At 59.4% G+C, this 57,671-nt stretch carries 46 protein-coding genes, 1 tRNA gene and 1 pseudogene (1 of these 48 running past the window's edge); 17 read left to right on the top strand and 31 right to left on the bottom strand.

Going from position 1 to position 57,671, the window contains the following annotated elements; translation table 11 throughout:
* A protein-coding gene (locus ACVWZJ_RS07545) for an RNA-guided endonuclease InsQ/TnpB family protein (RefSeq protein WP_457388172.1) crosses the window boundary here: on the top strand, positions 1–744 show its 3' portion. It extends 486 nt beyond the left edge of the window; the window shows 744 of its 1,230 coding nt (coding positions 487–1,230); its start codon lies beyond the left edge, outside the window; it ends in the stop codon at positions 742–744.
* Between the two features lie 140 nt (positions 745–884).
* On the opposite strand, the gene ACVWZJ_RS07540 is transcribed toward ACVWZJ_RS07545, so the two are convergent.
* From ACVWZJ_RS07540 to ACVWZJ_RS07530, 3 genes are all read right to left on the bottom strand, one after another.
* On the bottom strand, positions 885–2,384 hold the full coding sequence (locus ACVWZJ_RS07540) for a cobyric acid synthase (RefSeq protein ID WP_457395603.1): 1,500 nt from the start codon (positions 2,382–2,384) through the stop codon (positions 885–887).
* 204 nt (positions 2,385–2,588) lie between these two features.
* Positions 2,589–2,660: transfer RNA gene (locus ACVWZJ_RS07535), tRNA-Gln, on the bottom strand.
* 72 nt (positions 2,661–2,732) lie between these two features.
* Entirely contained in the window at positions 2,733–3,293 is a 561-nt protein-coding gene (locus ACVWZJ_RS07530; protein ID WP_457384568.1) for an FHA domain-containing protein, read from the bottom strand.
* Between the two features lie 270 nt (positions 3,294–3,563).
* Between ACVWZJ_RS07530 and ACVWZJ_RS07525 the strand changes: the two genes are divergently transcribed.
* The 3 genes from ACVWZJ_RS07525 to ACVWZJ_RS07515 all read left to right on the top strand — a co-directional run bounded on the left by ACVWZJ_RS07525 (position 3,564) and on the right by ACVWZJ_RS07515 (position 6,441).
* Positions 3,564–4,436, top strand: coding sequence for an inositol monophosphatase family protein (locus ACVWZJ_RS07525; protein ID WP_414332096.1), 873 nt, complete (start codon positions 3,564–3,566; stop codon positions 4,434–4,436).
* Between the two features lie 158 nt (positions 4,437–4,594).
* The gene (locus ACVWZJ_RS07520; protein WP_457395590.1) at positions 4,595–5,452 is read left to right on the top strand and encodes an ABC transporter substrate-binding protein; all 858 of its coding nucleotides are present in this window, start codon (positions 4,595–4,597) and stop codon (positions 5,450–5,452) included.
* Positions 5,410–6,441 (top strand): J domain-containing protein, encoded by a 1,032-nt coding sequence (locus tag ACVWZJ_RS07515; protein ID WP_457395587.1) that lies wholly within the window; start codon positions 5,410–5,412, stop codon positions 6,439–6,441. Before ACVWZJ_RS07520 ends, ACVWZJ_RS07515 begins: the two co-directional genes overlap by 43 nt.
* A 12-nt stretch (positions 6,442–6,453) precedes the next feature.
* Here the strand turns inward: ACVWZJ_RS07515 and ACVWZJ_RS07510 are convergent, their stop codons facing one another.
* The 4 genes from ACVWZJ_RS07510 to ACVWZJ_RS07495 all read right to left on the bottom strand — a co-directional run bounded on the left by ACVWZJ_RS07510 (position 6,454) and on the right by ACVWZJ_RS07495 (position 10,474).
* The gene (locus ACVWZJ_RS07510; RefSeq protein ID WP_457395584.1) at positions 6,454–8,037 is read right to left on the bottom strand and encodes a CPBP family intramembrane glutamic endopeptidase; all 1,584 of its coding nucleotides are present in this window, start codon (positions 8,035–8,037) and stop codon (positions 6,454–6,456) included.
* Positions 8,038–8,135: 98 nt separating this feature from the next.
* The gene (gene trmB, locus ACVWZJ_RS07505; RefSeq protein ID WP_414374841.1) at positions 8,136–8,855 is read right to left on the bottom strand and encodes a tRNA (guanosine(46)-N7)-methyltransferase TrmB; all 720 of its coding nucleotides are present in this window, start codon (positions 8,853–8,855) and stop codon (positions 8,136–8,138) included.
* A gap of 92 nt (positions 8,856–8,947) precedes the next feature.
* The gene (locus tag ACVWZJ_RS07500) at positions 8,948–9,868 is read right to left on the bottom strand and encodes an L-lactate dehydrogenase (protein ID WP_011433746.1); all 921 of its coding nucleotides are present in this window, start codon (positions 9,866–9,868) and stop codon (positions 8,948–8,950) included.
* Between the two features lie 246 nt (positions 9,869–10,114).
* Positions 10,115–10,474, bottom strand: a complete 360-nt coding sequence (locus ACVWZJ_RS07495) for a hypothetical protein (protein WP_011433745.1) — start codon at positions 10,472–10,474, stop codon at positions 10,115–10,117.
* Between the two features lie 675 nt (positions 10,475–11,149).
* On the opposite strand from ACVWZJ_RS07495, the gene ACVWZJ_RS07490 reads away from it, so the two are divergent.
* Both ACVWZJ_RS07490 and ACVWZJ_RS07485 read left to right on the top strand, forming a co-directional pair.
* The gene (locus tag ACVWZJ_RS07490) at positions 11,150–13,165 is read left to right on the top strand and encodes a diguanylate cyclase domain-containing protein (protein ID WP_457395581.1); all 2,016 of its coding nucleotides are present in this window, start codon (positions 11,150–11,152) and stop codon (positions 13,163–13,165) included.
* A gap of 36 nt (positions 13,166–13,201) precedes the next feature.
* Entirely contained in the window at positions 13,202–14,926 is a 1,725-nt protein-coding gene (locus ACVWZJ_RS07485; RefSeq protein ID WP_011433743.1) for an ABC transporter ATP-binding protein, read from the top strand.
* Here ACVWZJ_RS07485 and ACVWZJ_RS07480 read toward each other — a convergent pair.
* The 3 genes from ACVWZJ_RS07480 to ACVWZJ_RS07470 form a co-directional block, all read right to left on the bottom strand.
* The gene (locus ACVWZJ_RS07480; RefSeq protein ID WP_041436664.1) at positions 14,920–15,858 is read right to left on the bottom strand and encodes a carbohydrate kinase family protein; all 939 of its coding nucleotides are present in this window, start codon (positions 15,856–15,858) and stop codon (positions 14,920–14,922) included. The genes ACVWZJ_RS07485 and ACVWZJ_RS07480 overlap by 7 nt on opposite strands.
* A 240-nt stretch (positions 15,859–16,098) precedes the next feature.
* Positions 16,099–16,968 (bottom strand): M48 family metallopeptidase, encoded by an 870-nt coding sequence (locus ACVWZJ_RS07475; protein ID WP_011433741.1) that lies wholly within the window; start codon positions 16,966–16,968, stop codon positions 16,099–16,101.
* Between the two features lie 34 nt (positions 16,969–17,002).
* The gene (locus ACVWZJ_RS07470; RefSeq protein ID WP_011433740.1) at positions 17,003–17,671 is read right to left on the bottom strand and encodes a hypothetical protein; all 669 of its coding nucleotides are present in this window, start codon (positions 17,669–17,671) and stop codon (positions 17,003–17,005) included.
* A gap of 175 nt (positions 17,672–17,846) precedes the next feature.
* On the opposite strand from ACVWZJ_RS07470, the gene treY reads away from it, so the two are divergent.
* A complete protein-coding gene (gene treY, locus ACVWZJ_RS07465) occupies positions 17,847–20,648 on the top strand; it encodes a malto-oligosyltrehalose synthase (protein WP_457395576.1) in 2,802 nt (933 codons plus the stop codon).
* A gap of 4 nt (positions 20,649–20,652) precedes the next feature.
* Here the strand turns inward: treY and tpiA are convergent, their stop codons facing one another.
* On the bottom strand, positions 20,653–21,405 hold the full coding sequence (gene tpiA, locus ACVWZJ_RS07460) for a triose-phosphate isomerase (RefSeq protein ID WP_011433738.1): 753 nt from the start codon (positions 21,403–21,405) through the stop codon (positions 20,653–20,655).
* A 239-nt stretch (positions 21,406–21,644) separates the two neighbouring features.
* Positions 21,645–22,055 (bottom strand): FHA domain-containing protein, encoded by a 411-nt coding sequence (locus ACVWZJ_RS07455; RefSeq protein ID WP_011433736.1) that lies wholly within the window; start codon positions 22,053–22,055, stop codon positions 21,645–21,647.
* Positions 22,056–22,378: 323 nt separating this feature from the next.
* On the opposite strand from ACVWZJ_RS07455, the gene ACVWZJ_RS07450 reads away from it, so the two are divergent.
* From ACVWZJ_RS07450 to ACVWZJ_RS07435, 4 genes are read left to right on the top strand one after another with little or no spacing between them, the layout of a single operon-like run.
* Entirely contained in the window at positions 22,379–22,684 is a 306-nt protein-coding gene (locus tag ACVWZJ_RS07450; protein WP_049749648.1) for a rubredoxin, read from the top strand.
* Between the two features lie 8 nt (positions 22,685–22,692).
* Complete coding sequence (locus tag ACVWZJ_RS07445; protein WP_049749647.1) at positions 22,693–23,682, top strand: photosynthesis system II assembly factor Ycf48; 990 nt, start codon at positions 22,693–22,695, stop codon at positions 23,680–23,682.
* A 30-nt stretch (positions 23,683–23,712) separates the two neighbouring features.
* The gene (gene murG, locus ACVWZJ_RS07440; protein ID WP_011433733.1) at positions 23,713–24,816 is read left to right on the top strand and encodes an undecaprenyldiphospho-muramoylpentapeptide beta-N-acetylglucosaminyltransferase; all 1,104 of its coding nucleotides are present in this window, start codon (positions 23,713–23,715) and stop codon (positions 24,814–24,816) included.
* A gap of 18 nt (positions 24,817–24,834) precedes the next feature.
* Entirely contained in the window at positions 24,835–25,575 is a 741-nt protein-coding gene (locus ACVWZJ_RS07435) for an endonuclease III domain-containing protein (protein ID WP_457395573.1), read from the top strand.
* A gap of 16 nt (positions 25,576–25,591) precedes the next feature.
* Here the strand turns inward: ACVWZJ_RS07435 and ACVWZJ_RS07430 are convergent, their stop codons facing one another.
* From ACVWZJ_RS07430 to ACVWZJ_RS07400, 7 genes are all read right to left on the bottom strand, one after another.
* Positions 25,592–27,463 (bottom strand): chloride channel protein, encoded by a 1,872-nt coding sequence (locus ACVWZJ_RS07430; protein WP_011433731.1) that lies wholly within the window; start codon positions 27,461–27,463, stop codon positions 25,592–25,594.
* A 6-nt stretch (positions 27,464–27,469) separates the two neighbouring features.
* Positions 27,470–28,258: a type I methionyl aminopeptidase gene (gene map / locus ACVWZJ_RS07425; RefSeq protein WP_011433730.1), complete on the bottom strand. Its 789-nt coding sequence runs from the start codon at positions 28,256–28,258 to the stop codon at positions 27,470–27,472.
* A 195-nt stretch (positions 28,259–28,453) separates the two neighbouring features.
* Positions 28,454–29,041, bottom strand: coding sequence for a DUF2062 domain-containing protein (locus tag ACVWZJ_RS07420; RefSeq protein ID WP_011433729.1), 588 nt, complete (start codon positions 29,039–29,041; stop codon positions 28,454–28,456).
* Between the two features lie 139 nt (positions 29,042–29,180).
* Positions 29,181–29,342 carry a hypothetical protein gene (locus ACVWZJ_RS07415; RefSeq protein ID WP_187147230.1) on the bottom strand — a complete coding sequence of 54 codons (162 nt, stop codon included), beginning with the start codon at positions 29,340–29,342 and terminating at the stop codon, positions 29,181–29,183.
* A 212-nt stretch (positions 29,343–29,554) separates the two neighbouring features.
* Complete coding sequence (locus ACVWZJ_RS07410; RefSeq protein ID WP_011433728.1) at positions 29,555–30,748, bottom strand: RNA-guided endonuclease InsQ/TnpB family protein; 1,194 nt, start codon at positions 30,746–30,748, stop codon at positions 29,555–29,557.
* Positions 30,749–30,827: 79 nt separating this feature from the next.
* Positions 30,828–31,889, bottom strand: a complete 1,062-nt coding sequence (locus ACVWZJ_RS07405; protein ID WP_011433727.1) for a DUF1611 domain-containing protein — start codon at positions 31,887–31,889, stop codon at positions 30,828–30,830.
* On the bottom strand, positions 31,889–32,941 hold the full coding sequence (locus ACVWZJ_RS07400) for a dipeptide epimerase (RefSeq protein WP_011433726.1): 1,053 nt from the start codon (positions 32,939–32,941) through the stop codon (positions 31,889–31,891). The genes ACVWZJ_RS07405 and ACVWZJ_RS07400 overlap by 1 nt, the downstream gene beginning before the upstream one ends.
* A 178-nt stretch (positions 32,942–33,119) precedes the next feature.
* Here ACVWZJ_RS07400 and ACVWZJ_RS07395 point away from each other — a divergent pair, with 178 nt between their 5' ends.
* From ACVWZJ_RS07395 to ACVWZJ_RS07375, 5 genes are all read left to right on the top strand, one after another.
* Positions 33,120–34,757, top strand: coding sequence for an acetolactate synthase large subunit (locus tag ACVWZJ_RS07395; protein ID WP_011433725.1), 1,638 nt, complete (start codon positions 33,120–33,122; stop codon positions 34,755–34,757).
* Between the two features lie 156 nt (positions 34,758–34,913).
* Positions 34,914–36,995, top strand: a complete 2,082-nt coding sequence (locus ACVWZJ_RS07390; protein ID WP_011433724.1) for a GspE/PulE family protein — start codon at positions 34,914–34,916, stop codon at positions 36,993–36,995.
* A 131-nt stretch (positions 36,996–37,126) separates the two neighbouring features.
* Complete coding sequence (locus tag ACVWZJ_RS07385; RefSeq protein ID WP_238376760.1) at positions 37,127–38,269, top strand: type IV pilus twitching motility protein PilT; 1,143 nt, start codon at positions 37,127–37,129, stop codon at positions 38,267–38,269.
* A 197-nt stretch (positions 38,270–38,466) separates the two neighbouring features.
* Entirely contained in the window at positions 38,467–39,693 is a 1,227-nt protein-coding gene (locus ACVWZJ_RS07380) for a type II secretion system F family protein (RefSeq protein WP_011433722.1), read from the top strand.
* Between the two features lie 112 nt (positions 39,694–39,805).
* The gene (locus ACVWZJ_RS07375) at positions 39,806–44,593 is read left to right on the top strand and encodes an alpha-2-macroglobulin family protein (protein ID WP_011433721.1); all 4,788 of its coding nucleotides are present in this window, start codon (positions 39,806–39,808) and stop codon (positions 44,591–44,593) included.
* Positions 44,594–44,640: 47 nt separating this feature from the next.
* Here the strand turns inward: ACVWZJ_RS07375 and ACVWZJ_RS07370 are convergent, their stop codons facing one another.
* The 9 genes and pseudogenes from ACVWZJ_RS07370 to purF form a co-directional block, all read right to left on the bottom strand.
* Entirely contained in the window at positions 44,641–46,470 is a 1,830-nt protein-coding gene (locus ACVWZJ_RS07370) for an Rqc2 family fibronectin-binding protein (RefSeq protein ID WP_011433720.1), read from the bottom strand.
* A 243-nt stretch (positions 46,471–46,713) separates the two neighbouring features.
* Positions 46,714–47,319, bottom strand: coding sequence for a DUF3727 domain-containing protein (locus ACVWZJ_RS07365; RefSeq protein ID WP_011433718.1), 606 nt, complete (start codon positions 47,317–47,319; stop codon positions 46,714–46,716).
* A gap of 107 nt (positions 47,320–47,426) precedes the next feature.
* The gene (locus tag ACVWZJ_RS07360) at positions 47,427–47,663 is read right to left on the bottom strand and encodes a gas vesicle protein GvpG (RefSeq protein ID WP_011433717.1); all 237 of its coding nucleotides are present in this window, start codon (positions 47,661–47,663) and stop codon (positions 47,427–47,429) included.
* Between the two features lie 188 nt (positions 47,664–47,851).
* The gene (locus ACVWZJ_RS07355; RefSeq protein ID WP_148202750.1) at positions 47,852–48,241 is read right to left on the bottom strand and encodes a hypothetical protein; all 390 of its coding nucleotides are present in this window, start codon (positions 48,239–48,241) and stop codon (positions 47,852–47,854) included.
* A gap of 578 nt (positions 48,242–48,819) precedes the next feature.
* Positions 48,820–48,921, bottom strand: a pseudogene (locus ACVWZJ_RS07350) (IS630 family transposase); the annotation flags it as partial.
* 90 nt (positions 48,922–49,011) lie between these two features.
* Entirely contained in the window at positions 49,012–50,250 is a 1,239-nt protein-coding gene (locus tag ACVWZJ_RS07345) for a pentapeptide repeat-containing protein (RefSeq protein ID WP_011433715.1), read from the bottom strand.
* On the bottom strand, positions 50,184–50,681 hold the full coding sequence (locus ACVWZJ_RS07340) for a thiol-disulfide oxidoreductase DCC family protein (RefSeq protein WP_011433714.1): 498 nt from the start codon (positions 50,679–50,681) through the stop codon (positions 50,184–50,186). Before ACVWZJ_RS07340 ends, ACVWZJ_RS07345 begins: the two co-directional genes overlap by 67 nt.
* Before the next feature lie 11 nt (positions 50,682–50,692).
* Complete coding sequence (gene def / locus ACVWZJ_RS07335; protein WP_011433713.1) at positions 50,693–51,217, bottom strand: peptide deformylase; 525 nt, start codon at positions 51,215–51,217, stop codon at positions 50,693–50,695.
* A 52-nt stretch (positions 51,218–51,269) separates the two neighbouring features.
* On the bottom strand, positions 51,270–52,898 hold the full coding sequence (gene purF / locus ACVWZJ_RS07330) for an amidophosphoribosyltransferase (RefSeq protein WP_011433712.1): 1,629 nt from the start codon (positions 52,896–52,898) through the stop codon (positions 51,270–51,272).
* Between the two features lie 353 nt (positions 52,899–53,251).
* Here purF and ACVWZJ_RS07325 point away from each other — a divergent pair, with 353 nt between their 5' ends.
* Positions 53,252–53,908, top strand: coding sequence for a hypothetical protein (locus tag ACVWZJ_RS07325; protein ID WP_148202749.1), 657 nt, complete (start codon positions 53,252–53,254; stop codon positions 53,906–53,908).
* 33 nt (positions 53,909–53,941) lie between these two features.
* Here ACVWZJ_RS07325 and ACVWZJ_RS07320 read toward each other — a convergent pair whose 3' ends face one another.
* The 3 genes from ACVWZJ_RS07320 to ACVWZJ_RS07310 all read right to left on the bottom strand — a co-directional run.
* Positions 53,942–55,339: an aspartate aminotransferase family protein gene (locus ACVWZJ_RS07320; RefSeq protein WP_011433709.1), complete on the bottom strand. Its 1,398-nt coding sequence runs from the start codon at positions 55,337–55,339 to the stop codon at positions 53,942–53,944.
* A gap of 139 nt (positions 55,340–55,478) precedes the next feature.
* On the bottom strand, positions 55,479–57,194 hold the full coding sequence (locus ACVWZJ_RS07315) for a succinate dehydrogenase/fumarate reductase flavoprotein subunit (protein WP_414407233.1): 1,716 nt from the start codon (positions 57,192–57,194) through the stop codon (positions 55,479–55,481).
* A 152-nt stretch (positions 57,195–57,346) separates the two neighbouring features.
* The coding region (locus ACVWZJ_RS07310) for a zinc ribbon domain-containing protein (protein ID WP_457395562.1) at positions 57,347–57,671 on the bottom strand (325 nt) is incomplete at its 5' end.

Genomic DNA, 57,671 nt, shown 5'->3' with positions numbered 1-57,671 from the left:
GCGCCTCAGGTGGAGAAGACCGGGGAAGTTGTGGGAGTGGACTTAGGTATCCATCACCTGGCCACCTGTTCCGACGGGGAAGTATTCGAGAATCCAAAGCCCTACCGCAAGGCGAGGAAGCGTCTGGCCAGACTGCAACGGCGGCTGAGTCGCAAGCAGAAGGGATCCGCTAACCGTAAGAAGGCGGTGGTGCAGTTAGGCAAGGCCCATAAGCGGGTGGCAGACATTCGGCAAGACAATCTGCACAAGCTAACGACTTACCTGGCCAAGAAGTATCGGGTGGTGGTGATTGAGGGCTTGCAGGTGAAGAACCTGCTCAAGAACCGCAAGCTGGCAGGAGCGCTGTCAGACTGTGGGTTCTACGAGTTGAGGACTCCGTCCCGCTATCGCGAACGGCGACAGCTAGAGTATAAGGCCCGGCTCTACGGCTGTCAGGTGGTGGTGGCGGATAGGTTTTATCCGTCCAGCCAACTGTGTTCAGGGTGTGGGCACCGACAGAAGATGCCACTGCAGGAAAGGGTGTTTTGCTGCCCGTGTTGTGGTCTGGAGCTAGACCGCGACTTGAATGCAGCCCTAAACCTGTTGCGGTGGTACAGAACTACCCCAAGCTCTGGGGGAAGTGACGCCTGTGGAGACTCCTCTGGCGGGGTGGTGGGGGTGAACTCTGCCGCTAGTCATGGGTCGCTGAAGCAGGAAGAAAGCAGCGATGCTGGGCAAAGTTCTGTTTTGTTCAGCGTTGCATAAGTCTTTCGGAGCGGACTTCTTCGGGTCAGGCAGAGGTAGCCGAGGCAACCGGTTGAGTGGATCCTGGATTTCCGGTCGCGCTGGCGTAACCTGGCGCAACATAGCCTCCCACCCCACTTCTCTCGCTCCTTGCCGGTAGGCTATTCCATCAACAGGCCCAAGTCCAAGTGAGGCTGCCACAGATCGGCCAGGCGCTCCAGCAATTGCTCCCGCTGCTGAGCATAGTGGCCCTCCAGATCCGGCAAGGGATCCCAGCCTTTTTGTCGGCGCAGCCAGTTCAGCCATTGTCGCCGCCACAGGTGGTTGTCAAACAGGCCATGCAGATAGCTGCCCCAAATCCGACCCGTGGGATCCCGCCAGCCCAGGTTCTCTTGCTCGAACAGCGGCAGGCAGCCAGAGGGATCCGCCTGGGTGGATCCCTGATGAATTTCGTACCCCTGGATGGGGGCCAGGGCAGGCCATCGGCTTTGGGTCTGTACCTGCTGGGTGACCTTGGTGGGCTGTAAAACGGTGGTCAAAGGGAGAAAGCCCAGCCCTGGGTAGGTGCCGGCGATCCCCTCCCAGCCTTCGGGATCGGCGATGGTTTCTCCCAACATTTGCAGTCCGCCGCAAATGCCGACGATATGGCCGGAGTATTGGCGCAGTTGCTCGGCCAAGCCGGTCTTTTGCAACGCGAACAGATCGTTGAGGGTGGTTTTGCTGCCGGGCAGGATGACCACATCCGGGGATCCCAAACTTTGGCCAAGGTGAACCCAGCGCAGATGGACGGTGGGCTCCGCCAACAAGGGGTCAAAATCCGAGAAATTGGCCACCTGGGGCAAACGCACCACAGCAATCTCCAGGCGCCCTTCCCTCAGGGCTTGGCCACCGGCCCGGTCGCGGCGATCTTCCCAAAGCAGGGGGTTGGCTGCAATTCCCATCGAATCCTCTTGGGGCAGAACCCAGTCCACCCAAGGCAAGACCCCGACAACTGGGATCCCGGTGTAGTTTTCCAGCCAATCCAGGCCGGGCTGCAACAATTCCCGCGAGCCGCGAAACTTGTTGATGACAATGCCCCGGATCAGGGCCCGTTCTTCGGGTTCCAGCAGTTGGAGTGTGCCCACCACATGGGCCAGCGCCCCACCTCGGTCGATGTCTGCCACCAGCCAAGTGGGGGATCCCAAATGCAAGGCAACCCGCATATTTGCCAAGTCCCGATGTTTGAGGTTCACCTCTGCTGGGCTACCTGCCCCCTCGCAAAGGATCCAGTCGTACTGCTTTTGCAGGCGAGCAAGGGCTTCTTTGACCGCTTGCCAGGCCGGCGCAAACCAGCGCTCGTAATACTCTCCGGCGCGGTAGGTGCCCACCGCCACTCCGTTCAAGACGATCTGGGAAGTCAGGTTGCCCTGGGGCTTCAGAAGAATCGGGTTCATTTCCACCGCAGGGGGGATCCCGGCAGCCCAAGCTTGCAGAGCCTGCGCGTAGGCAATCTCCTTGCCGTCTGGGGTGACATAGGCGTTGAGGGACATGTTCTGAGCTTTGAAAGGGGCAACCCTTTTTCCCGCTTTCTTGAGAATGCGACAGAGGGCTGTCACCAAAAGGGTTTTGCCCACGTGGGAAGAAGTTCCCACCACCATCAAGGATCGACCTGAACAGCTCACCCCGGATCCCTCACCCTTGGTTTCTGGTTGTTGCCATTCTCTCCGCGGCCAGTCCTGCCAAGCCAGGGCCTCCGTTGGCAAAGGCGACCCCATGATTCCTCAGTTCCCCAGAGCAACGCGCCCTGCTGATGCCCAGAGCCGCACCCTCCGGTCTGCACGGGATCCCAGGGGCTTGCGCCTTTGTGCTCTCGGTTGGATTTTGAGCTGGGGCAGATGGATTCGAACCACCGAATGGCGGGACCAAAACCCGCTGCCTTACCGCTTGGCGATGCCCCAATTCACATTGCTTAACCGGCTTAATTAATCTAGCGATGCAGCTTCGGGTCTGTCAACAGTTGCAGTGAGCTCCTATGCGTGGGGAAGCTGAAGCTCTTCGCCAAGGTCAGGGCCGATGTCAAAGGGGTTCACAGGGAGAGTGCGGGCTACCTCAAAGAAATAGGCGCGGATCTCCGGCCCGAAATAGATGACATCTCCGCTCCTCAGGTAGTGAGTGGCCACCCGCGTGCCGTTGACAAACACCCCATTGGTACTGGACTGGCCCTTGCGATTGCCGTCGATCAGGCAATAGGTAAACCCTGTCCGGTTGGACTTGGTGGGCACCCGCACCAGGTAAGCGTGGTGACGCGAGACAAACCGATTGACGATCTGGATGGCGTTGGAGGGATCCCGTCCAACCGTGTAGATACTCTCCCGCAGGATGTAGCTGCAGGGCCGGACAGGATGGCAGATGGACAGGGCGAACTCCGGATGGGATACCGGCTGCTCAGGGACTCGATCGAACAGATCTGCTGGCAGATCAAAGCTGTAGCTAGAAGCAAGAGGATCCCCCCCACCAACCGCCGTGGTGGAGGCAAAGAAATCGTCGTAGCTATGTGACAACGGCCTTCCCCCCTCAACGCTCAACGCCATTTACAGCAGCTTGGCTTTCCAAATTCAAAGTCTTATCTAGAGTTCCCCAAAACCCTACTGCTTTCAAAGGAACTCTGGTCTTGGCGGGCTGCCGGAAAACCCACAAGCCCCAGTGTACTGTACTATACACCATAGGCAGCCTTGGAGATACCCCCTTTCCCAAAAAATTGGGTTTGGGTCGGGCCTATTTTGGCTTTCAGGGATCCCTTGGGAGCCACAGCCTCAGGCGGGCTATTCTGAGTAGCAGGTTTTTAACCTTGAGGTGAGGGTGTGACGGAGGCCCTGCTGCGTCGGTTGGATGTGGCCACAGAAGCTGCCCTGGAGGCAGGGGCTTTGCTGCGCAGTTATGTGGGAGGCACCCTCGCCATCGAGGAGAAACGTCCGGGCGACTTGGTGACGGCGGCGGATCGCGCTTCTGAGGATCTCATCTTAAAAATCTTGAGGCGGCACTTCCCCGAAGATGTCATCTTGACCGAGGAATCAGGCCAGCAGGGATCCCCGGAGGGTGCCTACGCTTGGATGATCGATCCCCTGGATGGCACCACCAACTTTGCCCACGGTTACCCTTTCGCTGCCGTCTCCATTGGTTTGCTGCAGGGGCGGGAGCCAGTTTTGGGGGTTGTTTGTGACGTTTTTCGCGGGGATCTGTTTCGCGCCGTCCAAGGAATGGGGGCCACCCGCAACCGTCAACCCATTCGAGTCTCCACAACGGCTGAATTGTCTCGGAGCCTGCTGGTTACCGGCTTTGCCTACGATCGTCGCGAAACCCCCGACAACAACTACGCCGAGTTTTGCCACTTTACCCATCTCACCCAAGGAGTACGGCGCGGCGGATCTGCAGCTCTGGATTTGGCCTATGTGGCCACCGGCCAGTTGGATGGCTATTGGGAGCGGGGCCTCTCCCCTTGGGACATTGCCGCAGGGATCGTCCTGGTGCGAGAGGCGGGTGGCAAGGTGACTGCTTACGATGGCGGCCCGGTGGATGTTTACAGTGGCCGACTGTTGGCCAGCAATGGCTGGTTACACGCTGCTCTGCAAGAAGAATTGGCCCAAGTACAGCCTTTGCCGGTCTCCTTTCCCATGCGGCGGGATCCACGCCCAGCCTATCAGAACCGGGAAAGCTCCCCAGTTGAGTTGAATTGAAGACAGAAGTAGCTGACGAATAATCGAGGAATAATCAAGAAGATTCCAAGAACCCTATGTTGGGCAGGGTAGATAGGAGATGGGTTAGCGGACTCCCCGGAAAACAGCGACATGGCTGCCGGGCGGCACAGTTCGGCCTGGCTCTCCTCTTGGGAGCAATGGCCCTTGGGGTTGCCACTGCTGGCCCCGGTTACCCTCAGCCGGCACAAGGGAAAGTCGCCCCCACCGAGCAGGCACAGCCCCTCGATTCCCGTTGGGCCGAGATCCAGGCCCGGGGGCGCATTCGGGTTGGCTTGGATCCCAGTCTGGGGCCGGCCTATCTCTATACCGACTTGGAGCGACAAACCTACGCCGGCTTCGAGTGGGATATCCTGGAGGCGCTTGCCCAAACCCTTCAGGTGCAGGTGGATCCCATCTACGTGGCCTGGAGCGAGCAGTTGGCGGCCTTGCAAGCGGATGAGGTGGACTTGATCTGGGGAGCGCGGGAAGCTTTGGGCTTGGATCCGGAGCAGTTTCTGGCCACCCGGCCCTACTATCTCAGCCCGCAGCGCTTGGTGGTACGGGATCCCTCCCCCGCCTCCGGGCCAGAGGAACCGGCCATCGAGACACTGTCGCAATTATTTGGCCGCAAAGTGGGCATTGTAGTTAACAGTACGGGGGCAGCCCTGCTGGAGGCGTACAACGAGAGGAGAGGCAACGCCATTCGTCTCTTTGCCACCAGTAACCCTGAGCGCTTGTTTGCTCAGCTACAGGCTGGCCAGTTGGATGCTGTGCTGGTCGATCAGCCCGTTGCCGCCCTGAACCTGCGCCAAGCTGGATCCCGACTGCGCCTGGTGGGGCCGCCCCTGTTCCCCATGCCTCTGGTGGGAGTAGTATCCTCTCAGCATCCTTCCCTGAAGGAAGCTGTGGATGGGGCGATTTCCAGCCTGATCGAAAACGGAACCTTGCAGCAGATTTTAGAGAAGTGGCAACTATGGGATCCAACTCTAATGTCCCCCGCCTCAACCGAGGACTAGCCCGCTACGAGACTGACCATTTCGCCATCTTAGGCGTGCCCCTTACCGCCGACTCCAAGGGGATCCGGCGCGGCTACCTGCAGGCGGCCAAGGCCCTCCACCCGGATCGGTTTGTGGGGGATCCCGAAGGTGCAGAGCGCGCCAACATCCTCTTTGCCAAGCTGGTCAACCCGGCCAACGAAGTGCTGACCAAAGAGCGGGAGCGAGGGGAATACGAAACTGTGCTCAAAATGCGGATTAAACGCCTTTTGGAGACACCGCCCCCCGACCTTTGGCCCTCTGGGGAAGCTGTCAAAGGCTTGGCCGAGCGCCCCGATTGGCAAGAAGAGTATGTCAGGCGGGTGGAGAAGCTGGCCAAAGAACAATACAGCTCCATGGAAACCCTGCTCGAGAAAACCGAGCAATTGAGCGAGCTGAACCTGGCCTATTTGTTGCTCAAAGCCGGCTACCAAGGGAGCCTAGCCCCTGCCTCTAGAACCACTACCGCGACCGGGATCCCAACCCCTTCCCCCAGCCGTACCACTGTGGGTGGGATCCCAGCCTCCCCCGTCGTTGCTCCGCCCACCCGTCCCCCTGTTCAGCCCGTTCCCACCCCACCGCCTGCCCCCAAGTTCAGCCCTGCGGAAACCCGCTTTATCCAAGCCTTGGACATGATCGAGCGCAAGCAATACCGGGATGCGGTGCAGTATCTGAACTTTGCCATCAGCGCTGAGCCCAACGTGGCCCGCTACTACCTGCACCGGGGCATTGCCCACCTGAAGCAGGGGAATACCGGCATGGCCAAAGCAGACTTTTTGCAGGTCAGCCGCCTAGAACCCGCCAACGCCGAGTTGATGGCAGAAGTGCGCCGTTGGATGCAGCAGGTCACCACCCAACAGCCCGTTCCCTCGCCCAGCCGCCAAACGAGCCAAGCTCAGAAAGTGGTGCCACCTCCCCGTAAGGAGGACAACGGCGGGTTCTTTAGCCGCCTCTTCGGCAGGAAAAAGTAGGCAGAGCCCCCCTTAACGCGCACCCCCTAGCACCAGCAGCGTCACCAGGGATCCCGTATTCCAGAGGCTGTGCAGCAGGATGGGAGCCAGCAGGTTGCGGCTGTGGCTGTACACCACCCCCAGCACCACCCCCAGCATGGTCAGAGGCAGCAGATCAGAGAGGTTGAGGTGGGCAAGGGCAAAGGTAAAGGCGCTGAGCACAATGGCGGCCCCCATAGGCAGGTGGCGGCTTAGGGTGGGCAGCCAAAAGCCCCGGAACAGCACCTCCTCAAAAACAGGGGCACAGACAGACACCACGGCCAAAAACACCAACCGCGCCCCCCAACCATGGCTATCCAGCAGCAGGGGCAAAATGGGATTCCCACCCCCCGCCTGCGGTAGCAGCAATTGCGAGAGTGCCGCTGCCAGCACCACCAAAGGCAAGGCCACCCAGTAGCCACACAAGCCCCACAGCAGCCAAGGACCCCACAACCGCACCTGCAGCACCCTCTGCCAGCCGGGGTAGGCGTGCAAGAGACGGTACAATAACCCTGCCCCCAGCAAAGCGCCGGAGTTGTAGGTGAGAAACAGGGCTACCGCCTGCTGCCAAGGGCTGAGCTGCCGTGCCCCCAGGCCGAGGATGATGATGTAAAGTCGAGGCACCAAAGCGTTGAGGGCGATAAACCCCAAAAACCAGCCGGTCAACACCGCTTGCGCCCCGATCCCCGGCCAAGGCACTTCCCAAGCAGGGCCCAGGAGCGGACGTTTGCGCCAAAGGCTCCAGCCCAGCCAGCCCAACAAGAGCATCAACCCCAGCAGCGCCCCCAGCACGGGAATCCCACCCACCACCGCCAGTCGAAACAGAGCCGCCAAGGCCAATTTTTCCTGCTGTTGGTTGAGGGCATTTAGGCTATCGCTGCGCTGCTGCAGTCGGTAAAGCTGTTGCAGAGCCACCGCCTCAAACCAACCATCCAGATGATTGCGAATCTGCACCTCCGCCTCTGGCAAGATGCGCCGCGGTGTTCCCCACAGCCCTTGCAAAACCCGCGCTGCCCCCTTTTGGCTCGATTCCAGCTCCACGGGACGTTCCAGGTCGATGATCTGCTGCCATTGCTGCTGAGCGGCCTCCAGATCTTCTTTGTAGGCATAGAGCAAGCCAAGGCGCAGCCACAGTGCATCCAGCTCCGTCTGCAAATCTTGCATGGAGGCCAAAAGGGCGGGATCCACCTCTGGAGATTGGGCAGGTTCTGGGCTGGCCGCCTCAGATTCGCCAGCAGGAGTTAAACGGGCCAGCCGTTTCAAACGTTTCAGGCGTTCGGTGTAGTTATCGGCGGTCTGCTGATAGCGATTTTGGGCCACCTTGAACACATCCTGACCCAAAAGTGCCCGTGCCAGATCCTGATAGCGGGGATCATCGAGGGTGCGGGAAGCCTGCAGGGCGAGATCGGTTTGCAACAAATCCAACTGCGTTTGGGGCGGCGGCTGAAACCAACTGCTGGAAAGAGAAAGCCCGACAATCACAATGGCCAATAGGCTCAGCAGGTTGAGGATCCCACGGCGAACAGAAAACCAAGCAGAGGAGGGGTCGGCAGAGGCCGTGGTTTCAGAGTGAGACATTGCGGCGACGGATCCAACTCAAGCGGGTTATATCCTATCTTCTGTATTGTCTTGGCGGAATGGAGTTGTTATTACTGCATTACGGATTTGTCCTGTTGTCACCGTCGCTCCAGCCAATAGCGATAGATGGGCAGGCCCAGTTGTAGGCAGTGCCACTCCCGCTCCGTGGGGATGCCGAGGGGATTGGAGTCCAAAGGCCCCTGGTGGGGATCCCAAAACTGCGGATGATCCAAAAATCGAGCTGCCATTTCTTCGGCCACCTCCTGGATATCCGATTGCAGGAAGACAGGGCTGCCCGGTCGCAGCAGCAGAGCCAGATCCGCCACCAGTTGGGGCTGGACGATCCGCCGTTTGTGATGGCGCTTTTTGAACCAGGGATCCGGAAATAGGATGGTTACGCGGCTGAGATCCCCCGGCGCAAACAGATGCCGCAAAGAGACATTGATGTTGGCAAACAGAAAATGGACGTTATCCAGCCCCAGCTCATCCCGCCAGGCATTGGCCCGTTCCACCAGCGCCTGCCGAATCTCTACCCCTAGGAAGTTCCAGTCGGGCTGCTCCTGAGCGAGGCGCAGCAGAAATCGTCCGCTCCCTGTGCCGATATCCAGATGAAAGGGCTGCCCCAGCCGCCGGTATACCCGTTCCCAATGGGGTGGGGGGGTGGGCTGCTGATACTGTGCCTGCAGGGGATTGACGTGCTGCCGTACCCGGTGACCGAGGCCCCTCTGTAAGGGGATCCCGGCCCAAGGCGGAGAAGGGGGGCGCTTCTCCAGTTGGCCCTCAGGCGATTGCTGCCCCTGTTGCACCTCTGCTTCCATAGACCACCTCCTGCCGCCAGCTGCGGCCCTCGCCCACTGACCAAGGGATCCCCCAGCTTGGAGGGGAGCGACAAAAGTCCAGGAGATCTAGGCTACCACCGGATGCTGTCGATGACTTGCCGCAAGATCTGGGCCGAGCGGTGCAGCTGCTTGCGCTCGCTCTCGGTGAGGGACATGGCCAGCGTGCGTTCCACCCCCTGTCGCCCAACCACTCTGGGCAAGCTGAGACAGACCTCTGGCAGATCGTACTCCCCTTGGGTGAGGCTGCTCACGGTTAAAACGCGGTGTTGATCCCGCAGCAGGGCTTGGACAATTTGCGTCACCCCTAACCCGATGGCGTAGCTGGTGGCCCCTTTGCGACGGATGATCTCGTAGGCAGCGTTGCGCACCTGCTCGAAGATATCCCCCAAATAGGCGGGATCCCAGTCCGGTGAGAGTTCCCCAATCGGGGTGCCGGCGATGTTCACCTTGCTCCAAACGGCCACCTCGCTATCTCCATGTTCGCCGATGATGTAGGCGTGCAGGCTACGCGGATCCACCCCCAGGCGCTCCGCCAAAAGATAGCGAAAGCGGGCTGTGTCCAAAACCGTCCCCGACCCAATTACCTGCCCTGCCGGCAACCCCGACAACTTCAGGGAAACGTAAGTCATGATGTCAACGGGATTGCTCACCACCAAAAGGAGTGTGTCAGGGCAATGCGCCATCAAGGCCGGGATCAAGCCTTTGAAGATCTCGACGTTGCGCTGCACCAAATCCAAACGGGTTTCTCCAGGCCGCTGCTTGGCTCCTGCCGTTAAAATCACTACATCTGACCCGGCGCAATCCGCCAGTTCCCCTGCCCGTATCCGCGTCGGCTCCACAAAGGGGATCCCGTGCACCAGATCCATCACTTCCCCTTCCAGCTTGTTGCGGTCGATGTCGTGAAGGACCAGCTCATCCAGAGTGTTCTGGATTACCATCGAGTAGGCACAGGCCATGCCTACCTGGCCGGCGCCGATGATGGATCCCTTCAAAAGGCGGCGAGAAGTCAGCCCCTCGACCTGCTGCTGGGAGCGCTGCTTGGGTTGGTGCTTAGAAACAGTCATGGCTGCAGCCGCTACTCTTCGTTCTCCAGCTTAAGCCTGCCTAGAGGAAGAAAAAAACAGGCTACCGCTCTCCAGAAGAACTGGAAAGGCGAGAAGAGGCAGGATCGGTTGCCGCAGCGGACTGGATCCATCTGAAACAATAACAATAAATAGCCCTCTAACCTTCAACAGTCCTCAACCCGGCTGCTGGGTTAGCCGCTGCCAAAGCTGCGGAGGAATGCGCTCGTGAGGACACTTTAGGGACTGAATCTGAGCTAAATCTTCCGGCATGTAGTGCAAGGCTACCCGCGCTGCCGGATCCAAAAGGCTGCGCCGTCGTCGGTTACATTGCTCCGCTTCTCCCAGAAACACGTCCAGCCAGCCATCTCGCTCTTGGTAGCGAATCCTCAAAGCAGAGAGAGAAGGCAGAGCAGAGGAAACTTCTTTGCGGTAGAGCCGAAAGCCCTGCTCCAGACTCCAGCCCAACCACCACTGAGGCGCCAATTGCCCCAACTGCCTACACCACACCCCCGCCTGAACCTGTTGCCATGCCATGCTTGCCACTCCGCAGCTTGTTCTCCTGAGAAGACTTAACTGCAAATCTTTAGCAATTGCTACTTGGGTAAGCACTCTACCAGACTCCTCAAGCTTAATGCAAGTCTTTATCAAAGAGGATCCCTACTTTACCGGCACGCTATTGAAAGCTAATCTCAATAGAGCTATGCTGTTACTCGGTTGAGTGGTGGAGTTGTATCCATCAGTCTTCCTCTCTTGCCTTGGATGCATCGGGGATCCCACGCCCGCGGAATTAGCCATCCTGGGTCTGGCAGGGATCCCTTTTCCAGGGCTAGCTGAGGTTCTTTCTAATGAGAGCAGTTCTAACTAATAGGAGCCTGGTTCCTTCCCAAGCGTGTCGATGTACGGGTAGAACAAGTTCGGGAGCCAGAAGCGGTTTAACCTTGAAAACGGCGACGCATAGCCCTTCACGTCGGCAGGACAGGCTTTTTAATAATTCTTTTAATTAACCTCAAGAGTTGCTTCAAAGAATATCCCCTCCGGAGCACCCGAAAGCCCGTGCCAGCCCGGGGATCTTTTGTATCGAGAGACACACAAACTCCCCCAACAATTCCATAGGATGACCGTAGAATGGCAGAGACAGCGTGAATTCATAGCTGTTTTTTTCGGCTTGCCCTCCCCGTTGCCCGAGCGTCTACTGGGTGTTCCTAGCCTATGGTTGAAAGGGGGACTGCTGGGCCAGACCAGGCTGGCAGCGTTTACGATGCGCTGACGCGGGCCGATCTGTGGAATCCCCAGGTCATGTACCGTGGGCGCCCGGTACAGGCTCGGGGACGGGCTGTGCTGCGCACCATGTTCGAGAGCGTCAGCGATGGGTTGTTTGTCCTTGAGTGTCTGCCCCCGGAGCCAGAAAGAGGCTCACCTCAACCGCGCTGTCGGTTTTTGGTGGGTAACCCGGCCTTTCGCAGGATGTTTTTTCTCTCCTCTCGACCTATCGAGGGAGAAGAGCTCCAGAGTTGTCTACCGCCTTCTCTGGCTGCGCAGATTCAACTGCACACCGAACACTGCCTCAGCCATGGCCGGCAAGTGAGCTTTGAGCTGAGCCTAACGGCCTCTGCCGCTCCCGACCCAGAGTCGACCCGTGTTCTAATCGTTACCCTTTCTCCAGTAGTTGAGGAGAACAAGCCAATCAGCCGAATTGTCGGCTCCTGTCAGGACATCACAGCACGCAAGCAAGTGGAGTGGCAGCTACAGCGCAGCCAAAAGCAACTGTTGGAGCACAACCGGGCTCTGATGGAGCTCACCCGGCACAAAGCCCTCAGCCAAGGAGACTTACAAGCTGCTCTGCAACAGATTTGTACTACAGCCGCCCATACCCTGGGGGTGGCACGGGTGGGGGTCTGGCTCTACACGTCGGAGCGCTCCAGCATTCGCTGCATCAATCAATTCGAGATCACCCCAGACAACCCCGAGGGATCCCATACTCAAGGGGCGGAGATCTGGGCCAAAGACTATCCCCGTTATTTTCAAGCCCTGGAGCAAGAGCGCACCATTGCTGCCGACCAAGTGGTGGCGGATCCCCGCACCGCCGAGTTCGGCAATTCCTACCTGACAGCAATGGGAGTGATCTCGATGCTGGATGCCCCCATTCGACTGGAAGGACGGATGGTGGGTGTTCTCTGCCACGAGCACATTGGATCCCCTCGCCACTGGACCTTGGAAGAGCAAAACTTCGCCGGATCCCTGGCGGATTTGGTGTCTCTGGCCCTCGAGATCTCGGAGCGCCGGCAAGTGGAAGAGGAGCTGCGCCAGGCTGAGGAGCGCTATCGCAATTTTTTCGAGAATGCGGTAGAGGGCATTTTTTTCACCGATGCGGCAGGTCGGTATCTCTCCGCCAACCCGATGCTGGCCCAGATCTGCGGCTACAGCTCCCCCGAAGAATTGATGCGCGAAGCGAAAGAGGCGGGCAAGCGGCAGCTCTATGTGGATCCCAGCCAGTGGGAGGAATTTGTGCGGCTATTGCAGGAGCAGGGATCCGTACGCGGCTTTGAGTACCGGCTGCGGCGGCGGGATGGCTCGATCATCTGGGTCCGAGAAAAGGCCCGTTTGGTTAAAGATAAAGCCGGAAATCTCCTCGGCTATGAAGGCATCTGCGAAGACATCACCGCCCAAAAGCAGAGCTTAGCCTACATGGAGTTTCGCGCTCATCATGATGCCCTGACAGGTTTGGTGAACCGCGAATCCTTTCGGGAGCGGCTGCAGCAGACCCTGCAGCAATACTACAGTGAATGCCTGGCCCTCTTCTTTGTGGATTTGGATCACTTCAAAGACATTAACGATACCTTCGGCCACAGTGTCGGCGATGCCCTGTTGCAGGGGGTAGCCGAACGGCTAACCAAGTGCGTTCGACCTGGAGATATCGTCGCCCGCTGGGGAGGGGATGAGTTTACCCTGCTGCTGCCCCGAATTGGCAGCTCCACAGTGGCAGCGCGTCTGGCTCAGCGGATTGTCGATGTCTTCCAAACTCCCTTCTCCTGCGAGGGCCATTCCCTTTCCGTGACCTGCAGCATCGGCGTCGCCCTCTACCCCCAAGACGGCGTAGAAGTGTCCACCCTTTTGCACCATGCCGACTTGGCCCTCTACCAGGTCAAGGAAAATGGCCGCAGCGGCTTTCGACTCTATCGGCCAGTTTCAGGGATCCCGGCAGCAGTCCGCAACACTATCCTGTAAGCTGGTTGGGTCAGAGGCCCTTCTGGTTTGTGATTTGTGCATCCGGGTCGTAGCTATCGCCGTCTCATTCCCTTCATTCGGCCCCATCTGTGGATGTTGTTGCTGGGGCTAACCTGTACCCTTGGCTTTGTGCTAACCATGCCCGCCCTCGCCTACTTGATCGAGTGGGTGGCCCGCTCCATTGGTGCCGGGGATCTGGGGCAATTGCGGATGCTGGCCTTGATTGGGGTGGTGTTTTTCTTGGTGCGCGGCGCTTTTCAGTATGGCCAAGACACCCTGATGGCGAGGGCCTCCTTGCAAATGGTTTTGGAATTGCGCCAACAGATTTATGCCCACCTGCAGGCACTGGATGTGGACTATTTTTCCGGCAGCCGCACCGGCGATCTGGTCTATCGCCTCACGGGGGATCTGGATCGGGTGGGAGAGGTGGTGCAACGATTTTTCCATCGCTTCATCCCCAGCGTGCTCACCATCTTGGCGGTGGTGGCCTACCTGTTCTATCTCAACGGCATTCTCACCTTGACCACCTTGCTGATAGCCCCCCTGATGGGAGCCTTGATCAGTTGGTTTGGGGATCGCCTTTTGTTTCGCTCCCGCCTCAACCAAGAGAAGATGTCGGATTTGGCCGCCCTCTTGACAGAGGTGTTTGCCGGGATCAGCCTCACTCGCGCCTTTGCGGCTGAGGACTACGAAATTCGCCGCTTCAGTGCCATTGCCGAAAGCAACCGCCTGGCCCGGTTTCAGACCGAACAGGTGAAAGCCATTCAAGACCCGGTGGTGGGTTTTCTGTACGCCATGAGCGTGTTGGGGGTGTTTTGGGTGGGCGGCTGGCAAATTAGCCAGGGCAACCTGACCGGCAGCCAGTTTCTCGGCTTTATCGCCGGTGTTGCGATGTTGATCGACCCTATTGTTCACATCACCAACAACTACAGCGAGCTGAAACAGGGTGAGGCTTCGGTGGAGCGGATTTTCGAGCTGCTAAACACCCGCTCCCAAATCCGGGAGCTGCCCGGGGCCCGCCCCATGCCTCCCATTCAGGGTTGGGTGGAGTTCGACCAAGTTTCCTTTGCCTACAAACCGGATCAGCCGGTGCTCAAACAGATCAGCTTTCAGGTGTCTCCCGGCGAGATTGTGGCCCTGGTGGGATCCTCCGGCGCCGGCAAATCCACCCTGGTGAGCCTGATTCCCCGCTTTTACGATCCCCAGCAGGGCTGCATCCGCATCGACGGCATCGACATCCGCACCGTCACCCTCAAGAGCCTGCGCCGGCAGATCGGCATTGTGCCGCAGGAGATCACCCTGTTTTCGGGAACCATTGCCAGCAACATCGCCTACGGACAAGAGCATTTTGACCTGGAAGCGGTGCGCCAGGCGGCCCAGGTGGCCAACATCGACACCTTTATCGAGAGCTTGCCCGATGGCTACGCCACCCGCGTGGGAGAACGGGGGGTCACCCTCTCCGGTGGACAACGGCAACGGCTGGCCATTGCCCGCGCCGTGTTGCTCAACCCCAAGATCTTGATCCTGGACGAGGCTACCTCTGCTTTGGACAACGAGTCGGAAGCGTTGGTGCAGGAAGCGCTGCAACGGCTGATGCAACGCTGCACCGTTTTTGTGATTGCCCACCGCCTCTCGACGGTACGCACCGCCCACCGCATTTTCGTCTTGGAGCAGGGGCAATTGCTGGAGCAGGGAAATCACCGAGAATTGCTGGGCAAAGGGGGTCGCTACGCCCAGTTTCACCTGCGCCAGTTTCATTGAACCCTTGGCCTCTGGATCTCCTGGATCTCCCATGCCTGCCAGAAGGGCCGGTAAAACTCCGGATCCGCAGGCGCTCCCCCCGGGATCCCGCAGATGGCCGCCGCAAATTGCACGGCCCGTTGCACCAGAATCGCCTCCGGCCATCCCCGCAACAGCCCCAGGATGGCCACGGCGCTAAATGCATCTCCCGCCCCCACTGTATCCACCAGCTGAGGCGCGGGCACTGGGTCGGCCCGATGGATCTGAGTAGGGGTGATCAGCAGCGCGCCTGCCGCTCCCAAGGTCAGAAATAGACCTTTCAGGTTCAGATGAGCCTGGAGGATCTGTCCTTGCTCCAGCAGGTCTCCAGGAGGGATCCCTTCCAGTTGGGCCACTTGCTCCAGCTCTGCCTGGTTCAGCTTCAGCCAAGTGCAGGTGCGCAGCATCTCCCGGATGGCGTCTGGATGCCACCAGGGATCCCGCAGGTTGAGATCCAGAAACACGGGACAGCCCAAAGCGGGGATCCCCTCTTGAAAATGGCGATGGGCTGCCTCCCGGCGGGCTGCCAAGCTGCCCCGGTAGAGCAGGCTGGGCTGGAGAGCTTGCAGAGCCCCGATATCCAACTGGATGTAGTCGTAGGCTTGGTCGGGCAAGATGGCGAAGGTGGGGATCCCTTGCTCATCCAGGGTTACTTGAACCTTGCCGGTGGGGTGAACAGAATCCTGCTGCAGACCCTCCAGGCGCAGCCCCTGCCGTCGCAAGGCCCCCAGCAGCTCTCTGGCGGCCTCGTCTTGGCCAACACGACTGAGCAAGAGGGGATCGGATCCCAGCCCCTTGAGGTTCCAAGCCACATTCAAAGCCGCCCCACCCAGCACAACCTCGGTGGGGAAGCAGTCGAAAAGCACCTCCCCCAAGATGAGCGGCAAACCCAGGGGCACATGAGAGGGATCCATCTTGAGCACTCAGCTAGAAATCGCAGGAGCCCCGTGCTGTACCGGTAGGATCAGTGTCGAGAGGAAAGTCCGCCTCCATGGTTATAATTGTACTGCGGACACCAGAAACGGTTGTTTAAGGCACTGGTAACGGTCGATTGGGGGTGCTGTAAACCACCCCAGAGGCTCGTGGTTGGCTTGCCAACTGCAGGGCTACTAAAAGCCCGCTCTGTACTGCTTTAGCGGTCGGAGTCGGGTAGTTTACGAAGCAGCCGTTGACGTCCGCGGTGCGGAGCCCAATCCCTGGAGCTCCAGGATCTGCTGATAGGTGTTGCTGCGGAACCAACGCTCGATTTCTCTGGCCCGTAGCACCGGCAGCGGATGGGTGCGCCCCACCGTTTGCATCTGCTTCAGCTCCATCTGCCACAGATCCCCGTCCAGCTCGTCGTAAGTACGGGCCTGCTCCAAAAAGGCGTCCACGTTCAGCTTGGAGGCCAATTGCGGGGATCCCCCACACAATTTCATCAACACCGAGATCACCGTCTTGGCATCTTGGGCTACCAACAGCGCCGCCCGGTCACAGGTAAACTCGGCACACCGCAGCCAGTGCATCAGTTGATCCTGCAACGCCTGATAAAACAACCCCCCGAAGGGGAGCAAGCTGGTGGAGAGCATGAGAATGTTGGCCATCGTCAAGTAGACCCCGTGATTGCACTTCAAGTGGCCCAACTCATGAGCGATCACGGCCTGAATTTCCGGCGGCTCCAACAGATCCAGCAGAGAGCTGTGCAAGACAATGAAGGGCTTTTTCCCCTGCATGGCAAAGGTGTAAGCATTGGGCGTGGGGTTCTGCCGCACGTAGAGCTGGGGCACCTCCAGATCCAAGATGCGACAGGCCTGCACCAAAAGCTGATGAATTTCCGGCAACTGATGCTCGTTAATTTGGATACTGGAAGCAATGTTGTCCAGATAAAATATCTGTCCTGCCGTTGAGCCAAGCCAATTTTGAATCAGCAGGCCCAGCCCCGGCACTTGCTGCAGAGAGCGGGTGGCTTGCAGATCCACGGGATGACGAAATTGGTCGGCCCGCAGGCCCAACAGAATGCGAGGTTCTCGTTGAATGGACGACATAGACAATAGACAACAGAGGGAGAAAGGACTTCGGTTACAACTCGTAGGGCACAAACTGGCGGTGGCGATTCAACAAAAATAGCCGCTCCGGCGGCGGATCCGACAGGGTCGGCTTGTCAGTAAAATCAAACGGGTTTTCTCCAGAGGGGATCTCCCAATAGACCACATGATCTTGAATGCGAGTGCCATCGGTAACAAAGCGCCCAGTATCGGCGGCAGCACGCTCAGCGCGGCGATAGAGTCGCCCTTGCCAGGTCAAGTGCGGGGGCAGCCCCAATCCCAAAAACAGTTGCTGCCGACTGGATTCCTGGTTGAACACCGTTTGCAGGCGATCCGCCCAGATCCTTGCCAGATCTGCCGGTTGGGGAGCAGCATGAGCCTCTGCATCGGCTGGAGTTACCTCCAACAGCAGTTGCTGGTTCAAAAGAATCCGAGCGGCTTGAGCTGGGGGATCCCCGCTGCCGGTCGTCGAGGGATTGGGACTGGGGATATCCAGACTGACCTGCACCTGAGGGCTGCTGGCCTGTAGCAAAATCTCTTCCAACCGTTGCTTCAGCAGACGGAGGCGAGCGGGGGCATCGGGGGTGCGCAGGGTCAAAACCAGCTCACTCCCCACCCGAAACTCGCTTTCTGCCCAGGTTGCCTCACTCCGCCAACTCCCCATCAGCCCACCCACGAGCAGGATCCCTGCCCACCTCGCCATCCTTGCCGGCCCCCTTACCGGGGGTGAAGCGCTCCTCTGTGGCCTTGACAAGTTCACTAACCTCGCCTCTCCCCTGCAGGACTCCTTGATCTTAGCCGCTACCCTAGATACATCTGTTCTCTTGACCCTATGCCGTTGACAAGCTCGGCTTCTTTGTCATTGTTCTAAGGTCATCATGCGGATCCCGACTTCCACCTATCGCATTCAGTTTCATGCTGGGTTTGACTTCGACGCAGCACGACAGATTGTTCCCTACCTGAAGTTGCTGGGCATCAGTGACTTGTATGCCTCTCCCATCTTCCAAGCCCGCAAAGGCAGCACCCACGGCTACGACGTGGTGGATCCCAGGCAGATTAACCAGGAACTGGGGGGAAGCGAAAAGTTTGAGCTCTTGTGGGAAGCCCTCAATCAGCAGGGAATAGGCTGGATCCAGGACATTGTGCCCAATCACATGGCCTACGATGGCCAGAACCAGATGCTCATGGATGTTCTGGAGAGTGGCCCCAACTCAGATTTTGTTGACTACTTTGATGTGAATTGGAATCACTCTTACCTGGGGATCAAAGGCAGAATCTTAGCCCCTTTCTTGGGAGATTTCTACGACAAATGTTTGGAGTCGGGTCAAATCCAGCTTCGTTATGATGCCGATGGCCTAAGTATTAACTACTACAACTTGAGGTTCCCCCTCAATATTGACACCTATGCGGATGTTTTTACCTACAACCTGAGCAAGCTGCGGCGAAAATTGGGACGCAGCCATCCCGACTACGTCAAGTTACTCGGGATCCTCTTCAGCCTGAAATTCATTCCCAGCAAGGAAGATCTCCTAGAGCGCACCGATCAAATTAGCTTTGCCAAGCATTCGTTGTGGGAACTCTACACTTCTAGCCAACCTATCCAGAGCTTTTTTGACGAGAACATTGACATCTTTAACGGCAAGCCAGGGGATCCGTCGAGCTTTGACCTGCTGGATAGTCTTCTGGCGCGGCAAAATTTTCGCCTTTCCTTCTGGAAGGTGGGTGCTGAGGAGATCAATTATCGTCGTTTCTTTACCATTAACGAGCTGATCTCACTGCGGGTGGAAGATCGCGAGGTGTTTCGCAAAACCCATCAGCTTATCTTTAAGCTTGCAGAACAGGGGCGTTTTAGTGGTTTGCGCATCGATCATATCGATGGGTTGTTCAATCCCGAAGAGTATCTCCATCGCCTGCGGGAACGCTGCCCAAATCTTTACATCGTGGTGGAGAAAATACTAGAGGCCAATGAAAGTCTGCCCCAAAGCTGGCCGGTTCAGGGCACAACGGGTTACGATTTTTTGGCTAAGCTCAACGGCATCTTTTGTCAAGAAGAAAATGCGGAGGCTTTTGACTCTCTCTATCAAAATTTCACAAATCTACGGCATTCCCCAGAGCAGGTTATCGAAGATAAAAAACGCCTGATCATCGAGCGCAACCTGTCAGGAGATATGGATAACCTTGCTTTTTTGCTCAAACAGATCACCAGCCACCATCGCTATGCCAATGACTTTACCCTCTACAGTTTACGTCGAGCTTTGGTAGAAGTTTTGGTGTGCTTTCCGGTCTACCGCGTCTATATCCACGAAGGGATCCTCAGTCCAGAAGGTCAACAGGTGGTTCGTCAAGCTGTGGAGAAGGCCAAGGAGAACCTGCCCGTTTTGGTGAATGAGCTGAATTTTATTCAGCGCTTTCTCTGCCTGGAGTCTCTGGAAAATTTATCAGACCAGGAGAAAAATGAGCAGATCCATTTTGCCATGCGCTTGCAGCAGTTGGCCGGCCCTCTCATGGCCAAAGGGGTAGAAGATACTGCTTTTTATGTGTACAACCGCCTTTTATCTCTCAATGAAGTCGGCGGGGATCCCTGTCGCTTTGGCCTTTCGGTGCAAGAGTTTCACCGCTTTAATCAAGAGCGGTCAGCTCGGTGGCCTCTGTCCATGAATGCTTCTGCCACCCACGACACCAAGCGTGGCGAAGATGTGCGGGCCCGGCTGAATGTGCTTTCTGAAATCCCCGCCGAGTGGGAAAAGCACATCAATCTTTGGCATGAGCTGAACCTCGGCTACAAAGTCCGCAGCAAACAAGCTAAGCGCTCGGAACTGCCGGATCGCAATGACGAGTATTTGCTCTACCAGACATTGCTCGGCTCTTATCCCTTCCAACCGGAAGAGGTGCCCCAGTTTGTACAGCGGGTCAAAGATTATGCCATCAAAGCAGTGCGGGAAGCTAAGGTCCACACCGCTTGGCTTCGCCCCGATACCGAGTACGAAGAAGCCACTACCGCTTTTATCGAACGGATCCTTCAAGGTCCTAACCCCTTTTTGGAGTCCTTTTTGCCTTTCCAACGGAAAGTTGCTCACTTTGGCATTTTTAATTCTCTCTCACAGACGCTGATCAAACTGACCAGCCCTGGGATCCCGGATATTTACCAAGGCACGGAACTGTGGGATTTGAGCATGGTGGATCCCGACAATCGTCGGCCTGTGGATTTTTCCCGTCGCCTCGCCTATTTGGAAGAAATTCAGCGGCGGGTTAAACAGGATCCTCTCCAACTCATTGCGGATTTGCTCCTGCACCGCAGCGACGGACGCATTAAGCTGTTTCTGATTTACCACGTGCTCAAGGCCCGCCAGGAACAGCCCCAATTGTTTCTCGAGGGCAGCTACATTCCTCTGCAAATCAGCGGATCCCATGCTGACCATGTTGTGGCTTTTGCCCGTCAGCACAGTAAGCAGGTATTGCTCACGGTAGTGCCGCGTTTTTTAACAAAGTTGATCGACGAAACCCAAGATCCTCTGGGAGAATCCGTTTGGGCAGATACCGAAATTCATCTGCCGCGTTGGAAGCGGCTGGACTGGGTGAATGGGCTAACCCAGGAAAGGATCCCTGCCGGCGAAACCTTGCCGGTGGGCGTTGTCTTGAAATCCTTCCCGGTGGCCCTGCTGTGGGGACAATCCCGCTAGCGGCCTAGGCGGGAGCTAGGGCCTGAAAGTTGACGATGCGGGCAAACTCTTGGGGGTCTAGGCTGGCCCCTCCCACCAACACGCCGTCGATCTCAGGCTGGGCCATCAGCTCATCGATGTTGCCGGCCTTCACCGAGCCGCCATACAAAATGGGCAGTTGGGCATTGCCCAGGTGTTGCCGGATCAAGCCGATGACCCGGTTGGCCTCTTGAGCTGCACAAGTCTGGCCGGTGCCGATGGCCCAAATTGGCTCATAGGCAATCACCAAGTTCTCCAGATCGATCCCTTGCAAGGCGCGATCCAACTGCCCCACAATCCAAGACTCGGTCAAGCCTTGCTCCCGCTGCTGCTGGCTTTCTCCCACACAGAGGATGGGGGTAAGGCCGTGCCGCTGGGCGGCTGCCAGACGCCGATTGACGGTTTCGTCCGTCTCGCCGAAGTACTGCCGCCGTTCGCTGTGGCCGACGATGACATAGCGCACCCCCAATTCCGCCAGCATGGGGCCGGAAATTTCCCCGGTAAAAGCTCCCTGATCCTCCCAATGTAGGTTTTGTGCTCCCACGGCTATGTCGGATCCGCGGCTTTGCTCTGCCACCACCGCCAGGTCTGTAAAGGGCACACACAAGATAATCTGCCGCTGGGATGCTGACCCTGACGGCGATGACCGTAAAGCCAGGCCCAACTCTCGCAGAAACTCGCGAGCCTCAGCCTGAGTCTTGTGCATTTTCCAGTTGCCGGCAATGAGGATGGGGCGCAAGATGAGATCCTCCCTTAAAGACAGCAGAAGGAAGGGATCCCGCAAGCAGAAAGCCCAAGGAATATGTGGAAGAACAGCAGGGATCCCAGCTTTCGTTTTTTTGTATGACACAGTTTACCAGCAAGCGATCCCAGAAATACGGCGACGGGATCCCTTCTCCGAGCGCCGGTTAACCCCTCAACCCACGTGGGGACAGGGGGATCCCCCACAGGCCAAAACTCAACAGGGAAAGCAGCCTCTCAGAGCTCAACGATCTGGGTGTTTTCAAAGGTAGCCAGAATTTCATCCAGATCTTTGTTCTGCAGCGAGTAGGTAGCGGTGGCATCGTTGCCAAACTGAATTTCGTCCCCGTCCTCCAGATCCCGAAATTCCACCCGTTGCCCGCCCACGTAAAGGCCGTTGGTGCTGGGAGTGCCCTGAATGTCTCCGTCAATGATTTGGTAGGTAAACCCATCGGGAGAAGAGGGAGACTCTGTCTTAACCAAAATGGCGTGGTAGCGAGAGGCGTACTGGGAGTCGATGCGAATGCTGTTGCGCGGATCCCGGCCCAACGAATAAAGCTCAGCCGTCAACCAGTAGGCTTTTGGCCCGTGACGATCCTTGACGATGAGCACGTGATTGAGGGCCGGTCGGCGAGGGGGCGTGGTCATGAAAGGCACCCGCTTGCACAACACTGAGGGCAAGATAGCCAAAACATAACATAGGATCCCCCTGGTGGATCCCTGTGTCCACCGGATAAGTCTCTTCAGGTCGGCATCCCAGGCTGGTGCGGGATCCCCCTGAGCAACAAGAAAGGGTCTGAGTAGATTTTTGTAACAATTCCTCTCATAATAGGATCGACGATGCAGATGGATCCCTGACCATGAATGGCTCGCAACCGGATCCCGGTGTTCAACCCCGTTCTCCCAAGACACCGAGGCTCATTGAGTTGCCGGAAGATGAAACCGATGCGCAGCTCAGCGATCCCCTGCGGATGCAGCGCTACGAATGTCGTTCTTGTGGCTATGTTTACGAACCGGCCAAGGGGGATCAGCTCAATCGGATCCCGGCGGGCGTACCGTTTGAGGAATTGCCAGCCGATTGGAAATGTCCGGTGTGCCGAGCCGGTAAGCGCTCGTTCCAAGCAGTGGGCGCCAAGGGCAAGCCTTCCGGTTTTCAAGAGAACTTGCGCTACGGCCTGGGGGTGAACGTGATGACCCCTGCTCAAAAGAACCTGCTGATCTTCTTGGGACTGGCGCTGGGATTTTTATTTTTGATGAGTTTCTATTTCGTCGAGTGAGGGTCAAGATGTTCAAACCCCTGAGGCTGGTGCTGCTGATTGCTGTCTCGGTGCTGCTAATGGCGGCGCGGATGCCCAACATGCGGGTGGTCCCCTGGCAGCAGGTGGAAGTGCCCACCCAGAACATTCTGCTGGACATTGCCTTCACCGGCACCACCCCTTCCCATGGCTGGTTGGTGGGAGACAAGGCGACGCTGCTGGAATCCCGCGATGGGGGTCTGCACTGGCAGGTGCGGGAGCTGCCGGGTCTGGAGCCGGAAGCCTACCTGGCCTCCATTAGCTTTGCTGGGGCAGAAGGCTGGGTGGCCGGGCAGCCGAAGATCCTCCTCCACACCCTAAACGAGGGATCCGACTGGACTTCCATCCGCCTCAACAACCAACTGCCAGGGGAGCCGCTCTTGATCCAGGCTCTGGGCCCTGGCGCCGCCGAAATGGTGACCAATGTGGGGGCCATCTACCGCACCGAAGATGGCGGTCAGACCTGGCATGCCCAAGTGGATGAGCCGATTGGGGCCATCAAAAACATTGCCCGCGGCCCTGAAGGCGAATATCTGGCGGTGTCGTCGCGGGGCAGCTTCTACTTTCTGTACACTCCTGAAAGTCGCACCTGGAAGCCCTACCCGCGGGAAAGCTCCCGCCGCATTCAAAACATGGGCTTTGGCCCCCACGGCAGCGCTTGGAAATTGAACCAAGGGGCGGAGATCGCCTTTACCGATGACTTCACCTCCGGCCAGTGGTCGTCGCCGCTGCGTCCGGGGCGGGCCCTCAGCTTTGGCTACCTCAATGCCGCCTACCAGAACGACCACGACCTGTGGGTGGTGGGGGGTGGCGCTACCCTGATCCACAGCCCTGATGGTGGCAAAACCTGGGAACAGGCCAAGAAACTCAGCAACATCCCCGCCAACTTCTACAGCATTGAGTTTTTCGGCCCCGAGCAAGGGTTTATTCTGGGGCAACGGGGCACCCTCTTGCGCTATGTCAGCTCCAACAACTCCTGAAGGTCTCAGGGATCCCTAACCGGCACACGGGTGGACACACGCGCCAAGGATCCAGCTTCACGCCCTCGGCTGCTGGTTGCTGCCAGCGGCACTGGTGGCCACATTTTTCCGGCCTTGGCCGTTGCCGAGCAGTTGCCTGACTGGCAGATTGAATGGCTGGGGGTGCCGGATCGCATGGAAGGGAAGCTGGTGCGGGAGCGGTATCCCTTGCACCGGGTCGTCATGTCGGGCTGGCAGGGATCCCCTCTCCACAGGCTGCAGGCCTTGGCCCAACTGGCCCGTGCGACCCTACAAGTGCGCCGACTCCTTATGTCGGGACGGTTTGATATTGTCCTGACCACCGGTGGGTACATTGCCGCTCCGGCCATTTTGGCCGCCCGTTCGCTGGGGGTGCCGGTGTTGCTGCACGAGTCCAATTGGATCCCGGGCAAAGTGACCCGTTGGCTGGGGAGATTTTGTCAGGTGGTGGCGCTGGGCATGGCGGAGACGGCAGAGCATTTGCCAGGGGTGGCCGCCCAAGTGGTGGGCACGCCAGTGCGGGCCGAGTTCTACACGCCCCAGCCTTTCCCTGCCGACCTCCCCATTCCCGACGGGGATCCCCTCATTGTGGTCATGGGGGGCAGCCAAGGGGCGCGGGGCCTCAACCGCATGGTGGCCACCTGTGCCCCAGCTTGGTTGGAGGCGGGGGCCTGGATTGTGCATTTGACCGGCGGCAGCGAAGCTCAAGATCCGGAAGCCAGGATCCCCAGCCATCCCCGCTACCGGCCCTTTCCTTTCCGTCGAGATGTAGCTGCCTTGTTGCAGCGGGCCAACTTTGCCATTAGCCGCGCCGGAGCCATGAGCCTGGCGGAGTTGCTGACCACCGCCACCCCGGCCATTTTGATCCCCTATCCCTTTGCTGCAGAAGATCATCAGTATCAGAATGCTCTGGCCTTTGTGGGGCGCGGTGGGGGGGTGGTCATGCGAGAATCCGAAGAGAATCTGGACTTGCTGCGGCAAACGGTGTTGACCTGGTTGGCCCAGCCGCAGGTGGTTGCCCAAATGGCCGCTCGCTTGCAGGCCGCAGCTCCTCCCAATGCCAGCAAGGTTCTTGCCCGCCTGTTGCAGGAGATCCGCCAGAGTTCTGCCCGTTAAGCTGTGGTACAGCCAAGATTGGACAGCCTTTCCCAACGCCCGCCTGTGCTCGCCAAAGCGGCGGAGTCCCCTGCCCTGCTGGCAGAACTCCCGCCCGCCGACAGGATGGAATCGCTGTTGATGCGGCTAGAGCAGTGCTTCGGGATCCCCCAGCGGGCTCCCAATGGCCTTTCCCCTCACCCCGATCTCCTGGACGAGTTGGTGGGCACGATCCTTTCCCAGAACACCACCGATGCCAACAGCAGCCGTGCCTTCCGCGCCCTCAAAGCCGCCTTTCCCTCTTGGGAAGCGGTCTTGGCTGCCGACCCGGCAGATCTGGCCCAGGTGATCCGCTCCGGCGGCTTAGCCCACCTTAAAGCAGCCCGCATTCAGGAGATCTTGGCCGCCATTCAAGAACGACAGGGATCCCTGAGCCTCGACTTTCTGCGCGACCTGGACGACGCCGGCGCCCTCGACTTTCTGCTCTCGTTAAAAGGGGTAGGGCTGAAGACCGCCACCTGTGTGTTGTTGTTCGGGCTGGGTCGGGATCTCTGCCCGGTGGATACCCATGTGCATCGAGTGGCCAACCGTCTGGGCTTGGTGCGGGCCAAACATCCCGACGACACTTTTGCTCAGCTTTCCCCTCAGATCCCCAGAGGCAAAGCCTATTCCCTGCACGTCAACTTTGTCCGGCTGGGCAAGCGCATCTGCAAGGCCCGTATGCCCGAATGTGGCCGCTGCCCGCTGCGTCCCACCTGCCCTTCTGGGCGGCAGCGCTGATCCCGACAGCAGGGCTCTATTCTGCGGGCGCAGTAGAAGCATCGGGGATCCCCTCTTGTCCGTTCCTGCCGGCGTCTCTCTCTGCTGGGGGAACTTCCAACTCCAGGGCTTGCCGCACCGATTGAATCTCTTGGGAGAGCAGCACCCGCTCTCGATCCAACAGGCCGACGATCTGCTCTGGGTCTTCCCGAGAAACCACCGGCAATTGGCGCAAATCGTATTCGTACATCGGCTCGGCTGCCACTGCCACCGCCTCATCGGGGAAGGTGGTGAGAACTGGGGATTGGCTGACCTCCTGTACGGTTAGCTCCGCCAACTCCGCCGCCTCCTTGTGGGCCAAGGCCCGCTCCAGGTCTTCCAGGGTGAGAATGCCCCGCAGCCGCTCCTGTCCGTCCACCACCAACGCGCTATGGCACTTTTGCTGCAGCAAACTCTCCAGAGCTTCTCGCAGCGGTGTGTCTTGCCGAAGCAAAAGAGATGGGGGCACCATCACCTCTTGCACCGTCAGCTCTCTAGGCTCCTGCCCAAGGACTCCGTCAAGCGTTGCGTGGCGATAGCGACGGGCGGAAGGGTAGATGGCCGGCGAATGCAACTGCTCCGTCAGCCAGATGCTCAAACCCACTGCCGCCATCACCGGCAGCGCAATGTGATAGTCCCGCGTCATCTCAAACAGCAGCAAGATGGCCGTTAGCGGAGCCCGCACACTGGCCGCCAACACAGCCGCCATGCCCACCATGGCGTAGGCAGCGGGGGGAGACAAGGCAATCAGGGGCAAAGCTTGGGATAGCACCTGACCGTAGCCTGCCCCCAGCACTGCCCCCATGAACAAAGCCGGGGCAAAGGTTCCCCCCACAAAGCCGCTGCCCAGGCTCAAAGCGCTCAGCAACAGCTTGCCCAATAGGAGCAGGCCCAGATGGCCAAGAGAAAAGGGAACGGCCTGCAGAATCGACTCAATGGTTTCATAGCCCACCCCCAACGCCAATGGGATCCCCAAGCCCGCGCAGCCCAGGATCCCGCCCCCCAAAATGGGCTTGCTCCAAGCTGGCCAGGCCGCCAGGGGGCCACTGTTGAACAGGTGCTTGCCCCACTCCAGGGTGTAGCTGAAGGCCATAGAAACCAGGCTGGCCAAAAAGCCCAAGCCGAGATACAGAGGTACCTCCAGCAAGCTGTGGATCTCGTAGTCCGGCAAGACAAAAGCCGGCTGGGTGATGGTGGGCAAAAGAAAAGCGGGTTGTGCCCCCAACCCCACCTGGGCGATCAAGGCGGAGACCACCGCCGCCAACACCACCACACTGACAGCAGAAGTGGTGAAGGTGCGGGCCAAAGCCAGCTCCAGCGCCAAAAACACCCCGGCAATGGGCGCGTTAAACCCTGCCGCCAGGCCAGCCGCTGCTCCGGCAGCCATCAACAGTTGCACCCGCTCCCGCGAGAGGCGTAGGTTTTGCCCCAGCAGGGATCCCAGCAAAGCGCCACTTTCCACACTGGGGGCCTCAGGGCCAAGGGAAGCTCCCGCGCCCAACGAGATGGCAGCCGCCAAGAGCTTGAGCGGGATCCACCAGGGCTGAAGTGCCAAAGGACGAGCAGGACTCACCAAGCTGGAGAGGCTCAAGTTGGGAAAGGGCACAACTGCCCCCAAAGCGCCGATCAGCAGGCCCCCCAGCACCGGCGCCAGAGCCAGTGTCCAGGATCCCAGCAGCCACAGGCCATAGTGTTCTGCAGCCCTGCCGATGCCATCCACGAGGGTGTCCTGCAGCAGATAGCGCCACCAGCCAATCAAGTAGCGAAATCCAACCACCAACAGCCCCGTGGCCAACCCCACTGCCGCCGCCAGCAGCAGCAGCAGGTTCTCGGAGGAGAGGCGCAGGCGGAGAGCGGGGGCGCTGTTCATGATGGCTCAAGGGCTTTGGGAAGGCAGGGTTAAAATTTCTACACCGGTTTCGGTAACGGCGACTGTATGTTCAAATTGCGCCGAGAGCTTGCCATCTAAAGTTACCGCCGTCCACCCGTCGGAGAGCACCTTCACCTCCCAGGTGCCCTCGTTGATCATCGGCTCGATGGTGAACACCATGCCGGGGCGGAGTTTCTCCCCTTTTCCTCGCTCGCCGTAGTGGGGGATCTGGGGAGCAGTGTGGAATTGCCGTCCCACCCCATGCCCGACAAAATCGCGCACCACGCTGTAGCCCTGGGCCTCGGCATATTCTTGGATGGCAGCGCCAATGTCGCCGACTCTCCCCCCCGGCTTTACAGCAGCAATGCCCCGCCGCAGACATTCTTCGGTCACCTCCACCAGGCGCCGCGCCCGCTCAGAAGGCTGTCCGACAAAGAAGGTTTTGGAGGTATCGCCATGGTAGCCATCCAAAACCGGGGTGACATCGATGTTGATGATGTCGCCTTCTCGCAGGATCTGCTTGGGGCTGGGAATGCCGTGGCAAACCACGTGGTTGACGCTGGTGCAGATGGACTTGGGAAAGCCATGGTAGCCCAAAGGGGCGCTTCTGGCCCCATGCGCCCGCGTCCATCGCTCGGCCTCGTCGTTGAGCTCTTGGGTGGTGACCCCTGGTCGCACCATCGGCTCCAAGTGCTTGAGCAGATCTGCCGCCAGGCGACAAGCCCGCCGCATTTTCTCCAGTTCCCGCGAAGAGAGCAACACAATGGGCTGAGGGGCTTGCGTGAGCTGGTTCATACCCGTCTGCAAAGCGGATCCCAACTGCTCCCCCCATCGCTGGGAGCGACGGCTGAGGTCTGTCAACAACGCTCGCATGTCTTCCATCATGAGACCTTATCTGTGAAAAGCTCTGTGAAAACGGATGGATCTCTGCACCTGCAGACTGTCCAGGATTGGGTTCTCAGTTGGGATTCTGAATCGCCTTGCGCCCATTCACAGACCCCTGCCGGCCATTTTCTGCCGCCGACGAATCCGCTGCACCAACCACAGCCCCAGAAAATAGCTGACAAGGGATCCCCAAAAACCGACAAACGCACAGCCGACAAACAGCGTGCCCGACATCTCCAAGCCCCACTGCATCCAGTTTTGCCAGGTGGCCGCCACCAGCTCTGTGGTGGGAAGGACAGTTCGGGATCCCAGTAGCCATTCTCCCACCTGGTAGTTGAATGCATAGATGGGCACATAGGTGAAGGGGTTACTCACCCAGGTCCCTGCCGCCGCCGCCAGCTTGTTGCCCCGAAACGGAACAGCCAACACCAGAGCGGCCAACGTTTGAAAGCCGAAGATGGGGAAACAGCCGGCAAAAACCCCTACCGCCAAGCCACGGGCAATTTCTTTTGGCGACGATTGCAGCCGCAACAGGCGCAGATAAAGATAGCGCAGCCAACGCTTCCAGGAAGGATCCCGGCGGGCTAGGGTCGGCCCTGGTTGAGATCCAGAGTAGGATCTGGAATAAAGCTTAAGGGATCCCGGCGAAGGCCAGGAGAAAGAGGGCAGCCTCAACCAAAAGAGGGGGCTCATGGTGGCAAGGGGGCAACTGAGAGAAGGTGTTAAGTCCTGTAAATCCAGTGTATCTTTCCTGCCCTTGGCGACAAAGGGCCATTGGCAAATCCGGGCCAGCAGCAACGGGGTGACGCCGGGGGATCGGTTTACGGAGTGGTCACCTGAGCTTGTCCACCAAGGCCAGCACGAAGTTAAGACCCAAGTAGGAAACCAGCACCACCAAGAATAGGAACAGGGCAATGTTCAGCCCGGATCGCAGGGCAGAGGGCAGGGATCCCGATTTCATTTTGGGGTTAGGCCTTTCGGGGGGAGTTGTCATCTGAAGTTCTGGGGAAGACTGTGAATCTAGGATCCCATCTTGGCTGTGCAGGTGTACCCATCGGCTTACTTTCCGAAGATTGAAGGCCTCTTCTCTGAACACGGAGCAAGCCCAGTTCCTGGCCCCCGGCCAATGGGAGCGACTTGGATCGAGAATACCTGGCTGAGGAGATCGCATCTCAGAGAAGACAACGGCACCGGGAACCATGTAAACTACCCGACCCTGACTGCTTCGCAGTACAGGGCGGGCTTTCGGTAGCCCTGCAGTTGGCAAGCCAACCACGAACCTCTAGGCTGGTTTACGACAGCCCCCAAAAGCGCAATCACATTCGCACCATTCAAATCCGCATCCCCTTCCCATCCACAGTGTCCACACTTAAACTGCTTCCCACTGCGGTAGGATTGCTCAGGGTCGGGATGAATGTGCAAACACCGGTGGCAGGTCTGCGACGTGTAGGCAGGCGGCACAAGAATCAGAGCAACCCCCGCACGCAGAGCCTTGTACTCCAGAAACTGACGTAGTTGGTAGAACGCCCAACTGTTGGTCCTACGCCGCTCGGCTTTGCTGCGTGGCTGTTGATTGACCCTTTCCCGAATCCCTGTCAAGTCTTCCAGAGCAAGAGCGCTGTTTGTCGCCTTTGCCCTAGAGACAATAGCTTTGGAGATTCGATGATTGACCCACGCCTGAAAGCGTCTTTCCTTGCCAGACAGCCGTTGCAACAGTTGACGGCATCTGCGCCGCGAACTGCGTGTGCCCTTACTGGCTTTGCGTTGGAGTGCCGCCCTCAGCTTGGAGTAGTGGTCTCGGATTCGGTTCAACTGCTGTCCATTCCAGTTGTCCCCCTCTGACGTATGGGCGATATCCGTCCTGCCCAAGTCCACCCCGATCACCTTGTCGGTATCTTGTTGCTTGGGCGGGTTTTTCTCTACGCAAATCTGGATGTAGTAGGAGCCATCCTTCCGCTGGACTAGGGTGGCCGATTTGGGGTTAGAACCAGCCAGCATCCCACGCTGGTAGTTGCCAATGGCTAGTTCAAAGCGTTCTCTTCCATCAACCGTGGCAAGCGACACTGTCCAGTCTTTCTCGCGAAACGAGAAGATACGTGCATCGTAGGTCGCAAAGCCTCTCTTGAACGCTTTGACCGGACGGTTTTTCTGTCGGGCAACTTTACGGGCACCGGCCAGCCGTCTGCAGACCTGCTGAGTCAAGTTACTGGACAAGCCAAACCGAGCGCGAATCTGGTAATAGCAAAGGGACTGGAGTTTGACTGCGTTGACTACTTTTTCTGGTGTGTTTTGGTTGACCCAGTTCAACGCCTGCACAAAGGCATCCGTTGTCGCATCCAACTTTGCGGCTTGCGACTGAGACACCTTGAGCTTGCAGGAGACGGTCAGGACTTGGGTCATGGTTCTATCATAACTTCCGCATTCCTCCCGACACTGACCCTACGGGTACAGTGCGGGGCTCCTGCGATTTCTAGCTGAGTTATCCTGCCGCCAGAATTGCCTCCAACAAGGGATCCGCCCCAAAACGCACCACATCCGTACAGGGCCGTCCGGTCTCGGCTTCCACCCGGCGGATCTGCTCTAGGGCTGCTTCTTCCTCCCAGCCGAAGGTATTGAGGGCAACCCCCACCACGGGCGCGGGGGCAAAGGCCCCGGCAGCCGCTGCCACCTGCTCATACAGCTCGATCACTTTGGACAAGGGTGGGATGGGCACGTAGTCCATCCCCTTGATGTAGGTTTGGCCGGCGCGGTGTACCAGGATGAGGTGGGTGGGCTGGGATCCACGCAACAGAGGCAAGGTGGCCGTAGAGGCGGGGTTGAGCAGGGATCCCTGGCCTTCCAGATGCAGAATGTCGTGGTCAGAGCCATAGCGCATGATCAGTTGCTCCACCGCCCCACTGGCATAGTCCACCCGCACCGCATCCAAAGGGATCCCCTCGCCGCCGATCAGGATCCCAGTTTGCCCGGTGGCCAAAAAGCGGGAGCGCAGGCCCCGTCTCAGGCTGGCCCGGTGCAGCTCCAAGCTGGTGGACATTTTGCCCACGCTCATGTCGGTGCCCACCGTCAACACCCGTTTACAGGGCAAGGTGCGGGCCAGGGCTTTCCCCACCGATAAGTTGGGGGGCTCGCGGCGAATATCCCAGATCCAGGCCCCCGGCTGCAACCACTGCCGAAACTGGGGATCCTCGGCCAAAGGCGTGTGCAGCCCATTCACCAGAGATAGGCCAGCTCGCAGGGCCAGGCCCAACTCCTCCCGCCAGGCTGGCGGCAACTGCCCCCCTGAAGGGGCGATCCCAATCACCAGAACTTCAGGCCGGTGGGCCAGCGCCTCCTCCACCGAGGCCACGATGGGAATGTCTTTGGCAATTCCGGTCAGATGGGCCAGGGATCCCCCCGCCTGCTCCCGGTCGATCACCGCCACCACCGGGAAGGAGCCGTAGCGCAGCAGCCCCAGCCCCGTTTTCCCATGCTCCCCCAGCAATCCCCCGTGGAGCAGGATGGCCACGCGACTTTCGCTGGACAGGGATTCCGGCCTTCCCATTATTCCTCCCGCAGCTCTACCCCCAAACCCGGTCGGTCGGTGGGGAGCAGGCAGCCGTCCTGCAGGATGGCCCCGGCAAAGGGATCGTCGATGAGGTTGAGGTGGCTATCCAAGTCCAGGTAATCCACCAGGGGAGCCAAGTGGGCTGCCGCTGTATTCCCCAGGGCTGTGTTGCTGTAGCAGCCCAACATCACCTGTAGGCCGTGGGCTTTGGCGGTGTGGATCATGCGCCAGGCTTCGCTGAGGCCTCCGCACTTCATCAGCTTAATGTTGATCCCGTGGACGCGATCCACCAGAGGGGGGATATCGCGGCTGTCCATACAGCTCTCATCCACAAAAATGGGCAGCTTCGACTCGTGCCAGAGGGTGATCAGCTTCGCTTCCTGCCCCCTCTCCAAAGGCTGCTCCAGGTAGCTCACCCCTTGCCCCGCCAGCCAGTTGCTCATGCTCAGGGTTTGCTCCACCGTCCAAGCGCCGTTGGCATCCACTGTAATCAGGGATCCCAGCGGGATCACCTCTTGTACAGCAATCAGCATGTTCTGATCCGCCATCAGTCCTGAGCCGCTGCCCAGCTTGATCTTAAAGGCCCGCGCTTGGGTCTGTTCCATCCAGGCCAAGGCGCGCTGGCGGGCCGCCTGCGGGGTGGAGATGCCGATCGTCATCGTCGTGGGCGGAATGCGGGAGCGATCCAGCCCCCACAACTGCCACAGGGGCCTCCCCAGCCGTTTGCCCATCCAATCGTGCAGGGCCATATCCACCGCTGCCCGCGCTGCCGAAGGGATCCCGGCCCGCAGCAGTTCTGCCTCGATTGGCTGTCGCTCCCAGGGGGAATGGCGGCGCAGGATCCCTTTGGCCACCTCCAGACCCATCAGGATGTCGTCCAGAGACTGGTGGTAGTCGTCGCTCACCGAAAAAGGGCAAGCCTCTCCCCACCCTTCAACTCCCTCCTCCTCAATTCGCACCCAAGCCAAGGTTGTATCGCTGTGGGTACCTCGGCTGATGGTCAAGGCGTAGCGCTTGTGAACGGTGAAAGGTTCGACGTAGAGCCGCATGGGCATCTCCAGAAGAGGAAGCTTGGAGGGGCAATTGGGCCTGGGCCGCCCCTTTGAGCTTAGCTTGGTTCCCAGCCCAGCCTGCCCCCGTCCCCAAGCCCAGAAAACAAGTTATCCCTTGCCCCGTCCGCCGTCTATGGTGGGATCCAGATCCACCGTTCTCCATACCCTTGCCACCATGAATACCGCCGAACTGCTGGTTCGCTGCCTGGAAAATGAGGGGGTGCAGTACATCTTCGGCGTTCCTGGCGAAGAAAACCTGGAAGTCCTGCAAGCCCTGCGCCGCTCCTCAATTCGCTTTATCACCACCCGCCACGAACAGGGGGCCGCCTTCATGGCCGATGTCTATGGCCGGCTGACGGGCAGAGCGGGGGTGTGTCTCTCCACCTTGGGGCCGGGCGCCACCAACCTGATGACCGGAGTTGCCGACGCCAACCTGGATGGAGCACCCCTAGTGGCCATCACCGGCCAAGTGGGCACCGACCGCATGCACATCGAATCCCATCAATACCTGGATTTGGTGGCCATGTTTGCCCCCGTCACCAAGTGGAATGCCCAGATCGTGCGCCCCAGCATCACCCCGGAGATCGTGCGCAAGGCTTTCAAATTGGCCCAAACCGAGAAGCCCGGGGCCGTCCACATCGACTTGCCGGAAAACATCGCCGCCATGGAAGCCAGCGGCACTCCCTTGAGGAGAGATCGCCTGGACAAAACCTACGCCTCCTATCAAAGCCTGAACGAAGCGGCGTCCCTGATCTCCCGCGCCCGCAACCCCTTGATTTTGGCCGGCAATGGGGCCATTCGCGCCCAAGCCAGCAGCGCCCTCACGGAATTTGCCACCCGCTTGAACATCCCCGTGGTCAACACCTTCATGGGCAAAGGAGTGATCCCCTACACCCATCCCCTGTCCCTGTGGGCCGTTGGCCTGCAACAGCGGGATCTGATCAGTTGTGGCTTCGACCGCACCGATCTGCTGATCGCCGTCGGCTACGACCTCATCGAGTACTCTCCCAAGAAATGGAACCCCGACGGCACCATCCCCATCGTTCACATCGCTGCCCTGCCCGCAGAAATCGACAGCAGCTACATTCCGCAAGTGGAGGTGGTGGGAGACATTTCCGACTCCCTGATGGAGATCCTGCGCCGCTGCGATCGCACGGGCAAGCCGGATCCCTATGGCCTCAGCCTGCGGCAGAACATCGTCCGCGAGTACACCTGCTATGCCCACGATCAGAGCTACCCGATCAAGCCCCAAAAGCTGATCTACGACCTGCGCCAAGTCCTGGAACCCGAAGACATCGTCATCTCCGATGTCGGCGCCCACAAAATGTGGATGGCCCGCCTCTACCACTGTGACAAACCCAACACCTGTCTCATCTCCAACGGCTTTGCCGCCATGGGCATCGCCATTCCGGGGGCCTTGGCCGCCAAATTGGTGCATCCCGACCGGCGCATCGTGGCCGTAACCGGAGATGGAGGGTTCATGATGAACTGCCAAGAGCTGGAAACTGCCCTCAGGGTGGGCACTCCCTTTGTAACTCTCATCTTCAACGATGGCGGCTATGGGCTGATCGAGTGGAAGCAACACAATCAATACAACGAGGCTGCTTTCGTCAAGTTCGGCAATCCAGACTTCGTTAAGCTGGCGGAGAGCATGGGCCTCAAGGGCTACCGTGTCGAAAAGGCTGCCGAGCTGATCCCCATCCTGAAGCAGGCCCTCGAGCAGCCGGTGCCCACCCTCATCGACTGCCCTGTCGATTACAGCGAAAACCTTTACCTAACCCAGCGGTCGCAAGCGTTGGTCTGCGAGGCTTAGGGGACGAGATGGATGTGAATGCGAGATTTGAGCCGAGTTGGGGCATAGTAAGCCCAGGGTTGGCGGCCTCTGGGCAGTCCAGACTTATGTATCTTTACCGTTGACCCTTAGCAGCCGAGTGCAGTGAAATAGAGGCATTGTGGGTGACCCGCTAGCATGAACGATCTTCCTCCCCCTCCTTTTACCTCGCGCCGCGCCGGCGCTGCCAGCAAAGCTCTGGCCATCGCCAACGTCAGCATTACCCCCTTTGGCCGCAAGTTAAAGGAGCTGGGCTTTGCCGACGATAAGCAGATCCAGGACATCCAAAACGCCCTCAAAGCGGATCGAGAGGGCAACAGCAAGGCCCTGGCTCTGGTGGTCAAGGATATCGTGGGCAAAGAGATCACCCCTGACCTGGAGCGGGCTTACAAACGGCAGCAGCTCTTTGAACTGAAAATCATCTACGGGATCCCCTCCCTGGATGTCGACCTGGAGCCGGTGGAGATCTCCGAGATGATTGGGCTGATCGACTCGATCTTGCCCCTCGACATCTGCAACCGCTACAAATTCTTGCCCATTCGCCGTCGAGACAATCAGGTGACGGTGGCGATGGTCAAGCCAGACAACCTGCAGGCACTGGACGACATTCAACGGCGCTTCCGCATCCAGGGGCTGAAGCTGCAGCGGCGGGTCTTCACCCAGCGGGATTTCGAGACCCTGATCAGCCGCTACATGGATGCGCAGGCGGAGCTGCTGGCCATCAAGGGGATCAACGACGCGGCTGCTGCCCAACAGGCGGCTGCTGCCCAACAGGAAGAAGAGGTGGTGGTCAACACTGCCGAAATCGATCTGGATGCTATTGAGGATGTGGCTGCCGATGAGGCCGGCGAGGGATCCCTGGAGCAGCAGGTCAAATCGGCAGATGATGCCCCGATTATTAAACTGTCCAACCAGATCCTGGTCAAGGCCCTGCAGGATGGGGCGTCCGACATCCACATCGAGCCACAAGAAGAATACCTGCGCATCCGCTTCCGCAAAGATGGGGTGTTGCGGCAGGCTTTTGAAAACTTTCCCAAGAAGATCGTCCCCGCCCTCACTGCCCGCTTTAAAATCATCTCCAACCTGAATATTGCCGAGCGGCGCATGCCCCAGGATGGGCGGATTCGGCGGGTCTTCAAGGGGCGCAAGGTGGACTTTCGGGTCAGCACCCTGCCCTCCCGCTATGGGGAAAAGATCGTGCTGCGGGTTCTGGACAACTCCGCCACCCAACTGGGGCTGGACAAGCTGATCACCGACCCAGAGACCTTGGAAAGCTTCAAGGAGATTGTCAGGCGACCCTTTGGCCTAATCTTGGTGACCGGGCCAACGGGATCCGGGAAAACCACCACCCTCTACTCGGCTCTGGCGGAGGTGAACGATCCGGGCATCAACATCAGCACTGCCGAGGATCCCATTGAATACTCGCTGCCGGGGATCACCCAAGTGCAGGTGATCCGAGAAAAGGGCATGGACTTTGCCATGATCCTGCGGGCCTTCTTGCGGCAAGACCCGGATGTGATCCTGGTGGGGGAAACCCGCGACCACGAGACGGCCAAAACCGCCATCGAAGCCTCCCTCACGGGCCACTTGGTGTTGACCACGCTGCACACCAACGATGCCCCTGGCGCCATTGCCCGTCTGACGGAGATGGGGATCGAGCCATTTATGATCTCCAGCTCGTTGCTGGGGGTGTTGGCCCAGCGCTTGATGCGCCGGGTGTGTACCGAATGTCGGATCCCCTACCACCCCACGCCGGAGGAGCTGGCCCGCTATGGCCTTACCCTCAGTGGCGACGGCGAGCAGCTCACCTTCTACAAAGCCAACAAGCTCTCCCCCAAAGAAGTGGAGCAGCGCAAGGCCACCGGCAAGCCCATCTGCGAGAAGTGTGGGGGCGTGGGCTACAAAGGTCGGGTAGGGGTGTACGAGTTCATGCGCATGAACGACCGCCTTGCGGACTTGATCAACAAAGAGGCCCCCACGGAGGTGATCAAAGAAGCGGCGGTGGAAAGTGGCATGAAAACCCTGCTGGCCTACAGTTTGATGCTGGTGAAGCAGGGCCTCACCACGCTGGAGGAGGTGGATCGGGTGACCCTCACCGACAAGGGTCTGGAAAGCGAGCTGAAGGCCCGTGCCAAGGCTCTCAGCACCTGCCGCAACTGTGGCGCGGCCTTGCATGTGGACTGGATGGACTGCCCCTATTGCCTGACCCCGAAGTTTTAGGAAGTCGGCTTGGCACTTGACGATGTTGGGGTGCCGACTATAACAGTCCTATACAGTTGCCTTTCTCACATGGCTTTGGCCGGCGGCTCTTTTGATAGACAGTTCTACTCGCCTTTGGAGAACCCAACCCTATGCCCCAACTGATGATCGAAGACCTCATGGAAGCAATCGTCCAAAAGGGCGGTTCCGACATTCATATCTCGGCGGGTTTGCCCCCCTACTTCCGCATCAATGGTCACCTTGAGCCGACAGAGCATGAGCCTCTCTCGGCAGAGGAGGTGCAGCGGTTGATCTTCAGCATGCTGAACAACAACCAGCGCAAGCAGCTGGAGCAAAACTGGGAATTGGACTGCTCCTATGGGGTGCGGGGGATCGGGCGCTTCCGCGTGAACGTCTACCGCGATCGCGGCACCTATGCTTGCGCCATGCGGGCCCTGGCTTCTGAGATCCCCAACATCGACAAGCTGGGCCTGCCGGATGTGTGTAAGGAAGCAGCTCGCCTGCCGCGGGGCTTGGTGCTGGTAACCGGCCCAACGGGATCTGGCAAATCGACTACGCTGGCTTCCATGATCGACATGATCAACCGCGAACGGGCCGAGCACATCCTCACCATCGAGGATCCCATTGAGTACATCTACACCCCCATTCGCAGCATCATCCACCAGCGGCAACTGGGGGAAGACACTAAGAGTTTTGCCAATGCCCTGCGGGCAGCGATGCGGGAGGATCCGGATGTGATCCTGATCGGGGAGATGCGGGATCTGGAGACCATCCAGTTGGCCATTACCGCCGCCGAGACGGGCCACCTCTGCTTTGCCACGGTACACACCAGTTCTGCCGCCCAGACGGTGGATCGCTTGGTGGATGTGTTTCCGCCCGAGCAGCAGCAGCAGATTCGCGTGCAGCTCTCCAACTCCCTCAAGGCCGTCTTCTCCCAAACTCTGGCCCGCCGCCTCAATCCCAAGCCAGGAGAGCCTGGACGGGTGCTGGTGCAGGAAATCATGGTGGTGACGCCGGCCATTGCCAACCTGATTCGGGAGGGCAAAACTGCCCAGATCTACTCGGCTATCCAGACGGGGGGCAAGCAGGGCATGAAAACGCTGGAGCAAGATCTGGCTAACCTTTACCTACAGGGCAAGATCGACTTCGATACGGCCATGTCTAAGACCTCTCGCCCTGAAGAGCTGCAGCGGCTTTTGGGCAACGTTACCGGGCCCTCGCCAGCCGCGGCTGCCCAACAACAGCGGCCAGCAGCAGTTGCCGCCCGTCGCTAAACTTCGTCTCCACCAGGCAGCGCTGGGATCCCGGGGTGAGGGTTCATTGCCGATCTCTAGCCGCTGACTTGATTTGTGGCTAAGCTCTAGCTGAGAGATTGTTGATCTGCCCAAGGTTTGGGCTGACTTCTCTTTTGCACCTGCGAAACATTTAAAGCCATTTCGTTATTTAGAGCGATCTAGCCGGGGGTACAGCCATGCCGCGCTACAAGGTTCGGGGGTTAAAGGCCGGTCAGCCGGTACGCCTGACGGTGGTGGCCAACAGCTTGACCGAAGTTCGTGCACGGCTGCGCCGAGACGGGATTTTTGCCAAACAGGAAGACATTCAGGAGGAGAAACCCTTCTTTTCCTTGGATACGTCTTTCGATTTCTCAATGCTGGGATCCATCGACATTCGCGACAAGGCAGTGTTCTCCCGGCAATTTGCTGCCTTGATCAACGCCGGCGTGTCGATGGTGCGCTCTCTCACCATCATGGAGGAGCAAACCGGCAACCCCAAACTCAAAAAGTACCTGCGGGCTATCCGAGCGGAGGTGGAGGCGGGGAAAAACCTCTCCGACTCCATCCGCCCTTATCCCGACGCCTTCGACGGCCTCTACTGCAGCATGGTGCAGGCGGGGGAGGTGGGCGGCGTGCTGGACGAAGTGCTCAACCGCCTGGCCAAGCTGCTGGAGGACATGGATCGCCTGCAGAAGCAGATCAAGTCAGCCATGACCTACCCGGTGGTGGTGACGATCTTGGCTGTCTTGATTTTCTTGGGCATGGTGCTGTTCATCTTGCCCACGTTTGAGAGCATCTACAACGACTTGGGTGGGGAGCTGCCCGCCTTTACCCAGTTTTTCATCAACATCAGCAAGTTCCTACGCACGCCCCAGTACAGCTTGGGGCTGGTGGGCTTTCTAGGGGCCGTCTATTTTGCTTTCCGGCGCTTTTACCGCACCCCTGCCGGCAAGGAGACCATCGACGCGCTGGCCCTCAAGCTCCCTATCTTCGGGGATCTGATCCAGAAGTCGGCGGTGGCTCGCTTCTGCCGCACCTTTGGCGCTCTCACCCGCTCCGGGGTGCCGGTGCTGACTTCCTTGGAAATTGTGCGCGACACCTCCGGCAACCAGGTGGTGGCCAACGCCATTGACGCCGCCCGCCAATCCATCTCAGAGGGAGGGCAGATTGCCCCTGCTCTGGACAAGGCCAAGGTCTTCCCAGTCATGGCCATTCAGATGATCAGCGTGGGGGAAGAGACAGGGGAGCTGGACGCGATGCTGATGAAGACGGCGGATTTCTACGAGCTGGAGGTGGAGGAGGCGGTACGCGCCCTCACCAGCCTGCTGGAGCCGTTGATGATCGTGATCCTGGGCGGTATGGTGGGCTGCATTATCGTGGCCATGTACCTGCCCATGTTCAACGTGTTCGAGTTGGTGAAGTAGCCGGAAGGGATCCCTCGAAGTTGGACGGTAAATTCTACACAGGTTCTGCTGCTGGCTCCCGATAGTTTGGGTCGAAAGAGGCAAAGTCAGAGCAACGGAGGAAAGGGATCCCATGCTGAGGCGATGGTTAGCGGCCCTGGTGCTGTTGTTGGGGGTGGGGCTGGCAGTTTTGCTTTCCGAACAGCCGACGGGATCCCTGGTGGGACGGGTGGAGCTACCGGCAGGGGTAGCTCTGGAGAGCGTCCGGGTGATCGCCGCCGGCCCGGCCACTCGCAGCTCCAGCTTGACCGCAGATGGCGAATATCGCTTGGATCGATTGCCTGTTGGGGAATACCAGGTGACGGTGCAGGGATCCGGCCTGGAAACGGTGGGCAGCCAGGGATCCGTTCTGGTGCGGGAGGGGGCAACGGCCCGGATCCCCACCTTGCGCCCTCAGCTTGTCCCCCCCGGTCTCTATCTCTACAGCACCAGCCAGGTGTTTACGACCGCAGAACCGGCGCGGCTGCAGTGGCGGGCCACCAGCCTGGGCTCGGTGCAGCTCAGCCTCTATCGCTTTTCCCTGACAGAGCTGCAGGGATCCCCTCTCTTGCGGGATTTGGCGGATGCTGGCTATGGCTCCCTGAATCCGGCTCTGTATCCCACCCTGCGGCGGGAGCTTGTGCGCAGTTGGCAGCAGCCGGTGCCACGACGAGCGGGAGAGGGGTGGACAGCCCAAACCTTGGAGCTGGGGATCCTGCCGCCGGGGGCCTACTGGGTGGAGGCGGAGGGCCGGGAGCCGCTGGCGCAAACGGCTGCACCCTTGCCCCGTTTCGACCATTGGTTTTTGGTGAGCGATCTCGGCCTCATCCAGAAGCAGGATGCCAGCCAGTTGGTGGTGCAGGCGGTGCACCTGCGGGAGCTGCGTCCCCTGGCCGGGATCCAGATCCAAGTTTTCGGGGAGTGGGGGGATCCCCTGACGGCCACCACCGATGCAGAGGGGCTGGCCCGCTTTGGCCTGCCGGCGAGAGAGGGTTCTTCCCTGGTGGTCTATGGCCGCAGTGCCGACAACACCCTGCAGGCTTTGTCCCGCAGCTACGCCTATGGCTGGAACCAGCCCCACCGGATCTACGCCTACACCGATCGTCCCCTCTACCGCCCTGGCCAAACCGTCTATTTCCGCGCCCTGGTGCGAGAGCAAACCCGCCTCACGCCGCCCCCCCCAGGACAAGCAGTGCAACTGACCCTTACGGCCCCCAACGGGGATGTGTTGAGCGAACAAACCCTGGCCACCAATGCTTTTGGCAGTGTCCATGGGGAGTTTCAACTGCCAGAAGAAGCGTCCCTGGGCAGCTACGGCCTGGAGTGGCAGGTGTCAGGGCCGCAGGGATCCAGCCGCGAATACACCTCTTTTCAGGTGGAAGCCTACCGCAAGCCGGAGTTTGAGGTGGCGGTGGTGCCCGACCGACCTTGGCTGGTGCGGGGGGGATCCCTGAAGGTGCAGGTGGAGGCCGAGTATCTTTTCGGCGCGCCGGTGGCCGCTGCCCAGCTTCGCTACCGGGTTTACAGCAGCCCCGACTGGAGCCTGCGCTATGGGCTGTTGCCCCGTTCTGCCGAGGAAGACTATTTCGCCGACGACCTGGGAGAGGAGCAGGGCTACTACGGCGGCTACGGCCAGTTGGTGGCGGAAGGGGAAGGGGTGACGGATGCCCAGGGGCGTGCCGTCTTTCACCTACCCCGCCTGTTGGCCGATCTGGACTGGGAAGAAGACAGCTACTGGGGCCCCCAAGAGGTGCAGCAGTTGCGCATCGAGGTGGAGGTGACCGATATCAGCCGCCGGACGGTAACAGGATCGGCGCGGGCCTGGGTCACGGCTGGCGAATTTGCTCTGTTTGCGGAAGTGAACCGCCACCTGCCCGCTCCGGGGGATACCCTCACCTACCGGCTGCAAGCCCGCGATTACGATGGCCGCCCCGTCAGCGCCACCGGAGAGCTGAGCCTGGAGCGCTGGCGCTGGGATCCCAAGAGCAACACCTACCAACGGCAAGGTACCCTGCTGCGGCAGCCTTTTCAGATTGTCAACGGGGAAGGCAGCCTCGACCTCCACCTGCCCGCCGACCTGGAGCCGGGAGACTACCGGGTGCGGTTGACGGCATGGGATCCCCGCCGTCAAAGTGCTCCGCACCGCTGGCGCGAACGGGTGCAGGAGGTGGACTATCTCTGGGTGGTGGAGCCGGGCAGCCCCCTGCAAAGTTGGGGATCCCTGCCCAGCCTGGAAGTGGTGGCGGATCGGCAGATCTACCAGGTGGGGGAGGAGGCCCAGATCCTGATAGTCTCGCCGCTGCCGGATGTGGCGGTGCTGGTGGGCATTGAGGGATCCCGGCTGCACCAGGTGCAGGTGCTGCGTCTCCAGGGGCATACGGCCACGCTGCGGCTGCCCATCCGCGGCGACTATCGTCCCAATCTCTACGTCACTGCCACTGCCATCGGCCCAGAGCGGCGGCTGTACCGAAGCGAGGCCCTGCTGCGGGTCTCCCCCTTGGATCGCTTTTTGCAGGTGGAGCTGCAAACCGATAAACCCACCTATCGACCGGGCGAGACCGCCCAAATCCAAATCCGCACCCGCGATGCCCAAGGGCAGCCGGTGAGCGCCGAGGTGGGCCTAGGGATTGTGGACAATGCCCTCTACCTATTGCGACCCGACTTCACCCCGGATATTCGCCGCTTCTTCTATGGGCGCCAGTACAACCAAGTTACCACCACTACCTCTTTCCCTCAGCAATATCCCGGCGGTGCTGACAAGCTGGCCGGCCAAGTGCGGGAAGACTTTCGCGATACCGCCGCCTGGTTCCCGGATCTGGTCACCAATGCCGATGGCCTGGCTCAGGTGCAGGTGCGCTGGCCCGACAACCTCACCACCTGGCGCTTGACCGCCCGCGCCGCCACTGCCGACACCCAGGTGGGATCCGCTCTTGCCACAGTCTCGGTTAGCAAAGACCTGTTGGTGCGCTTGGCCGCTCCCCGCTTTTTCCGGGTGGGGGATCAGCTCACCTTGGCGGCCATTGTGCAAAACCGCACGGGTCAAGCCCAAGCGGTGGAGGTGCGGCTGGAAGTTCCTGTTCCTGCCGGTGGGATCTTGAAATTGCAAGGCCCGGAACGACAACGCCTCACCGTGCCGGCCCAAGGAGCGGGGCGGGTGGAATGGCCTCTCCAGGTTCTGGGGGCCGGAGATACCTCTCTGCGGGTCTGGGCGGAAGGGAATGGGCTGAAAGATGCGTTGCAACTGCGGATCCCCAGCCAGCCTTTCGGCGCTGTGCAACGGTTCTCCCAGGTGGGTCGGGTGCAGGAGGGCAGCCTTGACTTATCGCTGGATTGGCCCGCCACCTGGGTGCCGGGATCCCGGCAGCTTCACCTGGAACTGGCCGCTAGCCCGGCAGCAACCCTGCTGGAGCCGCTGGATTACCTGGTGGAGTTCCCCTACGGCTGCACCGAGCAAACCCTGAGTCGCTTCTTGCCCGCCCTAGCCGTCGCCCAAGTCAGCAAGCAGTTGGGCTTGAACCTGCGCTCGCAAACCCTGGAGCGGCTGCCCCAGGTGCTTCGATCGGGCTTGCAGCGACTGGAGGGATCCCAGAACTACGATGGGGGCTGGGGCTGGTGGGCCCATGACCGGAGCAACCCCTATCTGACCGGATACATCCTGCAGGGATATCATCTTGCCCAAGCCGCCGGCTATGCCCTCAAAGATTGGCAGGTGCGGCAGGCCTTGGACTATCTGGCCGCTCAACTGGCCCAGCCACAAGCCCTCTCCCCGGATCTGCAGGCTTTTGTCGCCTACAGCCTGGCCCTCTGGGATCCCGCTTTGGTGACTGCCGACCTGCCGCCGCCGGAGCGGCTCTCCACCTTTGGCCTGGCCTACCGAGGGCTGGCCGCCCTGCAACTGGGCCAGAGGGATCTTGCCCAGGCAGCCCTGGATGAGGTTCTGGAGCGGCGGCAACAGGATCCCCAAGGGCGCTGGTTTATCCCGGCTGCCTCTTCCTTGGCAACCCACGAGCGCTCCACCTACGACGACATGGAGGTGGCCGGCCCGCTTTTGCAATTGGCCGTTCGGCTGCAGGATGACCGGGCTGCCCAGATTGCCGAGGCCCTTCTCCAGCAGCGGCAAAACAACCGCTGGCGCACCACCAAAGCCACCGCCGATGCTCTCCTCGGCCTGTCCGCCTACTACCAAGCCCAGCAGCAGCAGCTTCCCGGCCCCGGCGAGGTGCGGGTGTTGGATGGGACAACCGGATCCCTTCTTGATCGCTGGCAGGCCGGCGCTGGGGATCCCCGCTATGGGCTGGATTGGGCTGACGCAGAAGTGGGGAACCTGAGCAGCCTGCGCCTGGAAAAGTCCGGCCCCGGCCCCCTTTACTACAGCTTGAGGGGAGAAGCCTTCGTCCCCAACCCTCTGCCCTCTCAAGCCCAAGGCTTTGCGGTGAGCCGCAGCTACTTCCGCCTACAGCCCCAGCCCCAACCCAACGGGGAGATCCGCTACCGAGAGCAGCCGCTGCGCCCTGGCGACACAGTAAGGGCCGGAGAAATCCTCCTGGCCCGGTTGACGGTGGAAGCCGAGCGGGACAGCCACTACGTGGTGGTCGAGGATCCCCTGCCCAGCGGCGCCGAGATCACCTCCCAGGATCCGCGAGAGTTCACCGGCTTGGCCCCAGACTACTGGTGGGACTGGTTTTGGACCCGCCAAGAGAATCGGGATGACCGCGTGGCCTTTTTCAGCACCGAGCTCAAGCAGGGTCGCCATGAGTTTGTCTATCTCTTCCGTCCGGAGATCCCCGGCCAATTCCAGGTGGCTCCTGCCTTGGCCGAAGAAATGTACGATCCCAGCCGCCATGGCCGCAGCGCCGCTTACTCCCTCGAAGTTCTCCCTTGAATGCCTCGAACCTGCCCACTTGGCCAGAAACAAAGTAACCAGTTGCGTCAGTGTGGCCCAAGGGCTGACGCAATGAGCAGCTGCGCATGGCTGGGCCGCCCCCAAAGCACCTGCTCCTGTTTGTAAACGACCATGCCGGGCGGGGATCCCTTGGGTTTGAACACCAGTTTCGGGCGAGTGTAGACTACCGGCACCTGTTCGCTGAGGCGACCGCGGCTGAAATGGGCCGCCAAATCAGCAGCCGCCTGCAGATCTTCGCTTTCTGCTACAGCCCCGGGGGGCAAGCGCAGCAGCACATGACTGCCGGGGATCTCTTGGGCATGAAACCACCAATCGTGTTCCTGAGCCACGCGAAAGGTGAGCTGATCATTTTGCAGGTTGTTGCGCCCCACCCAAATGGAGAAGCCACTGGGGCTGGTAAAGCGGTGGGGGTTGAAGGTTGCCGGTGAGGCATGTTTTGAGCTCGCCCGCAGAGACTCTGTCCCGCTGTTGCGAGTGGGACTCTCCAAGTAGCGCTGTTCAATCAGCTCGGTCTCAATTTCCTTGAGGGTGGTCAAGTCTTGGGGATCCCGATAGGTTTCCAGCTGCTGTAGAGACGCTTCCACCTGCTCGAGGTAGAGGATCTCTTGGCCAAGCGCCTCTTGTAGGGGCCGGATAGCATCCTGGGCCCGTTTTTGTTTGCGGTGCTTGCGGTAGTAGGCTTGGGCATTGAGAATGGCATTTTTTTCGGGGTCGAGAGGGATCTTGACCGTCTGGCCGCTGGCAAAATCCGGCAGCTCGATGTGATGCAACCCTGGCCGCCAGAGGTGGAGGTGGGCCATCAACAAGTCGGCAGCCTGCTTGGAGGCTTCCGCCTGGGTGGAGTCGGCCAGCATTGCCTCAAATTGCTCTCGCCGCTGATAGAGCTTTTTCAGCAGGGTGGATACCCTTTGCAGCAGACGGTGGCGCTCTCGCTCAAACTGTTCGCGGTTAAGCTGAGCCTGGTAGTAGCCTTCCAGAAGTTGGTGCAGATTGAGTCGAGAAGGTTGTTGCAGGGACTCCGTCCCGCTAACGGGAACGGCACCGCTTGCCCAGCCGAGAACGGTGTATCCCTGGGGAGTGGGAGCTGGGTCAAACTGGCCTGTTTCCAGACGGGTTAACCAGTCTTGCCACCTGGCAAACAGTGCCTGCCAATCGCGGGCAGAGAGGTGATCGGTGGAGGTTTGCGGCGGGATCCCAGCCTGATGGCACATCGCTTCCACCAAGTGCCGACTGAGGCCGCGATAACAGCGCAACAGCCGTTGGCCGATGGGGCCGGGGATCAGGGCAACGCGCTCTTGCCAGCAGGAGAAGGGCTCGGATCGCTGCGGGATCGGGTCGGTTAGGGCCGGAGGAGCCTCGTAGGGCAGGCCCGGCTGCACTGGACGGATTCGCGATTGGCGCTCGCTTACCCCATGGCCACTGGCCAAGATCATGCCCGCCTCGTCCACCAAAATGGCATTGCTGTGCTTGCCCATCACCTCCAGGTAGAGATGGCGATAAGGGGGATCCCCGGGCCGAGGGGCAAAGCGCAAGTCAATCACCCGTTCCCAATCCTCCAGCAGAGCCAGCTCCGTCAGAGCCAAACCCTTCAGGTGCCGTTGGAGGAACTGGCTAAATTGAAAGCCATCCGGCTCTTTGGGAGGAGGCTGACAGAGGTGGAGACGGGCCGCCTGAGGGTGCCAGCACAACAGCAGGCAGGGACGGGCAGTGAGGGTGCGCAAGCCAATGACCACCGTCCACAGATCGGTCTGTTGGATCCATTCCACGCGGGCAGGCAACACTAGATCCCGACCTGTCTTAGCCTGGGCTAGATCTGCCAGCACAGCGCGCAGGGTGGTTAAATCAACCGGCTGCATCCCTGTTGCTCCTTCGCTACGCAATGCTCAGGCGGCTGGTCTGAGGCTGGCTTATTCTGACCCTTGGCCCGCAGATCCGACGCCCCCGACAGATGTTGAGACGGGTCTGGAGTGGCTGGTGAAAAACTCTGGGCAAGTTTTACCGGGTAGTTTCACCACCTCTATCCCTATGGTGCTCCGCACCGCCGAGGCGACTGGCTGGGCAGGAGTATCCAACTCGGCAGAACAGAAGGGGTTGACCGCCTAATCTTCGTCTTCATCTTCTTCGTCATCTCCGTCTTCCCATTCCTCATCGAGATCCAGCAGCAGGGCATAGAGCTGATCAAAAAGCTCTGGCGGCTCATCGGGGGTGAGCAGGTAGGGATCCCCTTCGTCAGGCAGAGCGGCGTAGAGCAAAACGGGATCGAGGGGGGTAAAGATGCCGTATTTCTTCTCTTGGTAGAAAAAGGTAGCTAGCAGTTGAAACTCCTGGGCATCTTCCTCGCTCTCGCCCAGCTCGAACACATCTTCCTCTTCGACTGGGGGCAATTCCCCCTGAACCGTGAGGATGTCGAAGCCATTTTGCTGCAAGGTGAGGTTCAACTCCCCCAAGACAGCCTGGATGGTGGGCAGGGTAGCCTGTAGCTCTTCGGGATCCGGCTCGTCCAGGATCCCTTCCATGTTGGCATCGCCGTTCACCGCTTGGCTGGGTTCTTCTTCCCCTTCCCAAACCAGCACTTTGATCACAGCATCAACGGGAGTCACCAGAGCATAGGTCTGCTCGTCGATGACCACCTGCCGCAGGATCTCGCACTTGAGAGGCTGGTTTTGCTCGTCGCGGAGCACCAAGGTTTCATGGGATTCAGTCATTGAAAACAGCCCAGGGTAGGAAAGACGGGGGTGTACAGAAGCTCATTCTCCCATGTTCTGCCCCCCTGCAATGCTGAGGGATCCCTTCCAGGCCCACCGGCAGAACTCTATGCTTCGGCTTCTCCTTCTGCTTGGGTTAAGGCTTCCAGAGCCAATAAAATCTCCTCTTCTCGGCGGGCGTAGGTTTCTTCGTCAATTTCTCCCAAATCTAGCTGAATTTGCAGGGCCGTAAGTTCTTTTTGCAGGTTTTCTTTGCTATCCAGCTGTGCTTCGGCGCGTTCTTGGATCTGCTCTGCTAGCCAAAGCAAACTTTGGGCCGGCCAAGTCAACAATTGCCAAACCATCCCAGGACCCCTAAAGCAGATGATGAGTCTTCGTAATCCTATCAATTTGGATTCTCAGGTGGCCATTGCCCCGGCCTAGCCGTGAAACTTTTTGTTCCCTTCCTCCCAAGCTGGAAAGACTGGGACACGCACGAAGCGCCAGGGGAAACACTGGCTATTGGTGCTCAGGCAAGTCCTAGCCGCGAAGACTAATCCTCTCGCTGGTGCTTCTCGATCCACTCCATGAGCTCCCCCTCGGAATGGGTACACAGGCGCTCTCCCGTGATTGGGTCTTGGACAGACCACCAGACCATGCCGCTGCCATCTACCCACTGCCGCACCCGCAGTTCATCGCAGGCCGCCAAGACTTCCTTCAAGCTCTGCCAAAGATGGCGCAGTCCTCTGAAGAGCGCTGAAGAGAAGGGATCCCTGCCGCCGTACTCGGCTGCCAGCTGCCGCTCTTCTTGTTTCAGCAGCTCCATCAAGCGGGTGTTGTTGGCCGCCCTAGCTGCTTCCAAACGACGGGCCAGGGAGGCTGCTATGTTTTGGCGATGGCGGGCCAGGAGACTTGTCCCCCTCATTTCAGCGATTGCACTCATAAGGCTGCTCTACATACCAGTACCTCTACACGATCAATCCTACCAAAAAATCTGTAGTCAAGGATACGAAAAGTGCAAAACCATCGGTCCTGCACGCTAACGTGCGGGATCCGATCCCAGTGCCCTGCCTGGGAGCTGCCGGAAGTTAATCCAACAAGGGGCCACCTGAGCAGCTCAGATCAATCGGCGGCTTCCCCGGACGGATTTAACGGGGGCTAATCCACAGGCAGCAAATTCAAGCGGAGCGGCAACCGGAGTTTTTCCGCGTCTTGCAGGAAAAAATGCTTGCAAGCCTACTTCCACGGAGCTGCCACAACTCGGAACGAGCCGACCAAAACAGCTTAGGCAGGAGGTGGAGAGGAAAAGGATGGGGGACTATCAACTTCAATGTAGCCTAACCCTCTCTTCTGGACGATGGTCCGTAGCTCCTGAATCAACTTTTGATCTTGGGAAGCGGTACGTGCTCCTGACTCGGCAGCCCATTCTTTCAAGCTTTGAATTTGGTCACGAGCAATGGCGGCTAGAGGAACCGTTTGGCGGGTGGTGCCCCAGGAGTAACGATACAGCCTGTTAAGGAACTAAGGGGCACAGTAGCAACACTTAGCAAACCAACTTCGGAAGCAGGACGGGTTGATAAGTAATAAAGAGGTCTCCACTATCTGCTCTATGCTACACTTCCCAGCTTCTAGCGAATGGGTTGGCATATCCCTCTCTCCTTCCTCTTGAATACTTGTATCCTATTTTTAATAGGCTGTAGCAACAATGTGAGTCTAAAGAAAGGTGTACTCGTCGTAAAGGGATCCCTTGAACAAAGCGCCGTTCAGGTTAGCTCCCCGCAGGTTGGTGCCCCGCAAGTCGGTTTGGCTCAAGTTGGCTTCCTGCAAGTCTGCTTCTCGCAAATCAGCTCCTCTTAAATCCGCTCCGGTCAAGTCCGCTTGCTGCAGGTAGGCTCGGCGCAAATACGCATCTGCAAGGTTAGCTCGGGCCAAGCTCCAGCCGGAACGCGGCTGGTTGAGAACCCGCCAAACTTGTTTCCACTTGGGATCCAATTGGGTCTGGGCGTCTAGGCGTGTCCCCTGCAGGACGGCCTGGCTGAGATCTGCCCCTTGTAGGTTGGCTGAGGTTAAGTCGGCCCCGCCGAGGTGGGCTTCGCGGAGATTGGCGCCGCGCAGATCGGCATGGACAAAGTTAGCCTCTCGCAAATTGGAGCCCTGCAAGTCCGCTTGCAGTAGGCGAGCTTGGCGCAGGTTAGCCTTTTGCAAGGAAGCCCTGCAGAGGATGACTTGGCTGAGGTCTGCATCGGCAAGGTTGGCTTCATCCAATTGGGCCGAGTGGAGATAGCCCCCGCAAAGATTTGCCTCCGACAGATCCCTGCCCACCAGATCTCGTCCTTCCTGCTCCCAGTTGAGGATTTGCCACACCTGGCGCCACTTTTCTGCAATTTGGGTCTCAGGGGTAAGGTGGGCGCTCCGCAGCAGGGATCCCCGCAAGTCCGCTCCCACGAGATTGGCCTGATGCAAATCGGCGTCAGCCAAAACGGCGCTGCTTAGGTTAGCCCCCATCAGGTTGGCTTGGCGCAAGTTGGCTTGCCGGAGATTGGCCTGGCTGAGGTTGGCATGGCTCAAGTCCGCCCCTTGCAGATGGGCTCCCTCAAGGCGGCTATGGCTGAGGTCAGCGTAACAAAGAATGGCTTCAGTTAGGCGGGCATTGTTCAAATCAGCAGCTTTTAGCTGGGCCCGCCATAGGTTAGCCTGACGTAGGTTTGCTCGACACAGATTGGCTTGTTCCAGGAAGGCTTGGCGCAGGTTGGCATTCACCAAGACAGTTCCCACCAAAATGGCCCGGCACAGAACTGCTTCAGCCAGACAAAGGCCAGAGAGGTCGGCCCCGCTGAGGAGGATCCCTTGCAGATCTGCTTGGTAAAGCCCCAGGGCGCTGAGATTCAGCTGCTTGAAATCCCGTTCCCCCTGAGCGTATTGGTGCAGCAGTTGCTGGACGGGGCTGAGCATGATTCCTTATCTACCAAATCCACCAGGAGATCCTGGCCGCGAACACAGACAGGGTAAGCCGATAGGTAGAGGGTGTTACGGCAGCCAAACCACTCGTAGCGGTGATCCCGGATCTGTTTGTAGCCCAGATCCCCCAGAAACTTCAAGCCAGGAAAGTTGCGGTACAGAGCCAGCCACACCTCCCCGCTCGGCAAAAGGGCGGCAATTTGTTCAATGGCAGCGGATCCCTGCCAGCGGCGCTCTGAGTGCTCCAGATCGATGAGAATCATCCCCAGCTCCACCTGCTCCGGTGGGATCCCCCATTGGGCCAGGGTAGAAGCATCTTGCATGGGGGCATAGCAAAACTGCCGTCCGCGATCCAGTTGCTCCAAGAGCTGAACGCCGGTGGCACAGAGGTTGCAGAGGCCGTCGTAGATAACCATGTAGGGCATGGTGGGATCCCTCAGGCGGGCTGACCCAAAATCTGTGCTTGGTACTGGGCTTCGGTAAGCAGTTGCCGAGGCTGCCGCTGCAGGAACACCCGACCCATCAGGTGATCGTATTCGTGCTGAAAGATCCGCGCCGGAAAATCCTGCCAGACCACCCTTTGCTGAACGCCTTCTGGAGTGTAATACTCCACCTCCACTTCGCGGGCGCGGGCCACCAGACCACGGCAATTGGGCACACTCAAGCAGCCTTCCCAACCCAGCACCTGTTCAGAACTGCAAGCCAGCAGACGGGGGTTAACCATCACCAGAGGCTGCATTTGCGGCGCTTCCGGGTAGCGGGGATTGGGACGAGAGGCCACGATCAGCACTTGGAGCAGGGATCCCACCTGAGGAGCAGCCAAGCCCACCCCCTGCGCCTCTTTCAGGGTAGCCAGCATGCCTTCTATAAGATCCTGCAAGGCCGGCGTTTTGAACTCCGTCACCGGCTCGGCCACTTGCGTCAGGATGGGATCCCCCAATTGGCGTAGGCGAAAAGTCATGGCTTGCCCCAAGCAATTCTTCTTCTCAGTCTAGCGGGGATCCCTGAGCAGCCTAGCGGCTCTTGCCAGTAGCCACCAGTTCCAGGGCCAGCTTGGAGCGCTTCAGCCCTTCTGGGATGGGGATGGGGTAGTGGCCGGTAAAGCAAGCGGAGCAGAACGAGTTGGGATCCCGGCCCGTGGCAGCCAGCATGCCTTCCCAGCTCAGGTAGGCCAAAGAATCCACTCCAATCTTCTCGGCGATTTCCTCTACGGAATGCTGGGCAGCAATCAACTGATCCTGGCTATCGGTATCGATACCGTAGAAGCAGGGATGGGTGACCGGGGGGCTGGAAATGCGCATGTGGACCTGGGTAGCCCCCGCCTGGCGCAGGGCCTTGACGATTTTCTGGCTGGTGGTACCCCGCACAATCGAGTCGTCCACAATAACAATCCGCTTCCCCCCCAGCACATCCTCCAGGGGGTTGAGCTTCATGCGAATGCCCCGCTCCCGCATGGATTGGGTGGGCTGAATAAAGGTGCGGCCCACGTAGCGATTTTTGATCAGCCCTTCGGTGTAAGGGATCCCCGACTGGCGAGCATAGCCAATGGCCGCCGGCGTGCCGGAATCGGGAACGGAGATCACCCAGTCGGCCTCTGCCGGAGCCTCCTTGGCCAGTTGTTCTCCCAGCCGCACCCGGTAGGAGTAGAGGCTTTCCCCGTGCATCCAACTGTCGGGGCGGGCGAAGTAGATCATCTCGAAGATGCACAACTTGGGGGTGGCCTCCGCCCAACGCACCGATTGCAGCCCCTGACGGCTGATCCACACCAACTCTCCCGGCTCCACCTGCCGCAGAGGGTCGGCCCCAATGATATCCAAAGCACAGGTTTCTGAAGCCAACACGTAATGCAGCGGCTCGGCCTCGGGGTGGCTGAGGGTGCCGTCGCTGCAGATGATCTCCAGCATCTCTGACTGCAGCAGCTCATCCAGAGCGGGGTTGCTGCTCAAAAGCCCCAACACCAGCGGACGCACCCCATAGGGATCCCGTGCCCCGATCAGGCCCTCTGGCGTGCCGATCACCAGACTAAAAGCCCCCTGACAGCGGCGCAAAGCTTGGCAAGTGGCCGCGATCCAATCTTGACCTTGGTTCACCGCCTGGGCAATGGCGTGGGCAATACACTCGGAGTCGGTGCTGCTGGTTAGGTGCCGGTCGGCGGCCTCCAGTTCCTTCCGCAGCTCTTCCGCATTGACCAAATTGCCGTTGTGGGCCAGAGCCAGCGGCCCCAGGCGAGTCTCCACGATCACCGGCTGAGCATTGGCCACACGGCTGGATCCAGTGGTGGAGTAGCGGGTGTGACCAACCGCCAGATCCCCGGTCAGTTGGGCCAAGTTCACTTCATCGAAGACCTGGGAGACCAAGCCCATCGCCTTGTGAACCCGGCAAAAGGATCCCTCAAAAGTGGCGATCCCTGCCGATTCTTGGCCGCGATGCTGCAAGGCAAATAGGCCAAAGTAGGCCAGCTTGGCCACCTCCTCTCCTGGAGCCAGGATGCCAAAGACCCCGCAAGCCTCTTGCAGCTCTTCCCGGGCATACCCCGCCCCGCTGATGTTTTCTGAGGGGTACAGGGCATCAACGCCAACGGCAGTCTGCCCCTCTGCTTCTCCACAGCCAGAAGATGGTTCTGCTCCCGCCCTTGCTGCCATGGATCCTCGTCTTGCTGTCACGCTTACCAGTCTAACTCGGCCCAGGTCATTCCCCTCTATCTGGCTTCACCCCCAAAGGGGGAGTCCACAGGTGGGGTTTGCAAAAAACTAATGCTCTATCTATAGTGTTAGCAGCGTGTGAGACGCTCCTGCTTTTGCGGCTGAGGAAGCAGGTTGGCCGGGTTTTTGAGTTGAATGCCACCGAAGCTCGGCTCTCCCAGAACCGGCAGGATCCCAAAGCTTTGTGTTGTGAGGAGTCAAACCCCATGAGACAGCAGCCCCATAGGTTCCGTCAGAGCTGGACGTTAGCAGCCTCCTCTGTAATAAGGGCCAGTATAGCCGCTCTTCTGTCGTTGTCACTTGTGGCTTGCCAAGAAGATGCCGGCGAACAGCCTGCGGTTACCATCACGCCGATAGCGGTGGTGGCTCCAACGCCCACTCCTTTCCTCATCCCCAGTCCTGTCCCTACGCCGCTGCCCACCCCTCTGCCTACCCCGACCCCCACTCCCCTCTTGAATCCTTTCCCCACTCCCAGCCCCTCTCCCACTGCTTCCTTTGCAGCAGAGCCGCCTTCGATTGCCGTGGTGGCCCTGACGGACGCGCGACAGACAGTACCCTTCAACGTGCTGGTGGCCGTGACGACTCCTGCAGGTTTGGGGGCCGGCATCAGCTTCCGGGTGGAAATCCGACAAAGCCCCCTCACCCTCACCTTTGATTTCACTGCCGCTGCCGTCGGCTGTCAGCCCAACAGCAGAGCCTGCATTGGCACCATCCCCATCACCATTCCCACTTCTGCTCCCACCGGGGATTATGAGGTGACGGCAATGGTGGCGGATACCCAGGGCCGAATTGCTTCGGCCAAAGCTCCTTTACGGGTGTTGCCTGCGCCCAGTCCCTCCCCCTCGCCAACGCCGACCGGCACCCCCAATCCCTTTCCCTCGGTATCCCCTTCGCCCAGACCCAGTCCCTCTCCCAGTCCTTCGCCGACGCCCAGCCCCAGAAGCTTCTAACTCCCTCAGGCAGTCTCTCTTGTCGATTCAGGACTAAGGTAGCTCTTGAAGAACTCGCTTCAGGGTGGCGATCAGGTGTTCAATATGGGCTTCCTCGATGATCAAAGGCGGGGAAAGGGCAATGGTATCACCTGTAGTGCGAATCAATACCCCCCGCTCGTAGCAGCGCAAAAACGCTTCAAAAGCCCGCGCTGTCGGTCGGCCAGGGATCCCTTCCAATTCAATTGCCCCCACCAAGCCGAGGTTGCGCACATCGATGACATGAGGCAAGCCCCGTAGGGAATGGAGAGCCTCCTCCCAGAGGGGAGCGAGGTTGGCAGCCCGCTCGAACAAGCCTTCTTCTCGATACAGGTTCAGGGTAGCCAAGCCGGCGGCACTGGCAACTGGGTGGCCGGAGTAGGTGTAGCCGTGGAAAAACTCGATGGGGCTCCAGGACAGCGTCCTGCTGTTGTCCCCTGGACGGTGCAGGTCATCAGCGGAACCAGCAGCCTCCATGAAGGCGCTGTAGATCTCTTGCTTGACGATCACTGCGCCCATCGGGATGGTGCCATTGGTGAGGCCCTTGGCACAGCAAATCAGATCCGGCACCACCCCAAAGTAATTGGCCGCAAAAGGGGATCCCAGACGCCCAAAGCCGGTGATCACCTCATCGAAGATGAGCAGAATGCCGTATTTGTCGCAAATGGCCCGCAGCTTTTCCAAATAGCCCACCGGCGGCAGCAACACCCCCGTTGAACCGGCAACCGGCTCTACGATCACCGCTGCAATCGTGCTGGCATCGTGGAGAGCGACGATCCGCTCCAAGTCTTCTGCCAAGTGGGATCCCCAGCGAGGCAGGCCGCGGCTAAAGGCGTTTTGCTCCAGGTTGTGGGTGTGGGGTAGGTGATCCACTCCGGGAATGAGGCTGCCGAAAAACTTGCGGTTGTTGGAGATGCCCCCGACCGAGATGCCCCCAAAGCCAACGCCGTGGTAGCCCCGTTCTCGGCCAATCAGCCGCTGCCGGGATCCCTGTCCGCGTAAGCGATGGTAGGCGATGGCCATTTTCAGGGCCGTATCCACCGCCTCAGAGCCAGAGTTGGTGAAAAAAACGTGATCCAGTCCGGCAGGGGTGAGCTGGATGAGCTGCTCCGCCAGTAGAAAGGCTTTGGGATGGCCCATCTGAAAAGCTGGGGCGTAGTCCAGTTGGGCCACCTGCTGTTGGATCGCTTCCACAATTGGGGGGCGGCAGTGGCCGGCATTCACACACCACAGCCCGGCAGTCCCATCTAGGATTTGGCGTCCATCGTGGCTGGTGTAATACATGTCTCGGGCGGCAACCAACAGGCGCGGGTTGGCTTTAAATTGCCGATTGGCCGTAAAGGGCATCCAAAAAGGCTCCAGATTCAGCTCCGCTTGCAGGGCGACGGCTGCTTTTTCCAGGGTTTCTTGCATGGCTGGCCCTCCGGCAGTAGACGAGATTTCAAGCTGGCGAAGATGGAATCCCTGGATATTGGATAATTTTGAAAGGGGCTCCATCCTGCTAACGGGAACGATAGAGCAATCCTAATCGGCCTGGGAGGCCTCTGGAAAGTTAGTATTTTCGCTCCTGAGGGGGAAACCGGGTGATCACCACGGGGCGATAGCTGATCTGAGGGGATCCCTCGCGAAAGGCAGCCAAGGTGTGTTGTAAAAACCGTTGATCATCCCGTTGGGGGTAATCTTCCCGCGCGTGGGAGCCACGGCTTTCCCGCCGTTCCAGGGCGCTGGCGAGGATCAAAGCCCCCACCGTCATGAGGTTGTCCAGCTCCAGCGCTTCGATCAGCTCGGTGTTCCACACCTTGCCCCGATCGTCCAAATGCAAATCCCGCTCGTAACGCTGGCGGATCTGTTGCCATGTTTGGATCCCTTCTTGGAGAACCGATTCGGTGCGGTAGACGCCGCAATGCTCGGTCATGCAATCTTGAAATTGCCGCCGCACCTGATCAATGCGGCTCTTCCCTGATCGTTCCAGGAGCCCGGCAATCCGGCTGGCGGCCTGTTTGAGTAGGGATCCCTCGTCCACTTTCGGCAAGGCTCGACCTCTGACGGCTTCTACCATGGCTGCCCCTGTGCGCCGCCCGAAAACAACGCACTCCAGGAGAGAGTTGCTGCCCAGCCGGTTAGCCCCATGCACCGAAACACAGGCCGTTTCACCGGCAGCGAACAGCCCTTCCACACGGGTTTGGGCATCCCGCAGTACCTGCCCCTCCACCGTCACCGGGATCCCGCCCATGCAGTAGTGCACCGTCGGTCGCACTGGAATGGGATCGACAACCGCATCGATGCCCAAGTGGCGATGGGCCTCCTCCCAACAGAAGGGCAGCCGAGTGTGGATCTTTTCTGCCCCCAGATGCCGCAGGTCTAAGTAGACAAAATCTTTGCCGTCAATACCGCGCCCGGCCCGCACCTCCGTAACAATCGCCCGCGAGGTGATGTCCCGTGGGGCCAATTCCATCTGGCTGGGGGCATAGGCGGCCATAAAGCGCTCCCCCTTCCCATTGATCAGATAGGCCCCCTCTCCGCGCACTGCCTCTGAGATCAACACCCCCACCGGATACAGGCCCGTGGGATGAAACTGCACAAACTCCATATCCTGCAGAGGCAGGCCGGCCCGCGCCACCATTGCCATGCCATCGCCGGTGGAAGCAAAGTCGTTGGACGTGGAGTTGTAGATGCGCCCATAGCCGCCTGTAGCCAACATAACCGCCTTGGCCCGCAGCACTTCCAGCCGTCCGCTGGCCTGCTCCAACATCACTACGCCCTGGACTTGGTTGTCCTCCAGGATCAGATCCAGCACATACCATTCGCTGTAGAGTTTGACCCCAAAGCGCTTGAGGTTGCTCACCAACTCGTGTAGAATGGCCTGCCCAGTTTTGTCGGCGGCATAGCAGGTGCGCGGGTGGCTGTGTCCCCCAAAGGCCCGCTGGGCAATGCGGCCATCCGGCAGGCGGGAGAACAAGACCCCCAAGTGTTCTAGGTCGATGATCACCTCAGGGGCTTCCCGGGCTAGAATCTCCACCGCATCTTGATCCGCTAGGTAATCGGATCCCTTGACGGTATCGAAGGCATGAGCCTCCCAGGAATCTTGCGGATCAACATTTTGTAAGGCGGCGGCAATGCCCCCTTGGGCTGCTACCGAGTGGCTGCGAATGGGATGGGTTTTGGACACCAAGGCCAGGTCGAGGCTGGGATCCCGTCGCATAACCTCCAAAGCCGCTCGGCAACCGGCCAGCCCTCCCCCGATGATGACAATGTCGTGTTCCAGCATGGATGCAGGCAAGCTCTCGCAAAGGATTCCGCCACAGCCAGGATGGCGTTTTCCCATTATGGCCGGCCCCAGCAGCCTCTCCAGCAGCAGCTGAGTATAGCTCGTTATCAGCAGCGGTGCGGTGCCGTAGGCTTACCACTTTCTGCTGTAAACTACCCGACTCCGACCGCTAAAGCGGTACGGAGCGGGCTTTCAGTAGCCCTGAGCCTGCTCTGCTCCACCAGAGAACAAAACAGGCCCGAACCTCTAGGCTGGTTTACGGCAGCCCCCAAAAGCGCAATCACCTTCGCACCGTTAAAATCTGCATCCCCTTCCCAACCGCAGTGCCCGCATTTGAACTGCTTACCCTTGCGATAGGATTGAGCGGAGTCGGGATGAATACGCAGGCACTTGTGGCAGATCTGCGAGGTATAGGCCGCAGGGACAGCTACCACTTTGACACCCGCCCTCACAGCCTTGTATTCGATAAACCGCCGC

Source organism: Thermostichus sp. OS-CIW-29, from assembly GCF_054058195.1.
Note: the sequence above shows the minus strand (reverse complement) of the source record. Positions and strands in the feature narration are given on the sequence as shown.

Coding starts and splice junctions, on each gene's coding strand:
- ACVWZJ_RS07530 (WP_457384568.1), bottom strand. CDS start 3,293: ATGGCGTTGAGCGTTGAGGGGGGAAGGCCGTTGTCACATAGCTACGAC.
- ACVWZJ_RS07520 (WP_457395590.1), top strand. CDS start 4,595: ATGGCCCTTGGGGTTGCCACTGCTGGCCCCGGTTACCCTCAGCCGGCA.
- ACVWZJ_RS07515 (WP_457395587.1), top strand. CDS start 5,410: ATGGGATCCAACTCTAATGTCCCCCGCCTCAACCGAGGACTAGCCCGC.
- ACVWZJ_RS07510 (WP_457395584.1), bottom strand. CDS start 8,037: ATGTCTCACTCTGAAACCACGGCCTCTGCCGACCCCTCCTCTGCTTGG.
- trmB (WP_414374841.1), bottom strand. CDS start 8,855: ATGGAAGCAGAGGTGCAACAGGGGCAGCAATCGCCTGAGGGCCAACTG.
- ACVWZJ_RS07495 (WP_011433745.1), bottom strand. CDS start 10,474: ATGGCATGGCAACAGGTTCAGGCGGGGGTGTGGTGTAGGCAGTTGGGG.
- ACVWZJ_RS07490 (WP_457395581.1), top strand. CDS start 11,150: ATGGTTGAAAGGGGGACTGCTGGGCCAGACCAGGCTGGCAGCGTTTAC.
- ACVWZJ_RS07480 (WP_041436664.1), bottom strand. CDS start 15,858: ATGGATCCCTCTCATGTGCCCCTGGGTTTGCCGCTCATCTTGGGGGAG.
- ACVWZJ_RS07475 (WP_011433741.1), bottom strand. CDS start 16,968: ATGTCGTCCATTCAACGAGAACCTCGCATTCTGTTGGGCCTGCGGGCC.
- ACVWZJ_RS07470 (WP_011433740.1), bottom strand. CDS start 17,671: ATGGCGAGGTGGGCAGGGATCCTGCTCGTGGGTGGGCTGATGGGGAGT.
- treY (WP_457395576.1), top strand. CDS start 17,847: ATGCGGATCCCGACTTCCACCTATCGCATTCAGTTTCATGCTGGGTTT.
- ACVWZJ_RS07455 (WP_011433736.1), bottom strand. CDS start 22,055: ATGACCACGCCCCCTCGCCGACCGGCCCTCAATCACGTGCTCATCGTC.
- ACVWZJ_RS07450 (WP_049749648.1), top strand. CDS start 22,379: ATGCAGCGCTACGAATGTCGTTCTTGTGGCTATGTTTACGAACCGGCC.
- ACVWZJ_RS07445 (WP_049749647.1), top strand. CDS start 22,693: ATGTTCAAACCCCTGAGGCTGGTGCTGCTGATTGCTGTCTCGGTGCTG.
- ACVWZJ_RS07430 (WP_011433731.1), bottom strand. CDS start 27,463: ATGAACAGCGCCCCCGCTCTCCGCCTGCGCCTCTCCTCCGAGAACCTG.
- map (WP_011433730.1), bottom strand. CDS start 28,258: ATGAACCAGCTCACGCAAGCCCCTCAGCCCATTGTGTTGCTCTCTTCG.
- ACVWZJ_RS07420 (WP_011433729.1), bottom strand. CDS start 29,041: ATGAGCCCCCTCTTTTGGTTGAGGCTGCCCTCTTTCTCCTGGCCTTCG.
- ACVWZJ_RS07415 (WP_187147230.1), bottom strand. CDS start 29,342: ATGACAACTCCCCCCGAAAGGCCTAACCCCAAAATGAAATCGGGATCC.
- ACVWZJ_RS07410 (WP_011433728.1), bottom strand. CDS start 30,748: ATGACCCAAGTCCTGACCGTCTCCTGCAAGCTCAAGGTGTCTCAGTCG.
- ACVWZJ_RS07405 (WP_011433727.1), bottom strand. CDS start 31,889: ATGGGAAGGCCGGAATCCCTGTCCAGCGAAAGTCGCGTGGCCATCCTG.
- ACVWZJ_RS07400 (WP_011433726.1), bottom strand. CDS start 32,941: ATGCGGCTCTACGTCGAACCTTTCACCGTTCACAAGCGCTACGCCTTG.
- ACVWZJ_RS07395 (WP_011433725.1), top strand. CDS start 33,120: ATGAATACCGCCGAACTGCTGGTTCGCTGCCTGGAAAATGAGGGGGTG.
- ACVWZJ_RS07390 (WP_011433724.1), top strand. CDS start 34,914: ATGAACGATCTTCCTCCCCCTCCTTTTACCTCGCGCCGCGCCGGCGCT.
- ACVWZJ_RS07385 (WP_238376760.1), top strand. CDS start 37,127: ATGCCCCAACTGATGATCGAAGACCTCATGGAAGCAATCGTCCAAAAG.
- ACVWZJ_RS07380 (WP_011433722.1), top strand. CDS start 38,467: ATGCCGCGCTACAAGGTTCGGGGGTTAAAGGCCGGTCAGCCGGTACGC.
- ACVWZJ_RS07375 (WP_011433721.1), top strand. CDS start 39,806: ATGCTGAGGCGATGGTTAGCGGCCCTGGTGCTGTTGTTGGGGGTGGGG.
- ACVWZJ_RS07370 (WP_011433720.1), bottom strand. CDS start 46,470: ATGCAGCCGGTTGATTTAACCACCCTGCGCGCTGTGCTGGCAGATCTA.
- ACVWZJ_RS07365 (WP_011433718.1), bottom strand. CDS start 47,319: ATGACTGAATCCCATGAAACCTTGGTGCTCCGCGACGAGCAAAACCAG.
- ACVWZJ_RS07360 (WP_011433717.1), bottom strand. CDS start 47,663: ATGGTTTGGCAATTGTTGACTTGGCCGGCCCAAAGTTTGCTTTGGCTA.
- ACVWZJ_RS07355 (WP_148202750.1), bottom strand. CDS start 48,241: ATGAGTGCAATCGCTGAAATGAGGGGGACAAGTCTCCTGGCCCGCCAT.
- ACVWZJ_RS07345 (WP_011433715.1), bottom strand. CDS start 50,250: ATGCTCAGCCCCGTCCAGCAACTGCTGCACCAATACGCTCAGGGGGAA.
- ACVWZJ_RS07340 (WP_011433714.1), bottom strand. CDS start 50,681: ATGCCCTACATGGTTATCTACGACGGCCTCTGCAACCTCTGTGCCACC.
- def (WP_011433713.1), bottom strand. CDS start 51,217: ATGACTTTTCGCCTACGCCAATTGGGGGATCCCATCCTGACGCAAGTG.
- purF (WP_011433712.1), bottom strand. CDS start 52,898: ATGGCAGCAAGGGCGGGAGCAGAACCATCTTCTGGCTGTGGAGAAGCA.
- ACVWZJ_RS07320 (WP_011433709.1), bottom strand. CDS start 55,339: ATGCAAGAAACCCTGGAAAAAGCAGCCGTCGCCCTGCAAGCGGAGCTG.
- ACVWZJ_RS07315 (WP_414407233.1), bottom strand. CDS start 57,194: ATGCTGGAACACGACATTGTCATCATCGGGGGAGGGCTGGCCGGTTGC.